Raw genomic sequence first — 54,365 nt, 5'->3', positions numbered from 1 at the left:
AATCGTCATTGCGAGAAGGCTTTTTCAGCCGACGAAGCAATCTTACAACGATCGCTACTAGCGTGCGCATTAAGATTGCTTCGTTCCTCGCAATGACGATTTTTCTTTGTAGATATGTCAATCGTAGCTGAGTTGAAGAGTTAACCTGAGTTTGAAATCAATTAACCAATTTATTATGAACCTAATTTTTAACCATTGAGAAGTTAAGAAAATTAAGGCCACGCAACTGTTGTGAGATTATTTCATCCAATGAAGGATCGGTTTCGCAATGGCGAACTTCTCGTTTCGAACAGTTAACCGATTCCCTCGATATGTCACCCTGAGCGGAGTCGAAGGGCAATTAACCAACCAAGAGTTTAGCACCAATTAACCGATTTGACCAATGAACTAGTGACTAATGAACCAGTGTGAACCATATAAAAAACAAAAAAAGTCCCGATTTGCATCGGGACTTTCCTTTATAACTTTGGTACTAATTATTCTGCAGGTGCAGCTTCTTCAGTAGTTTCGTCTTTTTTAGCAGGTGCTTTTTTAGCAACTGGAGCTGCTTCAACAACCTCTTCAGCTACAACTTCCTTTTTCACAACCGCTTTTTTAGCAACTGGTGCTTTAGCTACTGCTGCTTCAATTTCAGCTTCAGTGATAGGAAGGATAGAAACATAAGATTTGTTATCTTGTTTCTTTCTGAAAATTACAGTACCATCAACTAAAGCAAATAAAGTGTGGTCTCTACCAATACCAACACCTTTATCAGGGTGGTGTTTTGTTCCACGTTGACGTACTAAAATGTTTCCAGCGATAGCTAATTGCCCACCGAAAATTTTAATACCTAAACGCTTACTATGCGATTCACGTCCGTTTTTCGAACTACCGGCTCCTTTTTTGTGTGCCATGATTTTATATTTTGTAACTCGCTAAAAAGCGAATTATTGGGTTAACAATTAATTATAGAGTGATGTCAGAGATCTGAATCTTAGTGAAAAACTGGCGGTGACCATTTTTCTTTTTGTAACCTTTTCTACGTTTTTTGTGGAAAATAATTACTTTATCACCTTTTAAATGAGATACGATCTTAGCTGAAACTTTAGCACCTTTAACTGCAGGAGCACCTACAGTAATTGCACCACCGTTGTCAACCAACAATACATTATCAAATTCAATACTAGCGCCTTCATCTCCTTGTAATCTGTGTACAAAAAGGTGCTGGTCTTTAGCAACTTTAAATTGCTGCCCTGCTATATTTACTATTGCGTACATTGTTTAAATATTAGTTTTTTAATTTTTATTTAACGAGGTGCAAATATAGAACAAATTCAATTAACACACAAATACATATCGAAAATATTTTTTACTAAAATCATATGGTATCAGGATTCGGAGGATTTAAGGATTTCAAGATCGATTTGACCACTATTTTAATTGCATTTTTTTGAAAATCATGGCTTAATAATTCTTAGGCTAAGCCTGCCCTACTGCCTATTCCAGCGAATGCTTATACTGGAACATTAATTTAACCACAGATAGAAAGAATGTACACAGATATAAAATCTGTGTTTATCTGTGCGCATCTGTGATTAAAAGCGCTTAACTTAACAACAATGGATAACGCTTCCAACTGAGGATATTGAGCCAAAACAGTATTCCATTTTCGGGGTTGCTGGTGCTGAAACCTTGTTCCTAAACCCGACAGCAGCGGCAGCCTCCGATTTTCCATCGGAGCTACAGCGAATGGCGGGGCTGAAAACCTCCAAGAACCACAAGCCGCTCATTTCCAAATAATAATTAAACATCTATGAGCATACTATTCCCTAGGTTCGGTCGGTGAGACACCAACCGATAGATCTATAGCCATTCGTTTCCAAATATTTTCCTGGGTAGTATTCCAGTCAGAGTTAACTGTCATTCTGAACGCAGTGAAGAATCTTAACTTAACAGACCTAGAACCTAAGTTGAGCTAGAGAGATTCTTCATTACATTCAGAATGACAAATTCTTCTTTCCGCTTAAGATAATGCCAATAATTCTCCGTGTTAATCTGTGTCTCCGCAGCTAAAGACCTTACTTAATTCTCTTCGTTAAAAAATGTTAAAGCATTTTTCTTGTTACGAATATTTCGTAGAGTTACGAAAACATCCTAAAAGGAAAAGACTTTAACAAAACGCTAACATTTAACGCTTTATTAAAGTCTTTTTGGTTCATTGGCCATTAGTTCATTGGTCAATGGTTTAATCGGTTAACTGTCTCAAACACCAATTTAATTTAATCGACTTGAGACTCTGGACTCGCGACTTCGGACTACCCTATCTACTTCCCGGTTCTCTTTTCAGCCTGATTTAACGTTCCATCAATAATTTTTCTCATTTGCACTGCAGCATCCAATAATTTGGGGTTACCATCGAAATCGCCATAAATGATCACGTGCTTAGATTTCTCTTTATATCTAAACAGAATATCGTAACGCGGTACTGCCATTGCTTTTGCACTTTTCTTTCCAATAGTATCAGGAAAATTCCAAAGTCCAATTTCATTGGCTTTAGCATGCATATACAGAATATCATCGCTTTTTAAGAACATTTTTTTGTGAACCACAGAATCTGCATTATTCACATACTGGTAATCGCCTGTTGCAGAATTATAATGGTTCTCCAAGGTATCTTTTACTCCCCATTTATATTCCATTGATACAAAATCGTTTTTTCTAAAGGGCGCATTCTGTATTATAGGTTTATAATAGATGTAACAATAAATGATCATTGGAACGATAATGGTAATGGCTAAGAATATTTTTTTTCCTCTACTTGACACTTGATATTGAATTATTGAATGAATATTTAATTATGAAATGAGAGATTGATTGAATAATTGAGTTATTGAATGTTTAAATGAATGATTGAATAAGACTCAAGACTACCGACTCTAGACTGATGACTCCTTAAGCTCCCCTTCCCACTTACTTACCACTGCTGTTGCAATGCTATTGCCAACAACATTAGTTGCAGAACGGCCCATATCCAATAATGGATCGATACCGATTAACAAAGCTAATCCCGCTTCCGGAATATTAAAGCTCGCGATGGTGCCGGCAATTACCACTAACGATGCCCTTGGTACACCAGCAATTCCTTTACTGGTTAACATGAGGATTAAAAGCATCGAAATTTGCTGTTCGAAACCCAAATGGATGCCATAAGCCTGTGCAATAAATAAGGAAGCAAAGGTCATGTACATCATTGATCCATCCAAATTGAATGAATAACCCAATGGCAGTACAAAACTTACAATTTTATCTTTACAGCCAAAACGCTCTAAAAGCATCATTGTTTTTGGATAAGCTGCTTCGCTACTTGCCGTACTGAAAGCCAGAAGTGCAGGTTCTTTCATGTCATTAACCAAACGGAAAATACGTTTTTTCAATACCAAAAAGCCTAAGAAAATTAACACTGCCCATAGTATGGCTAATCCCAGATAGAATTCGCCTATAAATATGGCATAGGTATTAAGTACATTCAAACCTTGTTTGGCCACAATGGCGGTCATGGCTCCAAAAACCGCTAGAGGGGCGAAATTCATCACATAACCGGTCATTTTTAAGATTACGTGCGCAATGGCATCGAATGCTTTAATCACAATCTGGCCTAAATCGCCAATAGCTGCTGTGGCAACGCCAAAGAATAAAGAGAATACAACAATCTGCAAAATTTCGTTGGTTGACATCGATTCGGCAATACTTTTTGGAAAAACGTGTGCGATAAAATCTTTCACACTCATCGATGCTTTCTGGATACCCGTATTTACCAATTGATCGGGCAATGATAATTTCATATGTCTTCCGGGTTCGAATAAGTTTACCAAAATCATACCCAGTACCAGCGACATTAACGACATGGCCAAAAACCAGCCCAATGTTTTACCACCAATTCTACCCACAGCTTTAATGTCGCCTACTTTGGCTACACCAACCACTAAGGTTGTAAATACCAATGGCGCAACAATCATTTTAATCAGGCGAAGAAAGATATCGCTCAATAACGTAAAGTATTCTAATTTTTTCTCCCTGATATCTTCGTTATCTTTTTTGATTTTAGCATTTGCTTTTCTTTCAGCTTTAAGCTGTGTATAACCAATACTGGTGGTATCGGTAGTTTTGGCAATGCTTACCTCTATACTTTTAACTTTCGCATCGGCGGTGAGTATTTTCTGGTTATAGACATCGATTGAATTGACATTTAAAATATAGCCCAATGCAATACCCGCAATCAGCGCTAAGAAAATGAAAAGCGTGAGTTTGTTTTTCTTCATGAATATAAAAAGTTTGTAGTACTCTTAATTTGGTAAAACTACGATATTTACGGCGTGTAACAAATTTTGATAACAGGTGAGATTAAAAAATATATCAACGTAATTGAGTTAAGCCATTCGGCAAAGCAGAAATAATTTAACCACAGATACACCCAGATGTAAAAATCCGTGTGTATCTGTGGTTAAGAACTTTTAAGTCAATCACATTAAAAAATATATTATTTTTGATTTCTGGTGTAACAAAAAATGCACATCATCATCTAAAACGCAACTATAAACCTCTAAATGGAACAAAAAGACAAGTTATTTAAAGAGATCTTCGATTCAAATTCCAAAAAGATATTCCATTTATGTTATGGTTATACTGGCGATACCGACGCTGCAAACGATCTTCTACAGGAAACTTTTTTAAAGGTTTGGCAAAATCTGGATAAGTTCAGAAACAAATCTTTAATTTCTACGTGGATTTATAGAATTGCAGTGAATACTTGTTTAACTTATTTAAGATCAGAAAAAAGACAGGCGAAAGACGAATTAACAGATAATATTATAGAAAATAAAATAGAGGAATTTTCAGAGAAAAATGAACAGGTTGCCCTACTTTATAAATGTATATCCAAGCTCGAAGAGAATGACCGTTTAATTATTACAATGGTACTTGATGAATTACCATACCACGAAATTGCCGACATATCTGGAATAAGCGAAGGCAACTTGAGGGTAAAAATTCACCGCATTAAACAAAAATTAACAGAACTATATAGCCAGTATGCAAGCGTTTGATCAAATACAGGAGTTGTGGCAAAAGCACGAGGTAGAAGTTAAGGTTTCTGCTGATGAAATGCTGCAACAAGCGAAGAAAGAAGTAAATGGATTAAAGCTAAAATCTGCTTTGAACATTTTGGGGATGCTGGCATCCTTTATTACCACTGCTGCATTATGGATATTTTTTCACTTCGAATCGTGGACTACACACGTAGGAATCAGCATCACCATTACCGCCATTGGCGTATATACCTTAATTCTGTACCGCGATTACAGGTTAATTTCTAAAACTGATTTCACCGCTCACCCGCACGAATACTTAAACAATCTAAAAACCTATCAATTAAATCGTTATAAACTTTACAACTCTTTATATTGGTTTTATATGATTGCGCTTTCATTGGGCATCATATTTTATTTTGTAGAAATTCTTGCGCACTTTAACACTGTTCAAAAAGTTTTAGCTGTAGGCTTAACAGCGATCTGGATGTTATTTTGCTCAACGATATTAAGAAAGGCTGTGATGAGCAGGGAAAAAGAACGTATAGCTTTATTGATTGAGAAATTTGAGCGCATTAGCGGACAGATTTCTACCCCCGAATAATTTTAGGCACGGTTTTTTCACTGTAAAAACCAACACATGAAACCATCATGATATACCATTTAACAACGGAATAACTAAATCATGATAGCTTCACCAGCGTTGAAACTAAAATTACACAGGTGAAAAGACATATTATATCCCTTTTATTTTTGCTGGCACTGCCATGTACTTTTGCTTTTAAACAAGATTTTTCAGGCCCCATTCAATTGAATTGGGAAACGCATTTTAAAGGAAAAGCCGATATGCGCTCGCCATTTTTTGCGCTGACTGCAATGACATGGAAATATAGTTACGAAAGTACCGTTTACCGTAATCGCGTTGCCATTAAGCTTAAAAATGATGTCAGTATTGATAAAACGAGATCGTGGGTTAAGTGGGATAAAATTAAAGATCCCGAAATTAGGGCAAGTCTTTTACACCACGAGCAAGGGCACGCCGATATTCAGTATGTTTTATTATTGGAGGCTGAAAGGGTATTAAAAAACCGGAACTACGCTGTAAGCAACTATAAAGTCCAAATATCCGAACTCGCCAATCAGATCAGCAATTATTTCGACACCATGCAACGTAACTATGATGAAGAAACCGAGCATGGCAGCAATCATAAAATGCAGGCCCGGTGGGATGACATTATTCAGGATAAGATTGAAGAATCGAGGGCTGCTATGGCCGAATTACAAAAATAGTTTTGGAATAAAGATAATAGCACCAACCACTACCGACAGAAATGCAGCCACCAAAACCGCAGCAGCAGCCAAATCTTTTATCACTTTAATTTTTGGATGATAATCTGGAGAAACCACATCGGCCAGTTTTTCGAGGGCAGAATTTAAAATTTCGGCCACAAAAACAGCAGAAATAACAGATAAAATAGCAATCCACTCCAAATTGGAAATTTTTAGGTAAAAAGATAGGCCAATCGCAATGATTGCTGCAAACAGATGAACCCTACCATTATGATCGTTTACGAAGAACAGTTTCAGTCCGTTAAAAGCATATTTAAAGCTCCTGATCCGATCGATGATAAAAAATTTTTCGTTGTCCATTGTTTTTAAATTACGTGATAGATCCTGAAACAAGTTCAGGATGACGAATTAGTGTGGTGGTCGTCATTCCCGCGCAGGCGGGAATCTTAAAGCCCATTGCATTACGATTCCCAATCAAGTTGGGAATGACGTTACGGTATGTAGATGTCATCCACTCCAATGTTTTTATCAAAAACTAACCTCTCAAGATAACGATCCTTCATGGTCACGCCTTTTTATCCTAAACCATCAACCTTTTGCCCTAAACCTTACTTTACCTCACTTGTAGAAAAACTATTTCCACTTAATTTATATTGGTAGGTCTTGGTAATCGTTTTAGTACTATCTGCATTGTCTTTTGCCGGAAAAGAACGGAACAGGTCGCCGTTTTTAATAAAAAAATTATCGTTACCGTTATAACCTTTCTTTTGACTGGTACTTAAAGAAGGGAAACTGATTTTATTGAAATCGCCACGCGTGTATTCAAAAACATTTAAATCCGAAACTGTTTTTTTGCTTAAGAGCTGAATATACAATTCAGGATTTCCATCATTGTCTAAATCCATATTCCAGGCATCAATCACAATACCTTTACGATCTACGGCGGCCGACCTGTAATTATTACGCACAGAATCAGACATAAGAATCTGATACCCCCCAATAGAGTCAACCCCTTTTCCCCAGCTTACAATTTCGAAATTTAATCCGGGCCTCACTTCTATATCTTTATAAAAACGGAAGGGGTTTTTCTGCACTTTTTCAGTTTCTGTCTTAATTTCTTTAGGTTTTTCTTCTGTGCATGCAAAACAAAACAGCATCCCTGTTATTAACAAGAGATGCTGTAATGTATATTTCTGTAATTTCATTCTATTTAGGACGTTTTGGTTGCCCCAAATTAAGTATTTTAGCCTTTTAAAGCAACATTTTATTTCTTTGCTTCTGTTTTAACTTCGGGTGCTCCGTTATTTAAAACCGTTTCTGTGGTTACACTTCTTCTGCCACTTGGTGCAATAACAATGGTTTTTAATACTCTTTTTTCGCCTTGTGGTACTGTAATTTTAATTGGCGCAGTGTACAAGAATGCATTTTCTGATGGACGAGATAAATCAATCGAATAATAAATTTTAGCTCCGGTTACAGGTGCTTTTAAATCAATTGTAAATTCTCCGCCTGTTAAGGGTTTATCGCTCTGACCAATTGGTGTAGGTACCCAGAAATTAACATTCATTTTATCTAAACGGGCCAAATGAGCTGGTAAACGTTCTTCAGAAAAATTCTTTAAATCTTTACGCTCAACCGGCGACCACGCAATTTCAGATAAAGCCAATAAACGTGGGAAAGCGTGATTTTCTGCTTTTGCTGTGGTTTTAATATACTCAGACCACATATTAGCCTGTACACCTTTAATGTATTTTCTTTCGTCGGCAGTTAACACTTTCGGAATCGGATCGTAAGCATAAATCTTTTGGTAAGGGGCAAATCCGCCAATGGTTACCGGCTCATCAGGAGAGTTAGATTGTTTGTGGTCGATATATAAACCCATCGATCCTGGGGTCATAATTACATCGTGTTTTTGCTGTGCAGCTGCAATTCCGCCATCTTCGCCTCTCCAGCTCATTACTGTCGCATTAGGCGCCAAACCACCTTCTAAAATCTCATCCCAACCAATAATCGAACGTCCTTTTCCGTTTACATGTTTTTCTATAGTCTGAATAAAATAGCTCTGTAATTCATGCTCATCTTTAAGACCTTTCTCTTTCATTAGGTTCTGGCAGAAAGTAGATTCTTTCCAATAGGTTTTAGGTGCTTCATCACCACCAATATGGATGTATTTAGAAGGGAAAATAGCAATCACTTCATCTAACACATTCTCTAAAAAAGTAAAAGTATTGGCTGATGGCACAAAAATATCATCAAAAACGCCCCAGGTTTGTTGTACCTGTTTACCTTTCCTGCTACCCGCCCATGGTGTTTTATCGCTGATAAAAGTATCACGGTCAGGAAAACAGCTTAATTCAGGATAAGCAGCAATTGCAGCAGAAGCATGTCCAGGCAATTCAATTTCGGGTATTATCGTAATGTATTTAGCAGCTGCATATTTAACAATGTCTTTGGCTTCTTCTTGGGTATAATATCCCTTAACTGGTGTAAGATAATTGCCATTGCCTGGATAATTGCCAATAATTGTCCCATTACGTGAAGAACCGATTTCTACCAGTTTTGGGTATTTTTTAATTTCCAATCTCCAGCCCTGATCGTCGGTTAAATGCCAGTGGAAAGTATTGATTTTGTAATAAGCCAACTGATCGATGTACTTTTTGATAAAAGAAATCGGAAAGAAATGACGGCTTACATCCAACATGGTTCCGCGGTAGGCAAAACGTGGATAATCGTTAATATCAACTGCCGGGATGGTAATTTTATCGGCAACTTTATCTGGCATCATCTGCATAGCAGATTGAACCGCATAAAACAGACCTGCACCTTTTCCTGTTAAAACAATTTGTTTAGGGGTAACTTTAATCGTGTAACCTTCAGCAGGCAATTGATCTGCTCCAACAGACGTTAAAACAATTGCTTTTTGGTTAGGTTGGGTAATTTTAGTTTCACGTAAGGCAAAACCTGCCTTGGTAACAATAAAAGCATTTAATAAATCAGCCATCTTTGCGCCGTCGATGCTTTGATTTACTAAAACCGTGGTTTTATCTAAAATGAAATTTCCGTTCGCCCTGGTAATGGCTACAGGTGCAGGTATGATACCCAGGTTAGGATCACTCTGCGCAAATGCACTCGTGCTGATTAATACTCCAATAAAAATCGATAATGCTTTGTTCATGTTGTGTTTAGGTTTTTATAGATTTATTTGATTATTTGAACCAAGATAGAGATAATGGCCAGATTCCGAATCCCACATTTTTGTTACAATCGAGATCAACCGTTTGACTGCACCGCATAACGCAGATAAATCTAAATATAAAAGGTCGTCATTTCGAACGGAGTGCAACGCAGTCGAGAACCCGAAGCTCAGCGAAGCTAAATCTACATTTTATAGCTTCTACACAGCAGATTTCTCCATTTCACTGCGTTTCAGTCGAAATGACGACTACTTTTATGAAAATCAAGTACAGAAGCGTTTAGGTTACGATAGTCCCGCCATCCGTTATAGTCCCGATGAAGAATCGGGAGCTGCCACTACTGTCGGGTTTAAATGGCACAGCCATTTATACTATTTGAGGCTGCAAAGCGTAGAAGAATTATTCTAGGCAGCATGCTATTCAACTTTAAATAGTAGCAGAAGCCCAAGTATTTAAACCTGATTGAAGCGGAAAGCCCACAGCGCAGCGAGGACTTTTAGCGCAAAGCAGGACTAACAATAAAAGAACCACTGCAATTGCTTTCAAAAAAAAAGAGAAATTGTAAGCCTAGTGAAACAAGATCAGCGTTGATAGATCTCTCCATTCCACTACGTTTCAGTCGAGAAGACGACTTAAAAAAAAAGAGAAACCGTTGCTGATTTCTCTTTTTAAAATTGCATTAAAATATTTTACGCTTCTACAGGATGCTCTTTAGCAGCCAAGTACCTTTCGGCATCGAGCGCGGCCATACATCCAGAACCTGCAGCAGTTACCGCCTGTCTGTAATACATATCCTGCACATCGCCACAGGCAAAAACACCTTCAATATTGGTTAAAGTAGAACCTGGTTTGGTAGCTAAATAACCCGTTTCATCCATATCCAACTGACCTTTAAAAATATCGGTATTTGGTTTATGACCAATAGCTACGAAGAAACCTTCTACAGCGATATCAGATTCGACACCGGTTTTATTATTTAAAACTTTAACCGCAGTTACATTTTTACCGTTACCTAAAATCTCCTGGGTTTCGGTATTGTAATGCACCACAATATTCGGTGTAGCTAACACGCGGCTCACCATTGCTTTAGAAGCTCTGAATTCGTCTTTGCGAACCAATAAATGCACGGTTTTACACAATTTGGCTAAATAAGTTGCTTCTTCCGCTGCAGTGTCTCCAGCACCAACTATGGCTACATCTTGTCCTTTAAAAAAGAAACCATCGCACACGGCACAGGCCGAAACTCCAAAACCATTGTATTGTTGCTCACTTGGTAAACCCAGCCATTTTGCTGTAGCGCCTGTAGCAATAATTACGGTATCTGCTGTAATGGTTTTAATTTCATCAACCACTACTTTATGTGGCGTTGAAGAGAAATCTACCGAACTTACATAACCAAAACGGATATCGGTACCAAAACGCTCTGCCTGTTTGCGGAAATCTTCCATCATTTCTGGCCCCATGATTCCTTGCGGGTAACCTGGAAAATTTTCTACATCTGTAGTTTGCGTAAGCTGCCCACCGGCTTGCATACCGGTATACATAATTGGTTTTAAATCAGCTCTGGCAGCATAAATTGCAGCAGTATAACCTGCAGGACCTGAACCTATAATTAAACACTGAACGTGTTCGTTTTCTTGTGACATTATATTGTGTGTTTGAAATTCATTAATCGTAGCGCAAATTTAATGCTTTAAATATTTGTTGGCAAGTGCACATTGTCAACATAGTTTACTTATTAACATCATAAGCCAAGCGGAAAGCGCATGGCTTTTGGTGTTTAAAGCTATTCGTGCTGTCAGATGTTTCCATCTGGCACTGACTCCATATATGCGTGATGATTTTTACCAGTCAGATGGTAACATCTGACTGCACAATAAATTCAGGTATACTTTAAAGTAAGATGGTAACATCTTACAGTACAAAAAATCACTACCCTTTATTCTCTCTGATCAACCGAATTACATTACCTCCCAAAATTTTCTTGATATCGTTTTCCGAATATCCATTTTTAATCAGCTCATCGGTAATTTTAGGATAATCTGCTACACTGTTCATTCCTAAAGGAAAAGATTCGGCGCCATCAAAATCCGCTCCCAATCCAACATGGTCTATACCGATTAATTTCACAACATGACTAATATGTTTAACTAAAAGTGCAATTGGTGGTCGTGTGGCATCGGCATCAGCCTGATGGTTGAAAATCAAGGTATCAATGGCATTGCTTCTACCATATTTAGCGCTCAATGTTTTAAGCTCGTTATCATATTTTGCAAAGAATTCTTTTTGTTTGGTATTGAAGGTAGCATCTAAAAAGCCACTATAGAAATTAATGCAAACTACACCACCATTTTTACCAACAGCTTTAATCTGATCATCTTTTAAATTTCGCGGAACGGGATTTAAAGCATAAGCACAGCTGTGGGAAACAATTACGGGTTTAGCAGATGCAGCAATGGCATCATAAAAGGTTTTTTCACCCACGTGTGATAAATCGACCATTACCCCGAGTTTATTCAATCGTTTTACAACCTGTTTTCCAAAATCACTTAAACCCGCATTTTCGGGTTTCACTTTACCCGAAGTTTCTTCGGCTGCCGAACTCGACCATGAGGTGCTGTTGTTCCAGGTTAAGGTGAGGTAAGCCATTCCGCGCTTTGCAAGGCTATCGATATAATCTAAACGGTTTTCGATCATATGTCCACCTTCTACCCCTATCATCGCAGCCAATTTTTGTTGTTTAACCGCTTGTTCGAGATCTTTAGCGCTTGTTACCAGTTTAATTTTATCGGGATATCGTTTAATTAAACTATAAAGTGAATCTATTTCCTGGTTAGCTACAGCATACCCACCTTTTTCATCACACCAGATAGAAAAAAACTGAACATCTAAGCCACCTTGTTTGGCCCTCACTAAATCGAAATTCCCTTTAGGCTGAAGTTTCCCAATATCGATGCCCGATTTGATCTGATTGAACAGTATATCTCCATGGGTATCGATTACAATCGCATTTTGATGAATTTTATCTGAATTTTGGGCAAAAAGATTGATCTGCAATAGTGTAAGGACAAGAAAAAGATAAAGATTTTTCATGCGCTAAATATAATATTAATTGTTTTTACCAGTGCAGACACTCGAGTTCCCATCTATTTTTTTCACCACTAATAAACAAAGGCAATTTATGTTCAAAACCTAGATATGCTTAGATGTAAAACAAGTCCATCGGTTGTCAGATGGTAACATCTGACAGCACATTATAACTAAGTCTGTATCACACCTACATTAAACTTCTTCGTAATCGGCGATTGGTTGGCGGCCTCAATTCCCATCGAAATAACTTTTCTGGTTTCTAACGGGTCGATAATACCATCTACCCAAAGGCGCGATGCGGCATAATAAGGTGTGGTTTGGCTATCGTATCTATCGGTGATTTCTTTTAACAATTCCGCTTCTTTTTCTGGTGTGATTACTTCGCCTTTCGCTTTTAAAGAGGCTTCCTGAATCTGAAGTAAAGTTTTTGCAGCCTGCGAACCGCCCATTACCGCAATTTTAGCCGTTGGCCAGGCATAAATCAATCTAGGGTCGTAAGCCTTACCGCACATGGCATAGTTGCCTGCGCCATAAGAATTACCCAATACTATTGTAAATTTTGGCACCACAGAATTGGCAACAGCATTAACCATTTTAGCCCCATCTTTAATAATACCACCATGTTCTGATCGGCTGCCGACCATAAAGCCAGTAACATCTTGCAAAAACACCAATGGGATTTTCTTCTGGTTACAGTTCATAATAAAACGGGTAGCTTTATCGGCACTATCAGAATAAATCACACCGCCAAACTGCATCTCTCCTTTTTTCGACTTCACCACTTTACGCTGATTGGCCACAATGCCCACCGCCCAGCCATCAATACGGCCTAAACCACAAACAATGCTTTGTCCGTAGCCTTTTTTGTATTCTTCAAATTCGGATTGATCAACCAAACGGTTAATGATATCCATTATTTCGTAAGGTTTATCTCTGTTTTCGGGTAAAACACCATACAGTTCTTCTTCATTTTCTTTTGGTTTTGCTGGTTTAATCCGATCAAAACCTGCGTTTTGAGGCGCGCCCAACATACTCATGATGTTCCTTATGCTATCTAAGCAGGCCTGATCATTAGGATGTTTATAATCGGTAACACCCGATATTTCGCAATGAGTTGTGGCTCCACCCAAAGTTTCATTGTCAACCTCTTCGCCTATGGCCGATTTTACCAGGTAAGAACCCGCTAAAAAAACCGATCCGGTTTTATCAACAATCATCGCTTCATCGCTCATAATGGGCAAATAGGCACCACCGGCAACACAAGCACCCATGATGGCCGAAATCTGTACTATACCTTCCGACGACATGATGGCATTGTTACGAAACATCCTTCCAAAATGTTCCTTATCAGGAAAAATCTCATCTTGCATCGGGAGATATACACCAGCACTATCAACCAGGTATATCACTGGCAGGCGGTTCTCCATGGCAATTTCCTGTGCACGGAGGTTCTTTTTTGCAGTCATGGGAAACCAGGCACCAGCTTTTACAGTGGCATCGTTGGCCACAATCATACATTGCCTTCCGCTTACATAGCCAATACCGCACACTACTCCTGCCGAAGGACAGCCACCTTGCGCTGCATACATACCATCAGCCGTAAAAGCACCAACTTCTAAGAAGCTGGTATCATTATCAATTAAATAGGCAATACGTTCGCGGGCCAATAACTTTCCCTTTTCTTTTTGTTTGGCCGCATTTTTTTCGCCACCACCTAAATATATTTTTTTGAGTCTGGTTTTCAGTTCGTATACCAACTGTTTATTTACATCCTCATTTTTATTGAATTCGATATTCATGGTGGCAATTTAAATTTAATTTTAGAAAAACAATATTGACCAAAACGGTTTCTGGTACAAGGCGATTTTTAACCACAGAGAAAACAAGAGAAATCACTGAGGGCACAGAGATCTGAACGCTTTATTTAAGGTTAGATTACCTACAATTTGAGTGATAACTAAAGTATTTTCTCAGTTTACCTCTGTGTAAAAACGCTGTTCCCTCTGTGGTTAATTATCCGTTTAAAATGATATTTTTGGATAAATCCGAAAAATGGAACTAACCATCAATATTCCTGCGCTATTGTTTCCTGCCATCAGCTTAATTATGCTGGCTTATACCAACCGTTTTCTGGCTTTGGCAAGTTTAGTGAGAAGTTTAAAATCGAAATATGAGGATGGCGATAAAAATGCAGCGTTGCATAAACAGATCGAAAACCTGCGTTACCGCTTAAAGTTGATCAAAAACATGCAGGCTTTTGGTGTACTTAGCTTTGCCAGCTGCCTTTTTTGTATGTTTTTTATTTATTTGGAGTGGAATACCGTTGCTGAAATTCTTTTTGCCCTGAGCTTGATATTTTTCATGATATCGTTAATCATTTCGTTAATAGAAATCCAGATCAGTACAAAAGCACTGGAGCTGGAATTGAGCAGTTTAGAAGAACTCGATAATCCATCAATTGTAAGTAGGTTTAAAAAGAAATTTGATAAAGATTGATATGCAACTACCTGTTAATACGCCAGAAGAATATTTAAACAGCCTCCCTGAAGAAAGGAAAGCGCCAGTTTCGAAATTGAGAGATACTATTTTAGAGAACCTGCCAGCTGGTTTCGAAGAACAGATTACCTATGGTATGCTGGGATATGTTATTCCACTCAGGCTTTATCCTGCAGGTTACCACTGTACACCAGAACAGGCTTTACCTTTTATCAACATTGGTTCGCAAAAGAATTTTATTGTTATGCACCACTTGGGTTTATACGCATTTACTGATTTACTGGAATGGTTTCAGGCAGAATATCCTAAACACAGCAAATACAAATTGGATATGGGTAAAGGTTGCGTCCGTTTTAAAAAACCTGATGATATTCCATACGCATTAATTGCCGGACTCATCAGAAAGGTTACACCTGCAGAATGGATTGAACAATATGAAAAAGTATATAAACGTAAAGGCTAATTTTGATAAACTACGCCATCAATCTTCAGCTTTTTAAACTTTTCTGCCCAGCCTTTACCTTTTATGTATTTTACCTGCGATGGGTATCCTTTTAGATTTGGATGATAAATCGGATCAAATGAAAAAGTCATTTCGGTATCCGATTTTTGAATAACAGTTACTTCGTTATCATTTTCATCCTTTTCTCCAGTTGTAAAAAATTTATCGCCCATTTTTGCATTGAAATCAGCTCTGGTATAAGTTTTCAAAGGACTATCGGGATAGCCCTCAATCAATTTATTCTGCTCGTCGATCCTTAAGTAAACTGTACTCACTGCATCGCCACCTACCAATGAATAAAACTTGTAAAAAAGCTTTTTATTAATGCGGACAGTATCCTTGATTTCGGTATAAGATTGAGCGTTCATGTACCATAAATTGCCAATCTGCATCGGCAAAAACGAATCGGCAGCCAAATTTTGATCTTTATTCATTTGGCAGGATAGGATAAACAGACTAATTAAAATAAAACTTAAAGATTTCCAGTTTACGATCATGAGGCATTTGTTTTTCTTATTTAACGTTAAAGATAAACAATGCGCTGCATTGTAAGCTATTAATTCACAAAATGATACAAGAAAACAACCTCACCACTAAAGGCAGGTTTCTTTTGATCTTCAATTTCCATTTCGATAGCCATATTTACTTTGGTTACGCCTCGGAGATTAATAATAGAAGCCAGTTTTGCTTTTAGCCGTACTTTGCTGTTAACGGTAACTGCCTGCGCAAATCTTAAACTTTCGATACCATAATTGATCTCCATTTTTAATTTTTGGATATCAACAATTTCTTTCCATAGGTAAGGGATTAATGAAAGCGTTAAATAGCCATGCGCTATGGTTGCCTTAAAAGGGCCTTCATTTTGGGCTCTTTCTTCATCGACATGAATCCATTGATGGTCTAATGTGGCATCGGCAAATTTATTAATCTGTTCTTGCGTAATGGTATGCCATGAAGAAACGCCTAATTCCTTGCCAAGGTATTGTTCAAATTCTGCGTGGGAGGTAATGATTTGCATTTTGGTAATTTTAGTTCCTTTAATCAGGTATTTTATAATATTGTTATATTTTCAGTATGGTTACGAATGTTATGGCTCATGGTTTATGGTTTATAGCCTACCAGTATAAGCGTCGCTACTATTAACTATTAGCCATTGACCATAATCCGAAGTACTTCGCTATAATTAACTCAGATTTCTTTCTCTAAACCAAACCTCGTCTGGAATGGCAGAAAAATTATCCATTTTATCGATTAAAGTTTCGGCATTTGCTTCATTAAAAACTAAATCGCGATTGGCCGGTTTCAAAAATTTACTTTGCACCATCATATCCATTTGAGCAAATAAAGGATCGTAAAAACCATTTACATTTAATACGCCGATTGGTTTTGTGTGCAGGCCGAGCTGCAACCAGGTTAACACTTCAAAAAACTCTTCAAGGGTGCCGAAACCACCTGGCAAAATAACAAAACCATCACTTAAATCGGCCATTTTCTGTTTTCTTTGGTGCATATTTTCCGTTACAATCATTTCGGTTACCCCTTTATGACCAACTTCTTTATCCATTAAAAACTGTGGAATTACCCCTGTAACTAAACCGCCTAACTCGAGTATATCATTGGCTAATACACCCATCACGCCTACACTTCCTCCACCGTAAACCAATCTGATCTGCTGTTTTACAAGTGTTTCTGCCAATTGCTTTATTGCGTTACGCAGCGCTACATCGCCATTAAAGTTTGAGCCACAATACACACAAACTGATTTAAGCTTATTCATTTAGTTAAAATTTACCGAAGTTAATATTTTATCGGCTTTCTGTAAATTTTAATTCTGCACAAAGCTGTTACAGGACTTATTTTAATTAAACCTCGCAGGTTTTAAAAACCTGCGAGGTTTAATCGTATAATTTTCTTTCAAGAACCACCGACTTTGTTAAATAAACCTGATAAAACGGAAAGCCCGGAGCGAAGCATGAGCGAGGACTTGGAGGGATAGCAGGACTGACGCTAAACTGGAATTCTGTCTTGGCTTTTCTAAATAATATTGACCACTTGAGGACACTTAAGTATTTTAGTACAAAAAAGGAGCGGCATTACACCACTCCTTCTAACCAAATATAAGAGAGAAAAGATTAATTTAGAGATTAGAAAGCATAACGGATTGTTGCACCATAAGTTCTTGGATCGCCAAGTACGCCTGCATATAAGCCTGAGTTACCAGCCGCAGCCTGCAATTGTTCATAATAGTTTTTGTTTGCGATATTTCTGCTCCAAACAAACAAAGAGAACTTATCTGATTTAAATCCTAACCTTGCATTAAATAAAGCATAACCTTTAACATTTAAAATGCTTGAAGGTGTAGGGTTTGACGAATATTCTGAACGGTAACTCGCATCGCCGGCGATAAAATATCTACCAGCCCTGGTTGCTAAATTACCGGGGGTACTAAATTCAGAACCTCCAGAAATGTTCCATTTAGAAATACCTGGCAATCTGCCTCCCGAAGCATCTTTGAATGCAACTTGGGTAGCTACACCGTTTACCAATTCGGTATGGCCGGTTTCTTCTAAAGGAAGTGGTGCATTAGTGAATTTCACATATTTACCATCAAGGTAAGCTACCGCAGCATTTAAAGTTAAGAATCTTTCCAGTTGATAAGTTCCATCAATTTCTAAACCTTTTACTTTAACTTTCTCTGCGTTTGCAAGATACCCCCTATTTACCCCCAGCTGTGGAGATTGAACATTGGTTTGGTAATCTTTAATATCGGTATTAAAAGCGGTAATATTTAATATGGCACCTTTAACCGGTTTTGTTTTTAAACCTAATTCGTAATGTTGAACATATTCTGGCTTTACAACAGCTACTGACAAGTCTGCTTGTCCGGTTGAGGTAGTTGGCAAGCCACCTACGTTAACACCAACAGGTTTATAAGCAGTAGAGAAAGTTCCATAAACGTTTAACTTCGTGTTAGGGCGGTATGAAACCGTTAAGTTACCCGATAGGTTATTGTTATCTACTTTGGTAGTGAACTGCTGATTACTATACACAGCGGCTTTTAGTGCAAGTAAAGCAGCGTCTGTAGTCTGCAATCCGCCATAAGTTACCCTGTCGTAATCCACATCTTTTTTATCGTAGGTGTATCTTAAACCAGGTAATACGTGAAAATGCGCTAAAAATTCCCAGTCAACCTGAGCAAAAATAGCTGCACTTAAGGATTTGATGGTCGAATTGGTTTTAATCCCAAAGCCATCTAATAAACCAGGGGTTGAATATAATGCCTGACTACCCGTATTGCTTGTTTGCACAAATCTCCATTGATCTTTACCTACTTCTTCTGTTTGGGCCAAACCTTTTAAGTTCTGAGCAAGGGCAAACACCCCAATTACACCACTTAATTTATCGGTGATATTACCGGCATATCTAATTTCCTGTGAATATTGATCATGACGGGAGTTACCTTGAGATTTGGTCAATGCAGACAGTTCAGAGAAATCCCTGTCGTTTGTAGGATCCCAGTTCCAGAATCTCCATGCTGTGGTAGATGTTAATGTTCCGCCACCAATTTTATAATCTACATTTAAGGATATACCACCGATTGACTGATTATGTCTCCAAGGGGTATTGGTATTTATTTCTCTTGAAAAAGGATCAATTTTAGGTTGCTGATAGCCTAGATCGGAAACAATTTTAGCGTATTGGCGATAAGCGCTTCTTTCTGTTGTGGTAACACCAGCAATTACCAAAGGATAACCTGCAGGGTGCTGAACACTTACATCGCTACTTAATAGTATCTGTAACCTATCTGAAGGGGTAAAATACAACTGGCTTTTAAAACCAAGGTTGTTTTGTCCGCTATATTTACGTTCTTCTCTGGTATTCCATATTGTACCATCGCGTTGGGTACCCGAGATTGATATTTTTGCAGCAAGATTTTTTGCCACTCCTCCCGAAACTGACGTTTTTGCCTGGATAAAGTTATAGTTTCCGACGCTTAGTTCCACTTTGGCACTTGGTGTTTGGGTTGGTTTTGTAGTGGTGATGTTAAATGCACCTGCGGTAGTATTTTTCCCAAATAACGTACCTTGAGGACCACGGATTACTTCTATTTGTTCGATATCCAGGAAATCGGTTGAGGTGGCAGCCGGACGCGCATGGTAAACACCATCTACGTAAAAACCTACACCTGGGTCGATACCATCGTTAGTTAAACCGAATGTTGAACCCAGACCTCTAATATTAAGTGTTGTATTTCTTGCATTCGATGCATATAATTGTACAGATGGCACTAACTCTTTTAAACGGTTAACGTTAAAAGCACCAGCATTTTCTGCTGCCTGGCCACCTATTACAGTAATTGGGATAGGCACGTCCTGTAAAACCTCCGAACGTCTTCTCGACGTTACAACGATCTCATCTAATAATGCATTTTCTACCAGAACCAATTCTATTGGTGTTTCCTGAAGTTTTAAAATCTGAAAATCCTGAGGTTTATAGCCAACTGAGCTCACTTGAAGGTAAAATGGAGTCTCTTGTTTTACATTTATGCTGAAAACACCATTATCATCTGCCACTACGGCTTGGTTTGTTCCTCTTACCTTTACAGTAGCGTGTGATATTGTACTGCCATTTGTTGTTTTAATTACGCCGGTTACTGGGCTTTGGGCAAAGGCAAAACTTGCCGAAAGTAAAAATGAAAAGAGAATTAGTAAACTTTTGTTCATGATTAGTTATATAGTTTGTTTAAATGTTGTTGATTAATGACTCGTTCGAAAGTATGCGATTACTGTTTTAGAATGGCTACAACAACAATACGAGCGTGTTTTTTGATTTGTTTTCATAATTATCATATAAATCCTATAGATTTAGTCGACAAATATATTAAAAAATTTTAGCTGCCAAATTTTATTTTGTGATTTTTCTATTTTTTAGTCCCGCCTGGATTTTAAAAGCCTATAGATCCGGTTCCAAATCGTGAGTTTCGCGTTAAGGATTGTAAGGGTTTAGTACCGATTTAAGCATCCGTTTTTGTTCATTTTTGATATGCTTGCTTGTTTCACAGGTTTAATCGGTACCGGAGCGAAGCGTAGCCCTGAAAAGCCTGACCCTTTCTCGTTTTCCCGGGATTGGGTAACGTCCAAATTAGTTAGCAGCTTTTTAATTTTAATTCCATTTTAAATCTTGTAGATTATAAAAACCTGCTAGGTCCGACTTCAAAATTAAAAACGGGGCTATCGTAAACGATGCCCCGCTCTAATTACCCCTAAATCCCCTAAAGGGGACTTTATGTTAACTTCTTTTCTTAAACTTTGAATACTTGGAAAATTCTCCTAATTTAAGATTACTAAAAGCCTAAACCTTCAACCCTCTACCCTACACCTTATCTGGTATAATTTGGTGCTTCTTTAGTAATCGTAATATCGTGTGGATGGCTTTCGCGCATACCTGCTGCAGTAATCTGCACAAATTGTGCTTCTTGTAACGCCTCGATACTTGCTGCTCCGCAATAACCCATACTTGCACGTAAACCGCCAATATACTGATACATTACTTCTGCTAAGGTACCCTTAAATGGCACACGGCCTACAATACCTTCTGGAACCAACTTTTTAATATCATCTTCTACATCCTGGAAATAACGGTCTTTAGAACCCTGCTCCATTGCTTCAATTGAGCCCATTCCACGGTAAGATTTAAATTTACGTCCTTCGTAGATAATGGTTTCGCCTGGCGATTCTTCAACTCCTGCAAATAACGAACCTGCCATTACTGTACTTGCTCCAGAAGCAATTGCTTTGGCAATATCACCTGTATGTTTAATACCACCATCGGCAATAACAGGAACACCTGTGCCTTTTAAAGCTTTGGCACATTCGTAAACCGCATATAATTGAGGAACACCAACGCCAGCAATAATTCTTGTTGTACAGATAGAACCAGGACCAATACCAACTTTAACGGCATCAGCACCAGCATCGGCTAAGAATTTTGCAGCAGCTCCGGTAGCAATATTTCCAACGATAACCTGCAAATCAGGATATTTAGCTTTAACTTCTTTTAACTTATCAACTACTCCTTTTGAGTGACCATGAGCAGTATCAATGGTAATTACATCAACACCGGCATGAACTAAGGCATCAACACGTTGTATAGTATCAGCGGTTACACCAACAGCAGCGCCTACACGTAAACGACCGCGTTCATCTTTACAGGCGGCAGGGTAATTTTTAACCTTCGAAATATCTTTAAAAGTAATTAAACCGCTTAAGTAACCATCTTTGCTCACTACAGGAAGTTTCTCGATTTTATGGTTCTGAAGAATTTCCTCTGCCTGAACCAAAGTAGTACCTTCTGGTGCAATGATTAAATTTTCTTTAGTCATTACCTCAGAAATCGGTCTTTTCATATCCTTTTGGAAACGTAAATCCCTATTTGTAATAATACCCACCAATTTATTGTCGCTGCTTACAACAGGAATACCACCAATTTTATGCTCTTTCATAATCTTGAAAGCATCGGACACAACAGCTGTTTCCAATAAAGTAACCGGATCCTGGATCATACCGCTTTCAGAACGTTTAACCTTACGTACTTCTTCGGCTTGTCTTTCTATGGTCATGTTTTTATGTAACATACCAATACCACCATTTTGCGCAATGGCAATGGCTAGTTCGGCTTCTGTTACAGTATCCATCGCTGCAGAAATCAATGGAACATTAAGTTTAATTTTTTTTGTTAAAAAAGTGGCTGTATTTACTTCACGGGGCAGAATTTCGGAATATGCAGGTACTAGAAGTACGTCGTCATACGTTAAACCTGTGGCAATAAACTTTGTGGAATCGAGTTGCATAGCAAATAAATTAGGATTTATTATTTGCCAGGCAAAGATACGAAAATTGAGGGAATATAAAAGTATAATGATAAAAATGCTTAAATATTGAGCTTGTCTGACAATCGCAATCATCACAAAGCAAAAACTAAGCTTTAATAAGTATATGGTAACAATGACGTAGCTATTTAGCGAAATTATTTGAATAAAATTTTAGTTTTATATAATTTCAACAACCAAATATAATAAGATGATAGATTTTCTTGAAGGCGTAAAGGAATGGCTTGTTGGATTTTTCGGCTTACCAGCACTGTTAAAACTACTGCAAACCAATGACTATAGCCAGTTTATGAGCTGGAATGGCATTAGTGCGCTTATGGGGCCTTTGATTCCCTTTTTATTGGTTTTTGAAATCATCAGGATGGCATTTTACCGCCGTTTTAAAGTGGTTGATTACCGGATTTCTTTCTTTTCACTGGTGATTAATTCTTTTATTGGCCGCATTATTTCCATTGGAATGGTGTCTATCTGTATCGGTTTATTTGGCAAATACGCCATTTTTAAAACAGAGATTACCTGGTACTGGCTGATATACGGGTACGTGATCTGGGAATTCGGGCATTTTATTTATCATTTTTTAGCGCATAAAGTAAGGCTTTTTTGGTGTTTGCACTCCACCCATCACGCACCCGAAACCATGAACTTATCGGTAAATTTTGCACATTTTTTTCTGGAAGCACCTTACGCCGACCTCATTAGAACAACAACATGTATTCTTTTGGGCGTTAGCCCTGCCCTGCTTTTTTTAATCATGTTTATCGATGGTTTTTGGGGATCTTTTATCCACATTGGGGAAAACATTTCTAAAGATGGCCGGTTTGGATTTTTAAATAAAATCATCCTTACTCCTTCTCATCATCGTGTACACCATGCCAAGAATGCATTGTATATGGATACCAATTTCTGCAACCTGCTACCCATCTGGGACCATGTCTTTAAAACCTATCAGGAAGAAGACAAAACAATAAAAATTGAATATGGTATTACCCGGGAAATGAAAAAACACAGCTTTTTAGATGCTTATTTTGGCGAAATCGTTCTCCTGGCCAAAGATGTTTGGCGTGCACCAGGTATTAAAAACAAGTTTCTATACATCTTTATGCCTCCCGGATGGAGCCATACTAAAGACCATAAAACGGCTAAAATAGTGAGATCGGAATATTTGAAAAACTACAAAACTGAAATGGTCAACTCATAAGATGAGTTAACGGAAATTCTTTATAAATTAGCATATGATTACTGAAAACCAATATTTTGATGGCAAGGTTAAATCGTTAGGCTATGAAACCGCTGAAGGAAAATCGACTGTCGGCGTTATAAACCCGGGAGAATATACTTTTGGAACAGCTCAGAAAGAAATTATGCATGTTATAGAGGGTGAACTAACAGCGCTTTTACCAGGTACTACAGATTGGCAAAGCATTAAAGCTGGTAGTAATTTTGAAGTGCCTGCAAACTCATCTTTTAAAGTAAAAACAAGCGTTCAAACGGCATATTTATGCCAGTATAGGTAGTTAATAAAAGAATAACAAACCGAAAAAGTCGTCATTTCGAGGGGTAATTTATTTTGTAAAAATCAATATAAATGACATAAGTATTTAGCGTATTGTAAGCTGCGAGGAATCGTCATTGCGAGAAGGCTTTTTCAGCCGACGAAGCAATCTTACAACGATCGCTACTAGCGTGCGCATTAAGATTGCTTCGTGCCTCGCAATGACGACCTTTCTTTAGGAACCTGTCAATGGTAGCGGAGTGTAACGAAGCCGAGAACCCGAAGATTCTCTGCGAAGCAAAATCTATATGGATAGATCTATCCATTTCGCTACGCTTCAGTCGAATAGCGGGGGATATTTATAATTATTTCTTCCCTATCACCACCTCGGTAAAATGATCGGTTGTTAGGTATTTGTTCGCCAAGGCAAGTAATTCTTCGGCAGTAATGGTTTTAACCTTCTCGATATATTTAGTATAGTAATCGTAGTCCAATCCTGCGAAATAAATGTTCTTGAATTTATCGGCGTGTGAGAATACATTCTCCAAACTGCCCAACATCGAACCCAACATGTAGTTCCGAACCAGATCCAGCTCTTCTTCCCCTACCAGCTCATTTTTCAATAGCGCTATTTCTTTGTAAATCTCAGTTAATGCAGCCGAACAAACATCCGCACCAACTTCAGTAGCAATAAAAAGATAACCGGCCTGTTGTAGCGAAGAAATCCCAGAACCAATACCGTAAGTGTAACCTTTATCTTCACGGATGTTATTCATTAAACGCGAGCCAAAGTATCCACCTAAAACGGTATTTAAAATCTGAAGACCAGAAAAATCTTCATGTTTACGGTTAATGGCCAACTGACCAATTCTGATCGCAGACTGTAAAGCTTCTGGCTTTTCCGTATAAACAAATTGTTTTTTTGTTGGAGTAAAATTGAAACTGTTCTTTACCGCATTACTTTTTTCCCAATCTTGTCCAAAAGTATCGTTCAGCAGGTTAAAGCTAACATCGTCAAACTTACCTGAAACAATAATAGTACAATTATTTGGTGCGTATGCGGCCTTAAAGTAATCAACCAGATCTTCGCGCTTCAATGCATCGTAATGCGCTGCTTTTATGTTTACCCCGTAAGCTGTATCGCCAAATAAAGCCTGTGCAAATTCTTTTCTCGAAAGAACATCGTTTTTCTTCAGGTTTACCTGTAGCTTTTGCTTTTGGTTTTGAATGTAAATATCAAGTTCATGCTGTGGAAACTGGCTTTCTGATAAAATATCCTTCACAATCGGCAGTACCGAGCGTAAATGTTTATTTAAAGTGTATAGTGTAACCGAAGATTGATCCTGGACATATTCTGTTTGAAAAAATGCACCATAAAAATCAATTTGTTCGGCTATTTCTTTCGCCGATAATTTATTTGTTCCATTATTGATCAATGCGCTTACCGCAATGGCCTGTAACGGTTTTTCGAGCTTCCAGTTTACGTTTTCGAAAATAAATTCGATACGTACCAGATCCTGTTCTCCGGAATAGATTGTAAAAACGGGCACACCGTTATCCAATGCTTTTTTTTCTGGATGGATAAAATTTATTGTCGATACCTGCTTAAAATCAGGCGCCTGTTGTCTGTTAAGCATTTTCTTCAGTTAAATAATATAAAGTTGATGATGAATTTGGTTGGAAAGTTTCGTTAGAGATCCGTTTTATATCTTCTGCTTTAACCTTTAAAAATTCTTCAGTTTCCTGGTTTAGTAAAGTGGCATCACCTAAAAGCTCATAATAAGCCAGGTTCATTGCTTTATCCAATAAACTCATTTCAGAAAAAACAAGCACCGATTCTACTTTGTTCTTTACTTTTGTTAATTCAGCATCTGAAACCAGTTCTGCTTTTAATTTATCCAGTTCAGCCCAGATTGCTTTTTCTGCAGTTTCGGTTGTTACTCCTTCTACCAGTTTACCTTCAACTATAAACAAACCCGGATCTAAACTGCTCGAAATGTAGGCATTGATATCACTAAAAAGTTTCTGTTCTTTCAACAAGCTATTATACAAGCGCGAAGACTGCCCACGTGATAAAATATCAGATAATAAATCAAAGGCATAATAATCCTGATTTAAGCGCCCTGGCATTTTAAAAGCCATATAAATCGCATTTAAAGGCACATTTGCCTTCACGGTTTCTTGTCTCGCTTCTGTTTGCGGCTCTTCCTGAACCAAATCACGGTTGTACTTCTCTCCCGCAGGGATCGGTTCGAACCATTTTTCAGCCAGTTTTTTTACATCTTCAGTTTTCACATTTCCACCCACAACCAAAATTGCATTTTGTGGTGTATAGTGTTTTTTGAAAAACGCCTTTACATCGTCCATAGTGGCGTTTTCGATATGCGAAAGCTCTTTTCCGATAGTTGCCCAGCGGTAAGAGTGCTTTTTATAAGCCAGCGGACGCAACTTTAACCAAACATCGCCATAGGGCTGGTTAAGATAACGTTGCTTAAACTCCTCACTCACGACGTTTCTTTGCGTATCTAAACTCTTTTCAGAAAAAGCCAGGCTCAGCATACGATCGCTTTCCAACCAAAATGCCGTTTCTATGTTTTCTGCAGGCAGCGTGATGTAGTAATTGGTAATATCATTGCTCGTAAAAGCGTTGTTTTCACCACCTACCCGTTGCAAAGGCTCATCATAATTTGGAATATTTACCGATCCGCCGAACATTAAATGTTCAAATAAATGCGCAAAACCGGTTTTTTCAGGATCCTCGTCACGGGCACCAACATCATATAAAATATTTAAAACTGCCATTGGCGTTGTCGCATCTTCATGCACCAAAACTTTTAAACCATTGGCAAGTGTAAAACGATTAAAATCTACCATATTAATTTTTAGAACCGTAAAGATATAATAAATGATTTCACTGATGAGGAAGATTTAATAGATTTTGATGTATTAACTGCGTTTGTTATTTTTTTGACAAACCTTAAACCTTAGCCCCTCAACCTTCCCTCCCTTTTCCTTATCTTTGTGGTATGAATACAGCCGATTTACTGCAACGGGCATTACATTTCGATTTTTTAAGCCTTGAAGAAGGAGTACATTTATACCATCATGCCGATACGGCATCGTTGATGTTTGTAGCGAATGAATTAAGGAAAATTCAGGTACCCAGTGGCAAAGTAACCTGGCAGATCGACCGTAATGTAAATACGACCAACGTTTGTATTGCCAATTGTAAATTCTGTAATTTCTTCCGCAGGCCTGGCCATGATGAAAGTTATATTACTGATATCGAAACCTATAAGGTAAAAATTGAAGAAACTTTCCGTTTAGGTGGAGATCAGTTATTATTACAGGGCGGTCACCACCCGGATTTAGGTTTAGCCTTTTATGCGGATCTTTTCAAAAAACTAAAAGAATTATATCCTGATTTAAAATTACATACTTTGGGCCCGCCGGAAATTGCACATGTTGCAAAGCTGGAAGGAATGACGCATACTGAAGTGTTAAAAGCGTTAAAAGAAGCAGGAATGGATTCGCTTCCTGGTGCAGGTGCAGAAATTTTAAATGACCGCGTAAGGCGTTTAATTTCAAAAGGAAAATGTGGTGGACAGGAATGGCTTGATGTAATGCGTGCATGCCATCAATTAGATATTACCACATCAGCAACCATGATGTTTGGACACGTAGAAACCATTGAAGAGCGTTTTGAACATTTGGTATGGATCCGTCAGGTACAGAGCGAAAAACCTGCTGATGCAAACGGATTCTTGGCTTTTATTCCATGGCCTTTCCAGGATGACGGAACTTTATTAAAAAGACTCCGCGGCATCAGCAACAATGTAACTGCTGATGAATATATCCGCATGATTGCCTTGAGCCGCATTATGTTGCCTAATATTAAGAACATTCAAGCCAGTTGGTTAACCGTTGGTAAAGCAACCGCACAGCTTTGTTTACATGCAGGTGCAAATGATTTTGGATCGATTATGATCGAAGAAAATGTAGTATCGGCTGCCGGTGCACCACACCGTTTCACTGCGAATGGTATCCAGCAATCTATTAAGGCTGCCGGTTTCGAACCTCAGTTACGCGGACAGAAATATAACTACAGGGATTTACCTGAGCATTTGGAAGAACAGGTGATCACTTACTAAATAAATATTCAACATGGGACGCTATTTTAATAAAAAAACACTTAGTTGCAATCTAAGGAAAGGTTATGTCATAAATATAGATTTGTCATCCTGTCCAAAGGACTCCTGTGGAGAGCCTGTCGAAGGACCTGTCTAAATACTCTTAAGGTGTTCGTTTCGACAGGCTCAACATGACAGTATTTGAGCTGAAATTGTCTTTATGATATACCATCTTCTTTTTTGTCATTAATAGAAGGATAAATTAGTTTATTGATTATTACCTGGATAAGTAAACCCGATTGCAGCGATATACTTTTTAGCTGTCACCCTGAGCGTAGTCGAAGGGCAGTTAAAAAGATTTAGCGTAAAGCGGGACTAACGTTAATTGAAAAACAGAACCTTGCTTTCCAAATCACATCGCACTGAAATTTGGATCCTAAAACCCTTACATCCAATTAAATCCTAATCAAAAAAGGGAAGTAAAACCAAGTTCTACCTCCCTACCTTAAACAAAACATTACCTAATTAATAATGTAAAAACTTTTGCTATGATAGCTTTTTACAGTCTTTCAAGAATAAGTTAGCAATTGTGATTACGCTGGCTTTATCCAAAGGCTCATCAAAACTTTCTACCGCTACAGCTTTGGTTATGCCGGCATTGCCACCTATACCTACAATATTTGCACCAGCTTGTACGGTTAAATCTTCACCGGCATATACAGCATCTACCTGAGGAACGCCAGAATCATTTGCCTGACCTGAAGCACCAAGGCTAACCCATGGTTTATATATTGCTGTACCAGCTGCCGTACGCATTTGACGGATATGCGATGCATGACGTGCTTCCACTGAGTGAATCTGTAAAGCAGTTTGCAATACCCCCGGACTAACCAATAGGTTTCCTGCCTGACCTTTGTATGCCCTAACTCCAGTATCTTCGAAACCTTGTGCTACCGCTAAGAAAGTACCATAATCAGAATATACAGTAGAAAACGTTCCACCTGCTCTAAAATCGGTATCTGCATAGGCTATTGGTGCACGGGCTGAGCTTCCCAAAGCACCTACCAATAAATCAACGTGTGCTTTTTCGTGATCGCGAATAGTAGTAATGGCTGCTTGACTGGCTGCATTAGGAAAATTAAAAGTAACATCAGTTACTGCCGATCCAGGAGTTTTGCCTACAATACAGTGATTGTAAAAATGATATTCCAAATACTCTAGCGATAAAGCAAAGTTTAATACATCAACAACCGCAGCAGGTAAAGCTGTTTGTCCATATGCTTTTTGAAACATTGAACCTAGGGCTAGCGGCATAGCAGCCAAAGAGATTTTTTTGCCCATGTTGAAAAAGCTTTTCATTGCAGCTCTTCTCGGATTTAATCTCTCATAGATTTCACCGTCAACTTTTTCAATTTCTTCTAATATATTACGATATTCATGATTTTCTGATTTTAAAAATTAAAGATTGATAACATTAATTTTGGTTTTGATATACTTTCCAGCAATGGCTAGCACCTTATCTGGTGTTAAAGCTGCATCTAAACCGGCTGCGTTATTGGCACCCAATGGAGCAAGGCTATTTAAAATCAGCAAACGACCCGTTTGAGATTAAATCACGAACATAAGCTGCGTGACGAGCCTCAACCGAAACAATCTTACCTGCTAACAATAAATAAGTACCATTTTTAATTCTTGGTCCGGCACCATTGTATGCTGCCACGCCCAAATCTTCGAAAGCCATTGCCGTACCTAAAACACTGGCAGAACTGGTAAAATCAATTGAAGAAAAATCTACCTCCAAACTTCCAATTGCAGCTGTACTTAAAGCAGCTTTAAAAAACTCCCTGTGTGCAATCTCATGGAACTGAATATCTTGGAAATATGCTTTTTGAGCTGCTGTGAAACTTGCAGGAGGTGCTGAAGCAACTTTTATGTGAAATGCAGCTTCTAGTTGCTCTAAAGCATATGCATAATTTAATACACCGAAATCATCTTTAAAATCTAACGTTGCACCTCCCATAATAGGATTCTCGTAACCACGATCTTTTTTACAACCGGCTGCAACCAAGGCGATGCCAGCAGCGCCTGCACCTGCATACTGAAGAAAAGATCTTCTGCCTACAGTTTTGTCAAATAAACTTTTTTCATGAAGTTCATTTTTTGTTTCTAGTTCATTGTGTTTCATAGTAATCTATGTTTAGTGGTTTTGAATTCGTTTGATGATACATACGTGACAATCAGAACACTGGTTTTTTTGATTTGCATTTTTTTTTGTAAGCGCATTTTAATACATTCACCAACCTATAGTTATGACAACATTAAAAGCCATTATTGTTGATGATGAGGAGTTTGCCCGATCATCATTGTTTTTTTTACTGCAACAGAACTGTCCACAGGTAGAAATTACCGGTATTGCAAGATCTGTATCGGAAGCAAAAGATATTCTGGCACACCATCCTATTGATTTAATCTTTCTGGATATAGCAATGCCCGGAGGGAACGGTTTCGAATTAATTCCTGATGCTCAAAAACATAATGCAGCAGTTATATTTACTACCGCGTACGATCAATATGCGCTGAAAGCGATTAAGGCTAACGCACTCGATTATTTATTAAAGCCAATTGATATTGATGAACTTAAAATAGCTGTAGATAAGGTTTTTCAGCACATCAAACTTTTTAAAGGTCAGAACGAGAATGATGAAAGAATCAACAACCTAGCTTCCAGCTTAAGCTCAAGATCCGAAATCAAGAAGCTTACGCTTCCCTATGGCCAAGGTTTTAAAATGATTGATATCGATGATATCATTTATATCGAAGCCGATAGCAATTACTCTATTGTACACTTAAATAACCATGATAAAATAACGGTTTCGAAAGTTTTACGGGAATTTGAAGAGCTTTTACCAGGCGACCAATTTGTACGGATCCATAAGTCGAGCATCATCAACCTTAACCATTTAAAAGAGTATAATTCTAAAAACGGACTTCAGGTTTTCTTAAAAAATGGAGAAAGTATTAATATTTCGCGAAGAAGAGCAAGCGATTTTTTTGAAAAAATAAAATTATTTACAAAAGCGAACAGTGATCATTAAACTAGGCAAAAAAGTGCTTTTATTTACTGAAAAAGCAATCCTGAAGTTAAACTTCAGCCGCTCTTTTATTGCTTTTTTATTCGGGCTTATTATATTTAGTGCTCCCAAAACCCTGCTTGCACAAACCACTTACCTCCCCCATTATAATACTAAAAATGGGCTGGCCAGCAACAACTGTTATTACATTTTACAGGATAAAAAAGGCTTTATCTGGATTGCAACGGATAACGGATTGAGCCGTTTTGATGGTACAAATTTCCAGAATTTTACGATCGAAGATGGACTGCCCGATACCCAGATCCTTCAGATGAAAGAAGACAAAGATGGCCGCTTGTGGTTTTTTGCCTTAAACGGCCAGCTCAGCTACTTAAAAGAAGGGAAGTTTTACAACCAGGATAATGACGAACTGCTTAAAAAGCTAAACTTTAATACGGTAATTGTTTCCTTTTTAGTAGATAAACGGGGGCGGATTTGGCTCGGAACCAATGCCAACCTCATTGTTTGCTGGGATGGAAAAACGATCAAAAAGTACATTTCGCCTAATCCAAATGATCAATTTATCAATGCCTTTATACACGAAGATGAGCAAGGTAACATATTCGCCTATAGCGATTTAAGTGTACAGAAATTTAATGGAAAAACTTTTTCCATGATCAGTTCGAAAGTGCAGCCCCTCTCCTACATGACTGCTGTCAATTCTACACACAGATCTTTATTTTATCTGGATGCTGGCGGCTTAAAACAATATAGACATGGAAGTATCAACGATCTCATATCGATTCCTCAGAATCTGATCAAAAACATGTCGGGTTATTTTTATTACGACATTGCCAGTAAAGAAGTTTGGCTATCGAATGCCAATGGTGCCTTTGCTTTAGATAAAAGCGGAAAAACTGTTCAATATCTACAGGATATCTCTGTCAATCAAGTTATTAAAGATAGTAACCAAAACATGTGGTTTGCCACCAATCAGGGTATTTATATGCTGCCCAACGCTAACAACAGATTATCCATCATTGATGCCGAATCGGGCCTGAGTAGTAACGTAATTAAAAGCATTACCAAAGATGGAAAAAACCGCCTCTGGCTGGGTACCGATGATGCCGTAATCGACGTATTAACCATCAACAATTACCAGGTAGATGAAATTGGTTTAGACGATTTCAAGAAATACAAAACCATTAAACAGGTTACTTTCGATCCAAAAGATCAATCTATATATTTTGCATCCGATTATGGAATGGGTGTTTTTAAAAATATCTATAATGGCAATACCGAAGTAAAATATTTAAAGGAATCGAACAACTCTATGTTCGTGATCAAACATTTTAGCATCGGCAAGAATAACGACCACCTGGCTCTGGCTCTTTCATCGGGTGTTGTTTTTTTATCAGACAGAAGAAACAAATTTGAGTTTAACGCTGCGAAATACCGCGAAAAGGAAGATTTTTTTAAAGACAGGTCTTATCACGTTTTTTACGACAGTGAAGGGAATTTGTGGTTTTCGAATATTAACGGGCTGTCTCAATTTTCAAAAGGGAAATTAATTAAACATTACGAAAATCATCCCCTACTTACCAAAAGGATAAATGATATTCAGCAGCTTGCAGACGGCACTTTGATTTTGGCAACAGATGGTTATGGTTTAATTTTCTACAAGAACAGGCAGATTACCCGTCAGATTACCCAAAAAGATGGCCTAACCAATAATATCTGCACCAAAATATTTGTAAAAAATAACGAAATATGGGTACTAACAAACAAAGGTGTAAACAAAATAGCCGATTATCCCAATCAATTCACCGTGACCAATTTCGACTATGGTAAGGACCTTTTGAGTGATGACATCAACAGCTTGTTTATTGATGATAGCACGGCCTATTTTGCAACAAACAAAGGCCTGATCCTGTTTAAGTACAACAATAAAAACATAGTTAAGAATCTTCCTAAGGTTTACGTTACTTCTATTATTAAAGATAATGAGCGTTTGCCGGTTGATCAAGGTAATTTTACTTTCGAACCTGGTAACAATACCATTCTATTTACCTTTAGTGCAGTCGATTTTACCACGAGCGACATCACTTATCGGTACCGTTTAAATGAAAATTCAGCTTGGGTAGAAACCCGCACAAGACGGTTAGATTTTTCTTCACTACAATCAGGCGATTATATATTTGAAGTAAGTGCCAAAAGCCAAAATGGTAATTGGGGCGAATCGGCAAAAATAGCTTTTACCATTAAAAGGCATTTTTGGCAAAGCTTATGGTTTTTATCTATTTTGATACTGCTGGTAGCCTATATTTTTTATAAAGTGGCTGTTTACATTACCCGTAAGCAAAAAGATAAAGAGCAAGAGCAATTGTTGTTAAAAAACAAAGTGCTGATGCTCGAGCAACAAGCCTTACAGGCGATGATGAATCCACATTTTGTTTTCAACGTGATGAATTCGATCCAGCATTATATCAATACGCAAAATACGGCTTCAGCAAATAAGGTTTTAACGGGCTTTGCCAGATTGATCAGAAAGAACCTGGAGATCTGTACCAAAAGTTACATCTCTTTAGAGGAAGAGCTGGAATACTTAAATCTTTATTTGAAATTAGAGAAAAACCGTTTCGGCGATAAATTAAAATACATTTTTAATATTGATGAAGAAATTGATAAAGAAGAAACCTTTATCCCATCTATGTTGTTACAGCCTTACGTAGAAAATGCAATATGGCATGGTATTATGCCAAAAGAAACAGGTGGTGAAATCCTGATCAATATTAAACTGAAAGATGAATTCTATCTCAACATCGAAATTATTGACGATGGGATTGGAATTGACAACTCTTTAAAGGATAAAAAGGAAACACACATTAGTAAAGGAATGCAGTTAACCAAAGAAAGATTGCACCTTTTAGGCCAGATTGGAGCAAAACCTATACACTTAAACGTTAGGCAGAATACCACAAATGGTACAACAGTATCGATTTCTATACCGTTAAAATAGAAAATTTACCGTTTACTCAATTATTAATACCACTCACTAAATAGAATCTTGATCGAACCCTCTTTAGCCTTAAACTTGTGTTAGAAATAAACGATAGTGTTTATCAAAGACGTTCTTATAGAATTGATATAGATATTTAATAACCTAACCTAAAACTATATCTTAATTCAGGTTTCATTTGTGTGTTGAAAGCGGTCTTGTTTTTAAAAGCGAGACCGCTTTTTTTATGCCCAAAAATTCTATTTTTGTATATGCCCAATCACAACATTACCAGGTACATCGAAGCCCTCGTATTTTCTTCCAGCCAAAGCATAGGTACGCAAGAAATTATACTTGCCTTAAATGCCGTTTTCAATGAAGAATTTACCGAAACACAGGTGTTCGAAAGCATAGAGCAGATTAAAGAAAAATATAGCCATGATGATTTTGCCATCGAATTGGTATTCTTAAACAATGGTTACCAGTTTCTCACCAAAAAAGATTACCATGAAACGGTTAATCAACTTCAGTTACACCGCTCAAAGAAAAAACTAAGTCAGGCCGCGATGGAAACGCTTGCCATTATTGCCTACCGCCAACCAATAACCAAATTGGAAATTGAACAGATCAGGGGTGTAAATTCAGATTATTCGGTGCAACGCCTGCTGGAAAAAGAGCTGATCAGTATCAACGGAAAAGCAGAAACGCCCGGCCGACCTATCCTGTACAGCACGAGCACATTATTTATGGATTATTTTGGTTTAAATAACCTTAACCAGCTTCCTCAATTGAAGGACATCGTAAAAGAGGAAAATACCGTTGGAGAAAATGTGGAATAAATAAATTAATTTCTTTGCTTTCAGATTGTTATTAAAAAAAGTTTTTTTGTATTTTTAAACTATAAAAGCAATTTTTATTTTTGTGTTATGAAAGCGCCAAAGAAACTCCCAACTAAGCCGACTGCCAAGAAACAGGTAGACGAAGATGATGATCTTGAAGATGACGATATTCTAACAACGAAAAAGAAGCCTCAAGATGATGATGATTTTGACCTGCCATTAGATGATCTTGACAACTTCGATAATTTCGACGATGACGACGACGACTATTAATATTTAAAATAACATATATTTGAAAAAGCATCCGCCCGCTTGGTAGGATGCTTTTTAATTTTAAAATCTGCCCATGCAAATCATATCTGTAAGCAATTCATCACTAAAAAAAGACTTTCTAAACACACCCAAAATTCTATATAAAAACGACAAAAACTGGATCTGTCCACTGGATAGTGAGGTTGAGAATGTTTTTAACCCAGAAAAAAACACCTTTTTTGCACATGGAAAATGTACACGCTGGATTTTAAAAGATGATGCAGGAAAACTGATTGGCCGTGTAGCTGCTTTTATTAATGAGAAAAAAGCCTACCACTACGACCAACCAACCGGTGGCATGGGATTTTTTGAATGTATTGATGATGAAAAAGCTGCCTTTCTTTTATTCGATACAGCAAAAACCTGGTTAGCCGAAAACGGAATGAAAGCCATGGACGGTCCGATTAATTTTGGTGAAAACGATAGCTTCTGGGGCCTGTTAGTTGAGGGGTTTACCCCTCCTTCTTTCGGCATGAACTATAACTTTCCATACTATCAGAACTTTTTCGAGAAATATGGCTTTGTTACCGAATACGAACAATTAACCAACCATATTAACCTAACTATCCCCTTCCCAGAACGTTTTACAAAAATTGCCAACTGGGTAAGAAATAAACCAGGTTATACTTTCGAATATTTCAGCAAAGCCAATTCGAGTAAATACATTAATGATTTAATGGAAATCTACAATGATGGCTGGCAGGATTTCGAAAACTTTGTGCCTATTAAAAAAGAAACGCTCGAAGAAAGCTTTAAAAGTATGGAACCCATCATGGATGAACATTTGATCCAGTTTGCCTACTTTAATGGCGAACCAGCCTCTTTTGTAGTATTGATTCCAGATGCAAACCAGATGATTAAAGGTTTTGATGGAAAACTTGGTTTAATTGAAAAATTAAAGTTTGCTTACCGCCGCTGGATGGGCGTTACCCGTATGAGGGCAATTGTAATGGGCACCAAACCTAAGTTCCAAAAACATGGACTGGAATCCGTTCTTTTTATCCGTTTAGGCGAATACGTACTTCCTAAAAACCAGTATAAAGAGCTTGAATTGAGTTGGGTAGGCGATTTTAACGAACAGATGATTGCTATCCATAAAGCCACGGGTGCAACCTTTGGTAAAAAACACCTTACCATGCGGAAAATCTTTTAACCTTAACAGGTTCGTCACCTGCCAAGGTTCGTGTCTCCACGAACCTTTTTCTGTTTGCCACGGATTCACGAAAACACAGAAAAATGTAACTTTAAACTTTTTAACATCAGTTCGGTCATTAATCTGCCCTTTAAGGAATAATCTTTAGACATTTTTGCATTTTATCGTCACCCTGACCTGTAGCGCAGCGGAAAGCTACGCAGTAAATTTATTTCAGGGTCTTAATGAGCAGAAAGATGCTGACCACGTAGTAGCTACAAGACAATTGAAAATACTATTTCTACTTGTAAAATAAATTCAGCATGACGATCTCCTTATTCCAAGGTGCTAAAAACAATTATTTTGACTAAAGTATTAATCGGACTCAGCTTTTTAAGTTTTACATCGCAGATTTCTCCATTTCGTTGCACTACAGTCGAAATGACGATTCCACTATAATAATCTATGCACTTTTATATTTCGGCAAATTTATCAGGAGTACACTTCCCAAAATAATTACCAATCCAATAATCTGGGTAAGGCCGATCACTTCGTTGGTAAAAGTTAAACTCAGTAAAACAGCCACTACCGGGTTTACATAAGCATAGGTGCTCACTTGGGTAGCTGGACGCACCTTTAACAACCACACATAAGCACTAAACGCGGCAATTGAACCAAACAGAATAAGGTAAATAATAGATAACCAGGCATCAAGTGGTATTTTCTCCCAATCCAACAACTTAAATTCTGATTTCAAAAAACCTCCAGGTAAAAAAGCCAAACTGGCCGTCAACATCTGCCAGCCTGTATTAACAGAAACCGAACTGCCGGTAGTGGGATGATATTTCGAATAAAGCGATCCTCCAGCCCAAGCTATTGGCCCGAAAACGAGTAATACCATACCTATAATCTGCAGATTACTTTGAGGTTTATCAAGTGCTTGTACAATCTGGCCTCCAAACAAGAGCACCACTCCTAAAAAGCCAATTACTAAACCCGATACAATGTACTTATTGCTCAGATTTTCTTTCCAATGCGATTTATCCAGAATCACGAACCAGATCGCCGCCGAGGCTACCATAATGGCTACTAAACCGCTCGGAATAAACTGCTCTACCCAAATTACGATTCCATTACCCAAACCCAACATTAAAATACCGCTTACGGCAGCAATTTTGATGGTTTTTAGGTTAAAAATATCTTCTCCTTTAATCTTGCACCAGGTTAGCATCAGCAATCCCGCAATAGAAAAACGGAAAGCGCCTAAAATGAAAGGTGGGAAACCAGCCAATGCTTTCTGGATAAAAAAGTAGGTAGAGCCCCAAACGATGTATACGATAGCAAATGCCAGGTAAACCATTACCGGCGATGCTGTTTTATTTAAATTTGCCATATGCTTATTTTTCAGGGATTACTAATTTTTGTTGTTCTTTCACAGTCTCCAGCACAATCGTGGTTTTAACCGATAAAATATTCGGAATCTTACTAAATTCATCTCGCAGTAAAGCCATTAATGAGGCCGAATCTGCTGTCCTCACCTTAATCAGAAAGCAGTCATCTCCTGCAATAACGTGTACTTCTTGTACATCGGGTATTTTTGCCAGTTCGTTTGCGGTATCACTACAGCCCAAACTTTGAGATGATTTCATTGAAATAAAGGCTAGTAATTTTAAATCGAGTGCCACAGGGTTTATCCGGGCATTATATTGGGTAATTACATTTTTCTTTTCCAACTTCTTTACCCGTTCCAACACAGCTGAAGGAACTAGATCCAATGCCTTTGCTAAATCTACATTCGAGATCCGGGCATTATCCTGCATAAGTCTGAGTATAGCCAGATCGATATGATCTAAACTAAAATTGCTTTCGATTACCATTCTATAAAAATATAAATATTTAGAATAAAATTCATAATAATTTAATTAAAAATGAATTTTATTCTTATTTATTATCTTATTATGATAATTAGTCGGCAAAAGAACAGATTAACCGATTTTTATATTCCGAGTTTATCATACAGATCGATAACCTTTTTACGGAGCCTATTAATTTCTTCTTCCTTTTCGATCAGTTCTTTTTTAAGTGCAACGAGTTCTTCTGATGAATCTGGTATTACAGACTGCCCAGATATCAACTGCGCTACAGGAACCTTAAACGTTTTGGAAATCTGGAGTAAACGGGAAATATTGAGATCGGTTTGGCCTGTCTCTATTTTACAAAAAGCAGGAGTAGAAATATTAAGTTTTTTAGCAGCATCCGCCTGACTTAAACCTAAGGCCAACCTACTTTGCTTAATGTTATCTCCGATGCTTTTCATTCTTTTTTAGATATTAGATTTGAGATATGAGACACACATATCAAGAGACGTATCAAAGACACGAGATTTGAGCAAATGAATTCGTCTCAAATCTCATATCTCAAATCTCACTTCTTTAAAGAAGCTGCCAACTCAGGCAGATCGAAACCTGCGTAATTGCCAGAACTCATCATGAGTAGATTAGTGTTTTTATAATTCAAGCTCAATAAATAAGCTTTTAACTTAGTTGCATCATTAAAAAATTTCAGTTTTGGATTAGCAAAGGCCTGCTGAACATCGTCTTCAGAAAAAGGCTCCATCCGTTTTTGTTCAAAAGATTTAATATCTATAAAAACAATTGCCTCATCGGCTTTATCCATTGCTCCTGTATATTCTTTTAAAAAATCTTTATTCAGGCTACTGAAAGTATGCAATTCGATACAGGCTACTAATTTTCGATTGGTAAACTGCGCTTTAACAGCATCGATAGTAGCTTTTAACTTTGACGGCGAATGCGCAAAATCTTTGTAAACATTAGTCGATTCATCAGCTGAGATCACTTCTAAACGTTTAGCTGCACCAGTAAATGAAGAAATGGCAGCATCAAATTCTTTTGCATTGATTTCCAATTGTTTGCATACCAATTTAGCTGCATTCAGGTTCATCAGGTTGTGATCGCCAAATATCTTTAAAGCAGTTTCTTCTGGAAGCAGGTAAGTAATCCCGTTTCTAATTTCATGTTCAGGAATAGCATAAGCAATTTTTGTAACGTTGGCTTTTGATTGCGTTACAATTTCATTTAAATCAGCATCTGCTTCACAATAAATTAAAGTTCCGTTATCTTTAATCGTATCGATAAATTTATCAAACTGCGAAGTATAATCGGCATAGGTAGGAAAAACATTGATGTGATCCCATGCAATACCACTAATTACAGCCACGTTTGCCTTGTAAAGATGAAATTTAGGTCTTCTATCAATCGGCGAAGCTAAATACTCATCACCTTCAATAATCATTACAGGTGCTTCTTCGGTAACCTTAACCATTGTTTCGAAGCCGGCCAGCTGTGCACCAACCAAATAATCGAAATCGCGTTTATAGTAATTAAGCACATGTAAAATCATACTGGTGATAGTTGTTTTACCATGACTACCACCAATTACTACGCGTAATTTATTTTTACTTTGCTCGTAAATATATTCAGGATAAGAATAGATTTTAACGCCTAATTCTTGCGCTTTCAATAACTCTGGATTATCGATACGGGCATGCATACCTAAAATTACAGCATCCAGGTCGCTTGAGATGCGATTTTCATCCCAACCCATTTCAGCAGGCAATAGTCCGTATTTATCTAAACGGGATTTTGCAGGCTCAAAAATCACATCATCAGATCCCGAAATTTGATACCCTTTTTTATGTAAGGCGATGGCCAGATTGTGCATTGCGCTTCCACCAATCGCAATAAAATGTATGTGCATATTTTTTATTTTAGACGTGAAACAGGAGATTTGAGAACTAACCCTTTGCCTTAAACCTTAAACCCTAAACCTTCCGTCCTTCCACCTTCTTTTCAAACTGAGCCGCAACCCAATCGCCATTTTGTTTATGATCGACGTATTTGATGCCGTATTTAGCACATTCAGCAGTAATCATTCCTAAATCAGGATCTAAATAAAATCCACTGAAGAAAATTTTGCCTCCGGCTTTCAATACCTCGGCGTAACGGTGAATCTGATCCAGAAGTATATTTCTATTGATATTGGCAAAAATAACATCATACTCCTCGTTAGGAATCACCTCTTTACTACCACAAAGCGCCTTTAGATTATCTACCTGGTTAAGTGCAGCATTTTCTATGGTGCTTTCGTAACAGATATCATCATAATCGATGGCCATTAAGCTTTTAGCACCCAGTTTTGCAGCCAGAATGGCCAAAATTCCGGTACCGCAGCCCATATCCAGGATATTTTTATCCTTTAAATCGGCAGCTAAAATATACTGCATTACCATCGTGGTCGTTTGATGATGACCAGTACCAAAAGCCATTTTAGGATCGATTACGATCTCGTACGGATACGATGGCTGCGGCTCATGAAAGGTTGCCCTTACATAACACACATCATCAATAATCAGCGGACTAAAGTTTTTCTCCCATTCGGCATTCCAGTTTTCATCGGCAACATCCTCTAAAGTATATGTTGTTGTAAATTCTTCGCTATAATTTGCCAGGAGGTCTTTTAATTCCTGCTCGTTAAAATTGTCTTTGATTACGAAAGCCGTAAAACCACCCTCACTATCTTCGAAAGTATCAAAGCCTAGATCGGCAAGATCGCTAATGAGCAGATCCTGTTGATAGTCTTCGATACCTTTGAATGTAAATATTGCTTTTGTATATTGCATTTAGCTATTTAATGCTTTAATAATATCTGTAAAATCGCGTGATTTTAACGATGCACCACCAATTAGGCCGCCATCAATATCGTTCTGAGAGAATAAACTTGCAGCGTTGCCTGGGTTACAGCTACCTCCATATAAAATGGTTGTATCATCAGCCACATTAAAACCATAGTTAGCTTGAATTTCACTGCGGATAAAAGCATGAATATCTTGCGCTTGCTCAGGAGACGCAGTTAAACCTGTGCCGATAGCCCAAACTGGCTCGTAAGCAATAACCAATTTTTTGAAGTCTTCTTCAGTTAAACTAAAAATACCTTCTACCAACTGTTTTTTTAATACTTCATAATAACTACCGTTGTTACGCTCGTCTAAAGTTTCGCCAATACAGAAAATTGGTATTAGGCCATTCGCCAAGGCAACTTTAGTTTTTTCAGCTAATAAAGCATCGCTTTCAGCGAAATATTGTCTGCGTTCTGAGTGACCTAAAATAACGTATTCTGCACCAACAGATTTCACCATTTTAGCTGAAGTTTCGCCTGTATATGCTCCGCTTTCTTTATCGCTAATATTTTGAGCGCCAATTTTAACATCGTTACCACCCAATTTTGCCAAGCTGTTTAAGTGAATAAACGGTGAGCAAATAATAGCCAGCTGATCGCCTTTGCGCTCATCTTTAACCATATTTACGATTTCGCTGAATAACGAAACACCTTCGTTATAATCTAAGTTCATTTTCCAGTTACCGGCAACAATCTTTTTTCTCATTTTGTATTATTTAATGCTTGGTTGATCTTTCCAGATCGGGTTTTATATTAAAATCGTCTATACGATTCAGTTAATTCAAATACTTTAGTAATGATATCTTTTTCTACCTCATCGAAAGCTATATTTTTTCGGGCAAATACCTTTTCGGTTGTTTCGAACATTTTATTCAGTTTATAGGTATCGAAACCGCTGGCGCCTCCCCAACTAAAATCAGGAATATGGTTTGGCGGGAAGCCTGCACCAAAAACATTGGCTCCAATACCAACCACAGTACCCGTGTTAAACATGGTATTTATGCCAGATTTAGCATGATCGGCCATAATTAAACCGCAAAACTGCAAGTTAGTATTCCGCATTTTTTTGCTTTCGTAATCGTAAAGTTTTACTTCGGCATAATTATTTTTTAAATTCGAATTATTGGTATCAGCACCTATATTGCACCATTCGCCCATTACCGAATTGCCTAAATAACCCTCATGGCCTTTAGCAGAGTTGCCCCAGATTACCGAATTGTTAATTTCACCTCCTGCACGGCTATTCGGACCTATGGTAGTACCTGAATATATTTTGGCCCCCATTTTTATAGAAGAGTGATCACAAAGCGCAAAGGAGCCCCTTATTAAAGAGCCTTCCCAAACCTCGGCATTCTTACCGATATAAATCGGTCCGTAAGTACTATTAAATACGCTACATTCGGCTTTTGCCCCTTCCTCTAAAAAAATATCATCTCCGAGTAGCTGATTGGTACTGCTTAACTTTGCCGAACTGCGTCCTTCGGTTAATAATTTAAAATCTTTTCTGATCTCGCCGGGATTATTACCAAAAATATGTTCAGGATAAACAATCTGTATAAAATCAGCTGTGTATTCTATCGGCTTTAGCGATTTAACCGATTCTAAGTCGTGCTGATCTGCGATATATGCGATTATGACATCTCTTTTGTAAAGCACTTCACCTGCTTTAAGTTTGTCTATGGCGTTTAGCAAAGCTTCATCCGGGCAAACAGAACCGTTTATAAACAAATCGGCATTGGGTTTTGGCGCAAACTTTACAGAGAGGTAATCTTGGGCATGAAAGCCAAAATCGGCTTTTAAATATTTAGCCCATTTCTCGGCAATGGTTAAAATCCCTATGCGTAAATCGGCCACAGGCCTGGTAAACGTAAGCGGACGTAGAGACATCCAAGAAGCATCATCAAAAAGATTGATTGTCATAAGCAACAAAAATAAAAAAAGTCCCGATGCTTTTGGCAAAGGGACTTCAAAAAATGTTTTTTGTTGCTAAAATTATTTCTTAGCGTAACGGTTTTTGAATTTATCAATACGTCCTGCTGTATCAACCAATTTCATTTTACCAGTATAAAAAGGGTGTGAAGTGTGAGAAATCTCTAATTTATAAAGAGGATACTCATTACCATCTTCCCATTTAATTGTTTCTTTAGTATCTACGCAAGATTTTGTTAAGAAAGCATATTCGTTAGACATGTCTTTAAAAACAACTGGTCTGTAGCTTGTTGGGTGCAAATCTTTTTTCATCGTGTTTTTTATTTTCTTTTAATTGTGATGAAGCTATCTCGCTAATGCTTCGATGGTTTCATTTGAATATTATTTTAAGTTATTTGTGTGAAAGCATCAAGAACATTTTTGCAATTTGCTGGCAACAACGCTTATGACATTTCCTATTAGTCTTTCTACCTCTATTTTAGAGGATGCAAATATCTTAATTTTATTTTTGATTTACAAGCCTAAATTAAAATTTTAATTATAAGATTTCCAGGCATCTGTTTTAGTAAAGCTGATTTAAACAATGTTTATTGTAAAACGATTGCTCCATCCACATATAATATAACAAACCTAAATTTTTTGGACTGAATATTGTTTTTCAGATATTTAAAAAAATATGTAAATTTGATATATGAGAAAAGATAGCGAGTTTGATGGAATTATCCATTCTAGCAGTAGCGGAAAGCTCTACATTAAAAGCCCCGATTTCTTTGCACAGCCAAGGATCAGACAAATGGTGGGTGCTTTAATGGAATCGAGTATTTTCAAAAAGATAGAAAAAGATAAAAACAAGAAATAGCCAATATAGATGCCTTTTAACCTGCTCTTATTCCCTCTTGTAGGCGGCTATTATATTCTTATTAGGTTCAGATACCTTAGATACGTACAATATCGGCTAGAAAACCAACGTGTACTGTTAAATTCTGCTTTTGCAGGCATCCTGCTTTTAGGTGTATGCTTCTTATTAAGAGGATTATTCATTGCCATCTTTCCTGAAACCGTTGAACAGTTAAGTAAACTACTCCCTATCCATACCCCTTATTTCGGAACCACGAGCATGTCGTTATTTGTTGCTGTAGGCGCAACAGAAATCGCAAATCTTTTCATTAACAGGCTTAAGGCCATTAAAAGAGCGATATCTACTTCAGGAAATGAATTTGAGCTTTTACTGAGTTCTTCTTTTTTTGATGCCCATCTCTTACAGTTTACCATGGATAGCGGCAAATTTTACATTGGCTGGGTTAAAGAGCTGCCCAAACCCTTTACCACCAGTTATATCCGAATTACCCCTGCCTTTAGCGGCTATCGCAAGGCTGACGATAAAGAACTGGTTTTTACCACCCAGTATTTAACGGTTTATGCCAGCTATATTGAAGATGGCTCGGTTGCAAATACAGATGAGTTAAAAACTGATCTCGTACTAAAAGCGGATAAGATCAATTCCATTTCGTTTTTTGATATGGATATGTACAACCGTTTTAATCCTTCGCAAGGATAAGCTTTCACTCCTAATCCTTCTTTTGACTGTATTTTTTCCAGGTTTCTATTTTAGCCTTCTGACGGGCAATGTAGGCATCGGCAATTACTTCAGCCGAACTCGAGCCTTCAACCGTTTCCAGCAGTTCCTTTAATTTATACTGATCTACATCTGCCTTATATAAAATCTGGATCAGTTTCGGAAAGTCGTTATCGATTAAATAAGCAAAGGCATCAACCAATGCATCGCGCAACTGATTCTCAGAAAGATCATCTGGTATATCGAAATCTTTGTTGATGATACTAATTAATGACATGGAACAGGATTTTTAGGATTACTGGATTTTAAGATCGATTTTATTAACATTAGAGTAGGCAATTTGCACTAACCGAAGAAACACAGGCCAATTTAAATAAACCTGATAATAGCGGCAGCTCCCGATTCTTCATCGGGACTATAGCGGTTAGCAGGACTGAAGAGGCTATGGAATACGGAGCTTTCGTTTTCAAAATTATAACGCGGTTATTTAACCGCTTTAAGATCCCCGCATGCGCGAGGATGACGGTATCGAAAAACTAAACTCATTTTCCGTTTAATCTCTTATATCCATTTAATTTCCTGGCAAATCTCGATCAACACACCATTGGTATCCTTTGGATGTACAAAACACACCATTTTATTGTCTGCACCTTTTTTTGGCGACTCGCTGAGCAGCACAAAACCTTCTTTGTGCAGGCGTTCCATTTCTGCCAGGATATCATCAACCAGAAAAGCGACATGATGAACCCCCTCTCCTTTTTTTTCGATAAATTTAGCAATTGCACTATCTGGAGCAGTAGCCTGCAGCAGTTCTATCTTGTTTTCGCCAGTTTTAAAGAAAGCCGTATTTACAAATTCGGATGCAACTTGCTCAGTTTTATAGCAATCGGTATTCAATAGTTTCTGATAAATATCTATAGAACTGTTAAGGTCTTTTACCGCGATGCCGATGTGTTCTATCTTATTCATAGATTATAAGGTTATGTGAATGTAAAAATGCGGCTTTTCTCTATAAGGTCATAGCTATTATTTATAATTGTTAAATAAGTTTTTTCGTATCTTTGTGTTATAATTAACAGAATAGAGATGAAACAGCCGATATATTTAGATAATAATGCAACCACCCCGTTAGATCCTAGGGTGTTGGAAGCAATGCTACCTTACTTTACAGAGAAATTTGGAAATGCCGCAAGTCGTAATCACGCGTTTGGCTGGGTGGCTGAAGAGGGTGTAGATTATGCCCGTGAGCAGGTAGCCAAACTAATCGGCTGTACTGAAAAAGAAATTATTTTTACATCAGGTGCAACTGAGGCCGATAACCTGGCTATTAAAGGTGTATTTGAAATGTACAAAGAAAAAGGTAACCACATTATAACTGCGGTTACTGAACATAAAGCAGTTTTAGATACCTGCAAACACTTAGAGAAAAACGGAGCACGTGTAACTTATTTAGGCGTTAAAGAAGACGGTTTAATTGATTTAGCTGAATTAGAAGCTGCCATGACTCCTGAAACGATTTTAGTTTCAATTATGTATGGCAACAACGAAATTGGCGTAATCCAACCGGTTAAAGAAATTGCAGCAATTGCACACAAACACGGTGCTTTATTTATGACTGATGCTACGCAGGCAGTTGGTAAAATTCCGGTTGATGTAAATGCTGATGGTATCGATTTAATGGCTTTCTCGGCACACAAAATGTATGGTCCGAAAGGTGTTGGTGTACTTTACGTTCGTCGTAAAAACCCAAGGGTTAAAGTTACTGCACAAATGGATGGTGGTGGCCACGAGCGCGGAATGCGTTCTGGTACATTAAACGTTCCTGGTATTGTAGGTTTAGGTAAAGCTTGCGAACTTTGCCGTTTAGAAATGGAAAGCGAATCAGTTCGTTTAGCTGCTTTACGCGATAAATTAGAAACTACTTTGAACAAAATGGAAGAGAGTTATGTTAATGGTAATACACAACACCGTTTACCACACGTAGCCAATATCTCTTTCAAATATGTTGAGGGTGAAGGTTTAATGATGGCGATGAGTGATTTAGCAGTATCTTCAGGATCGGCTTGTACTTCAGCATCTTTAGAACCATCATATGTATTAAAAAGCTTGGGTTTATCTGATGATTTAGCACACTCTTCTATCCGTTATGGTTTGGGAAGATTTACAACTGAAGCAGAAATCGATCAGGCTATTGAAGTGACTCAAAAAGCGGTTAATCACTTAAGAGAACTTTCTCCACTTTGGGAAATGTTTAAAGAAGGAATTGACTTGAGTAAAATTGAGTGGGCGGAACACTAAGAAAGGTAGAGGGCTGAAAGGCTTAAGGTAGAAGGTTAATCGCCAAACGCCTTACGCAGATCGCCAAACTGAAAATTAATTAAAAAATTTGCTCCGTAAGGAGATTAAAAAATAAAATCATGGCATATTCAGAAAAAGTAATTGACCATTACAATAACCCACGTAACGTAGGTACTTTAAATAAAGACAGCAAATTTGTAGGAACGGGATTAGTTGGTGCACCTGAGTGTGGCGACGTAATGCGTTTACAAATTGAAGTTGGAGAAGATAACGTAATCACAGATGCTAAATTTAAAACATTTGGCTGTGGTTCGGCTATTGCTTCTTCTTCTTTAGCTACCGAATGGTTAAAAGGAAAAACAATTGATGAGGCTTTATCTATCGATAACATGGATATTGTTGAAGAATTGGCTTTACCTCCAGTAAAAATTCACTGCTCGGTTTTGGCAGAAGATGCAATTAAATCGGCCATTAACGATTATCGCGTTAAAAATGGTTTAGAAGCAATTGTATTGGAAAAATCGCACCATTAATAAGTAACAAGACATAAGTATCTAGTATCAAGACTATAATAATTCAATCTTGATACTAGATACTAAATACTCGATACTATGATCACAATAACAGATAAAGCAAAAGAAAAAATCACCCACTTAATGCAGGATTCGGAAATGGGTTCTGATTACTTTTTACGCGTTTCGGTAAAAGGTGGTGGCTGTTCGGGCTTATCATACAATTTAGATTTTGATAACGAAGAACAAAAAGGCGATCAGTTTTTTGAGGACAGGGGAATCAAAATTGCTTTGGATATGAAATCATTCCTTTATTTGGCTGGAACTGAACTCGACTTTACTGACGGTTTAAATGGAAAAGGTTTTAACTTTATAAACCCAAATGCCAGTCGTAGCTGTGGCTGTGGCGAAAGCTTCTCTGTTTAAAATCTTATAAAACATATTATTTAAAGGGCCCCGAAAATTTCGGGGCCCTTTTGTATTTTTAAACCAAAAAGCCTTATAATTGTTAATTATAATTAGCGAACCAATACGAGCATGCCACTAATAAACGAATTTTCAACTGTTCCTACCTTGTTGCGGAATGTTGTAAAAAACATCCATAAACCTCAAGAAACCTTTTTGATTCATAAACAAGGTGCAGAATGGGCTGAAATTTCTTATGAAGATACTTTAAAAAGAGCCGACGCTGTTTCTGCCTTCTTTTTAGAGAAAGGAATAAAAAAAGGTGACAGACTAGGCTTAATGATCGAGAATTCTCCTGAGTACGTATATTATGATCAGGGAATACAGCAGATTGGTGTAATTAACGTATCCATTTACCCTACACTTTCTGAACAGGAAGTAGCTTATATCATTAACGATTCTGGCATAAAAGCTATTCTTATTGGGAATAACTTTCTATACCGTAAAGTATTAAAGGTAGCAGCCAATTGCAAACAGTTAAAATATATTATTCCTGCCTTTAAAGATTTTGAAAAAGTTACCATTCCTACCGACGTAAATGTAGAAGTTATCGCCTTTTCTGATATCCTGGCGCTTAAACATCAGGTTACGGCTGCCGAAAGGGCTGACATTGACCAATGTAGAAGTTTAGTTTTACCTGACGATGTTTCCTCTTTAATTTACACCTCGGGAACAACAGGAACCCCAAAAGGTGTAATGCTTACCCATTATAACTTTGTTAAGAATGTGGAGGTTTGCTTGCAACAGATCCCTGTGATCGATCAAACGGAAACTTTCCTTTCCTTTCTACCGCTATCTCACGTATTCGAGCGTACAGCAACTTACCATGTTTGCTGCGCACAAGGTTGTAAAATTGCATTTGCCCAAAGTTTAGAACTATTGGCAAAAAATATGGGAGAAGTTCGTCCTACGGTAATGAGCTGCGTTCCGCGTTTATTGGAGCGGATACACGATAAAGCCATAAAAGGAGGAACAGCTGGTGGGGGCACAAAAGCAAAAATATTTACCTGGGCTTTAGAAACGGGCAACAAATACCGTTTAGCAAAAGAGGCCGGCAAAAACCCAGGCTTCATTTTATCAGCCAAAAAAGGAATAGCAGAGAAACTGGTTTTCAGTAAAATTAAAGAGAAAACCGGCGGACGTTTAAAGTTTATGATTTCGGGCGGTGCCGCCCTGCCTAAAAATGTGGGTGAATTTTTTGGCGATCTGGGCATTAAAATATTAGAAGGATTTGGCTTAACAGAAACTTCGCCCGTAATGTCGGTTACCGAATACCACAGACAGGTTTATGGCACGGTTGGTCGTGTGATCCCTGGTATTGAAGTAGGCATACAAGATGTAGAAAGCAAAGAGATGCTCAGTATCCAAACGCACAATACTTTTAACGAAGAATTTGAATGCGCCGAAGGTGAAGTAATTGTGCGCGGTCATTGCGTAATGAAAGGTTACTTTAATAAACCAGCAGAAACAGCCGAAGCGATAGATAAAGACATGTGGTTCCATACCGGAGATATTGGTCGCTTTTATAAAGGCAACCTGCAGATTACAGACCGTTTAAAAAACATGATCGTAAATGCTTACGGCAAAAATGTTTACCCTACCCCGGTAGAAAACATTTACCTGAAAAGCCCAAAAATTGATCAGCTTTTTTTAATCGGAGATAAACGCGAGTTTATTACAGCAATTATTATCCCGAACAAAGAAACTTTAGAAGAAACCTTTAAACTCAAACCATCGTTTTTTGAAGAGGCTGATCCTTTTATCCGCGATCAGGAAATTGTAGATTGGATGGAGCAGGACATTAAGAAAATCTCGAACGAGCTGGCCAAATTTGAGCGCATTAAAAACTTTAAGATCAAGCGTAATCCCTTCAATATAGACGAAGGAGAAATTACCCCAACCATGAAAGTTAAGCGCCGTATTGTAGAAAAGAAATATGCCGAAGCCATTAACGAAATGTATGAGGAAGGTATAGAAGCGGAATCATAATTAAATAAAGGGTCATCATTACAAAATTAGCATGGTGACCCTTTAATTTTTTGCAGCAATATTAAAAATCAGTTATAGATCCAATCCATTTGCATCGGTTGTTAATATTTCGCTCATATAATCAAAGAAAGGTCGCATGTTTTTAAATTCCTGATTACAATATCCTAAGTAATCTTTACTTAAAACTTCCTGATCGGTAAATCGATGAACTAACAAAAATTGCTTATAACGTAGCAGATCGATATCCTGATGATCTCCATCAAAACCCTTTGGAGCAGTTTTTAATTGTTCGCCTTTCAAAGCCTCGAAGGAAGCAATAAAAGTTTTATCACTTAATATTGCTCTCAAGGGCTCGGCATCAAAAGCTATATTTTCTCTTATCAATTTCAAATCTTGAGGAGAAGGACCGAAAAAACCACCAGCCACAAAACTATTGCCTGGTTCGATATGAAAATAGTAGCCACCCCTTCTTTGTTTACCTGCCCGTTTAAAACTTCCGCTCCAATGTGTTTTATAAGGTGTTTTATCATTGGAAAAACGGGTATCCCGATAAATTCGGTATAAACTTTTCTTTCCCGATGGTGTTTCAATTACATCATGGGTATTCATAAGATCTAATAAATCCTGTGCAAAAGATTCTATATATGCATGTTCTTTCTGGTAAGCTATTTTATGGTCATTAAACCACTCACGTTCGTTGTTATTTTTTAACAACCTTAAAAACTCAAAACTAGAAGGTGGTATTTGTTTTATATCGGGCATCGTTTTTTAAATGGCTATTCACATCCAAACAAATATAACATCTGTAAAACACTAAATTCATATCGCTAAAAAATTTAATCGAAAAAATACTTAAAAATTTCCGAAGGGGTCTGACCATGGAGTTGCTAATTAGACCAATGAAACTATAGAAAAGTCCTTAATAAAATAAATTCTCAATCACGAATTATGAAACAGATATATTTAATAGCTTTATGTATCATTTGCCAGAACGATGAAACACGATTTATTTTTTGAACAGGTTTGGGATTTAACCAGAGAAATACCCAAAGGAAGGGTAACATCATACGGAGCAATTGCAAAAGCCATTGGCACGCCTAATCTATCGAGAATGGTTGCCAGAGCCATTGGCGCTTGTGGGGCAGCACAATCTCCTGTGCCTTATTATAGGGTAATCAGCAGCAACGGCTTGCTCAGCGGCGATCCATCATCTACAGCTAAAAGACAGGAACTCCTCGAAAACGAAGGCGTTGAAATTAAAAACCTGAAAGTTCAAAACCTTAAAAAGGTATTTTGGGATCCGTTAATTGATATGGAATAATACTACCGGTAAAGTTTCTGATCATCCATTTTTTATCTCATTGGCTTTAACATGCTAAATGCGGTTTTATATCAAATAAAGCATTTAGTAATTACAATAGCTTTCTTATCTTTGCAACCATCTGTTTTAAGTGGATAGCTAATTGGTACTGAAAATTGAATTTTTCCAATATTAATTCAAAATTTAATCAGCTAATTATTTCTTTTTCATTAAAGCACCAAAATTTAACAATAACAAAAAATGCAAGAGCATTACTTTTGCAAAAAATACCTGAAATGAGTATAGGATTATCAGAACAAGAAGTACTACGACGTGAGTCGCTAAAGCAATTACGCGCATTAGGCATTGAGCCTTATCCTGCAGAAGCGTATGAAGTAAATGCATATGCAGCAGATATATTAGCTAATTATGAAGTAGATAAGACAGCATACAAGACCGTAGTATTAGCAGGTAGGATTATGAGCCGCAATATTATGGGTGCTGCTTCTTTTACGGAGTTACAGGATTCTACCGGCAGAATTCAAATCTACTTAAAGCGCGACGAACTTTGTCCTGGTGATGATAAAACCTTATATAACACAGTATTTAAAAAACTTTTAGATATTGGCGATTTCATTGGGGTTAAAGGATATGTATTCACTACGCAAACAGGAGAAATTTCTGTACATGTTACTGAATTTAAGGTGCTTTCTAAGTCACTACGTCCCCTACCAATCGTTAAGCGCGATGATGAAGGTAATGTTTATGATGGATTTACCAATCCGGAATTGCGTTACCGCATGCGTTATGTAGATTTAACGGTAAATCCTGATTTTAAACAGATCTTCATTAAACGTAGCAAGGTGATTAACACCATGCGCAATTATTTTGATAACCAGGGTTGGATGGAAGTAGAAACGCCTATCCTCCAGCCTATCCATGGTGGTGCTGCTGCGCGTCCTTTTGCCACACACCATAATACTTTAGATATGCCGCTTTATTTGCGTATTGCAAATGAGTTATATTTAAAAAGATTAATCGTTGCAGGTTTTGATGGTGTATATGAATTCGGTAAAATGTTCCGTAATGAAGGGATGGACCGTACGCATAACCCTGAATTTACTTCAATGGAAATATACGTTGCCTATAAAGATTATATCTGGATGATGGCAATGGTTGAAGAATGTTTAGAAAAAGTAGCTATTGCCACAACTGGTGCTAGTGTAGTTAAAGTTGGTGCCAACGAAATTAATTTTGAAGGACCGTACGAAAAATTAACCATGTACGAGTCGATCCAAAAATATACCGGAATTGATGTTTCGGCGATGACAGAGGAAGAAATTGCACAGACTTGTAAAGACTTAGGCATCGAAATCGATGATACAATGGGCCGCGGTAAATTAATTGATGAAATTTTCGGCGCTAAAGTTGAAGCGAATTTAATTCAGCCAACCTACATTACCGACTACCCTATCGAAATGACACCGCTTGCTAAAAAGCACCGTACGGCAGAAGGTTTGGTAGAGCGTTTTGAGCTATTTGTTAATGGTAAAGAGATTGCAAATGCTTATTCAGAATTAAACGATCCTATTGACCAAAAAGAGCGTTTAGAAGATCAGCTAAAGTTAGCTGCCCGCGGTGATGACGAGGCCATGGCCATGGATGATGATTTCGTACGTGCATTAGAATATGGTATGCCGCCTACTTCAGGTTTGGGCATTGGTATTGATCGTTTGGTGATGTTAATGACCAACCAAAGTACCATTCAGGAAGTTTTATTCTTCCCGCAGATGCGTCCTGAGAAAAAGAAAATAGAAATGACGCCTGAAGAAACAGAATTATATTCATTGGTTTCAGAAGGCGAACAATATCTGTTAACTGAAGTAAAAGGAAAACTGGCCGATTGGAGTAACAAAAAATGGGATACAACCTTAAAAGCTTTAACAGGAAAAGGAATTTTAAAAGTTGCCAAAACAGACGATGGCTTATTCCTATCGCATAAATAATCGAATCTGATACCTGAAAAAAGGCGATTGCGAATTTGATTTTAACAAAAACATAACATAAACTTAAAAGGCTTGCTAACAATTGTTTAGCAAGCCTTTTCTATATTTACAGCAATCGATAATTAAAATCATTGCGATATGAATACGTCAAGTTTAGAAATCAACGAAAGAGAATACTGCATTAAATTAAGCAAAGATGCTTTTGATTTAACGCTGGTACGCCAGTTAATAAAAAGAATCCAGGCCGAAGCCTTATTTTTCTCAAGAGTACAAGCCGAAGAAGAAGATATCTTAAGCAAAAGAGCTCAAAGAGAAGAATTTGAAGGATTTGATTATTTAGGAGATAAATAGTCGGTTTTCAATTGGTAATTCTCAGTTAACAGTTAATTTAACAATTAACCAATTAAAACAGTTAACCTCACTAATCAACCTCCAAAGTTCCCTCTACCGAATCATCCATTGTTTTTCCTGTAATTACCGACGCTGCCATCTTTAAAAATGCAACGGCAGTACCGTGTTTGGTATCCCAATAGTATCCCTCCGAAGGGATAACCTTGATTAAGGTGATATCAGGATCGCCTTTCCCTCCTTGAAACCATGTTTTGATAAACGGGCTCCAAAGCTCGTCGATTTTAGCCTGATCCCTGCTGATTTCTGAAATTCCATAAATATTTACAAAACCCGAATGCGCTCCGGCCTGAAACAACAAATGCGTAAAAGGATCAGTTGAAATCTCATCATTTTTATGACTGTCTTTCATGCTCATAAACCAAATATTTCCTTCATCATCGACTTGCTGAATGGCCATTGGCCTTACCGATAAGGGTACACCAGTTTTAATATTAACCTGAGTTCGATAATTATTAGCTGAAAATCATATCTTATACACGCCTAATCCAGCTTTATCGTCCTGCTGAATTTATTTCAGCATCTTTTTAGCGTGAAAGACCCTGAAATAAATTCAGGGTGACGACCGTCTTAACAGAAAACTTGATTAAAACGCCACAAAATGAGATTTAATAATCGAACTCAGGTTA

Annotated in this window: 54 protein-coding genes; 22 read left to right on the top strand and 32 right to left on the bottom strand. The window is 37.6% G+C overall.

Annotation, left to right across the window (positions count from 1 at the left end; genetic code table 11):
• Window positions 1–476 precede the first annotated feature (476 nt).
• From rpmA to AW17_RS08760, 4 genes are all read right to left on the bottom strand, one after another.
• Window positions 477–893, bottom strand: a complete 417-nt coding sequence (gene rpmA, locus AW17_RS23575) for a 50S ribosomal protein L27 (RefSeq protein ID WP_083488662.1) — start codon at window positions 891–893, stop codon at window positions 477–479.
• A 52-nt stretch (window positions 894–945) separates the two neighbouring features.
• Complete coding sequence (rplU, locus tag AW17_RS08770; RefSeq protein ID WP_025146774.1) at window positions 946–1,257, bottom strand: 50S ribosomal protein L21; 312 nt, start codon at window positions 1,255–1,257, stop codon at window positions 946–948.
• Window positions 1,258–2,303: 1,046 nt separating this feature from the next.
• A complete protein-coding gene (locus AW17_RS08765) occupies window positions 2,304–2,804 on the bottom strand; it encodes a hypothetical protein (protein WP_029275758.1) in 501 nt (166 codons plus the stop codon).
• Window positions 2,805–2,915: 111 nt separating this feature from the next.
• Window positions 2,916–4,298 carry a dicarboxylate/amino acid:cation symporter gene (locus AW17_RS08760; RefSeq protein ID WP_029275757.1) on the bottom strand — a complete coding sequence of 461 codons (1,383 nt, stop codon included), beginning with the start codon at window positions 4,296–4,298 and terminating at the stop codon, window positions 2,916–2,918.
• 285 nt (window positions 4,299–4,583) lie between these two features.
• Between AW17_RS08760 and AW17_RS08755 the strand changes: the two genes are divergently transcribed.
• The 3 genes from AW17_RS08755 to AW17_RS08745 all read left to right on the top strand — a co-directional run bounded on the left by AW17_RS08755 (window position 4,584) and on the right by AW17_RS08745 (window position 6,353).
• The gene (locus tag AW17_RS08755; RefSeq protein WP_029275756.1) at window positions 4,584–5,081 is read left to right on the top strand and encodes an RNA polymerase sigma factor; all 498 of its coding nucleotides are present in this window, start codon (window positions 4,584–4,586) and stop codon (window positions 5,079–5,081) included.
• On the top strand, window positions 5,068–5,667 hold the full coding sequence (locus tag AW17_RS08750) for a hypothetical protein (RefSeq protein ID WP_029275755.1): 600 nt from the start codon (window positions 5,068–5,070) through the stop codon (window positions 5,665–5,667). Before AW17_RS08755 ends, AW17_RS08750 begins: the two co-directional genes overlap by 14 nt.
• A 119-nt stretch (window positions 5,668–5,786) precedes the next feature.
• Window positions 5,787–6,353, top strand: a complete 567-nt coding sequence (locus AW17_RS08745; RefSeq protein WP_157280250.1) for a DUF922 domain-containing protein — start codon at window positions 5,787–5,789, stop codon at window positions 6,351–6,353.
• Here AW17_RS08745 and AW17_RS08740 read toward each other — a convergent pair.
• From AW17_RS08740 to AW17_RS08715, 6 genes are all read right to left on the bottom strand, one after another.
• The gene (locus AW17_RS08740) at window positions 6,342–6,713 is read right to left on the bottom strand and encodes a diacylglycerol kinase family protein (RefSeq protein ID WP_029275753.1); all 372 of its coding nucleotides are present in this window, start codon (window positions 6,711–6,713) and stop codon (window positions 6,342–6,344) included. The genes AW17_RS08745 and AW17_RS08740 overlap by 12 nt on opposite strands.
• A 248-nt stretch (window positions 6,714–6,961) precedes the next feature.
• On the bottom strand, window positions 6,962–7,558 hold the full coding sequence (locus AW17_RS08735) for a hypothetical protein (RefSeq protein WP_029275752.1): 597 nt from the start codon (window positions 7,556–7,558) through the stop codon (window positions 6,962–6,964).
• A gap of 59 nt (window positions 7,559–7,617) precedes the next feature.
• Window positions 7,618–9,528, bottom strand: a complete 1,911-nt coding sequence (locus tag AW17_RS08730; protein WP_029275751.1) for a beta-N-acetylhexosaminidase — start codon at window positions 9,526–9,528, stop codon at window positions 7,618–7,620.
• A gap of 708 nt (window positions 9,529–10,236) precedes the next feature.
• Window positions 10,237–11,193: a thioredoxin-disulfide reductase gene (trxB, locus tag AW17_RS08725; RefSeq protein ID WP_029275750.1), complete on the bottom strand. Its 957-nt coding sequence runs from the start codon at window positions 11,191–11,193 to the stop codon at window positions 10,237–10,239.
• A 286-nt stretch (window positions 11,194–11,479) separates the two neighbouring features.
• Entirely contained in the window at window positions 11,480–12,640 is a 1,161-nt protein-coding gene (locus AW17_RS08720) for a dipeptidase (RefSeq protein WP_029275749.1), read from the bottom strand.
• Window positions 12,641–12,807: 167 nt separating this feature from the next.
• Window positions 12,808–14,436, bottom strand: a complete 1,629-nt coding sequence (locus AW17_RS08715) for an acyl-CoA carboxylase subunit beta (protein WP_029275748.1) — start codon at window positions 14,434–14,436, stop codon at window positions 12,808–12,810.
• 253 nt (window positions 14,437–14,689) lie between these two features.
• On the opposite strand from AW17_RS08715, the gene AW17_RS08710 reads away from it, so the two are divergent.
• Together AW17_RS08710 and AW17_RS08705 are read left to right on the top strand one after the other, a co-directional pair.
• On the top strand, window positions 14,690–15,133 hold the full coding sequence (locus tag AW17_RS08710; protein ID WP_029275747.1) for a DUF2721 domain-containing protein: 444 nt from the start codon (window positions 14,690–14,692) through the stop codon (window positions 15,131–15,133).
• 1 nt (window position 15,134) lies between these two features.
• On the top strand, window positions 15,135–15,596 hold the full coding sequence (locus AW17_RS08705; protein WP_029275746.1) for an iron chaperone: 462 nt from the start codon (window positions 15,135–15,137) through the stop codon (window positions 15,594–15,596).
• On the opposite strand, the gene AW17_RS08700 is transcribed toward AW17_RS08705, so the two are convergent.
• The 5 genes from AW17_RS08700 to guaB form a co-directional block, all read right to left on the bottom strand.
• Complete coding sequence (locus AW17_RS08700; protein WP_157280249.1) at window positions 15,593–16,069, bottom strand: hypothetical protein; 477 nt, start codon at window positions 16,067–16,069, stop codon at window positions 15,593–15,595. The two genes, AW17_RS08705 and AW17_RS08700, sit on opposite strands and share 4 nt — an antisense overlap.
• Window positions 16,070–16,191: 122 nt before the next feature.
• Complete coding sequence (locus tag AW17_RS08695) at window positions 16,192–16,653, bottom strand: MaoC family dehydratase (RefSeq protein ID WP_029275744.1); 462 nt, start codon at window positions 16,651–16,653, stop codon at window positions 16,192–16,194.
• 165 nt (window positions 16,654–16,818) lie between these two features.
• A complete protein-coding gene (locus tag AW17_RS08690; protein ID WP_029275743.1) occupies window positions 16,819–17,412 on the bottom strand; it encodes an LOG family protein in 594 nt (197 codons plus the stop codon).
• Window positions 17,413–17,779: 367 nt separating this feature from the next.
• The gene (locus AW17_RS08685; protein WP_029275742.1) at window positions 17,780–20,359 is read right to left on the bottom strand and encodes a TonB-dependent receptor; all 2,580 of its coding nucleotides are present in this window, start codon (window positions 20,357–20,359) and stop codon (window positions 17,780–17,782) included.
• Window positions 20,360–21,015: 656 nt separating this feature from the next.
• Complete coding sequence (gene guaB, locus AW17_RS08680) at window positions 21,016–22,485, bottom strand: IMP dehydrogenase (protein ID WP_029275741.1); 1,470 nt, start codon at window positions 22,483–22,485, stop codon at window positions 21,016–21,018.
• Between the two features lie 229 nt (window positions 22,486–22,714).
• Between guaB and AW17_RS08675 the strand changes: the two genes are divergently transcribed.
• Entirely contained in the window at window positions 22,715–23,722 is a 1,008-nt protein-coding gene (locus AW17_RS08675) for a sterol desaturase family protein (protein ID WP_029275740.1), read from the top strand.
• A 34-nt stretch (window positions 23,723–23,756) separates the two neighbouring features.
• A complete protein-coding gene (ppnP, locus tag AW17_RS08670) occupies window positions 23,757–24,038 on the top strand; it encodes a pyrimidine/purine nucleoside phosphorylase (RefSeq protein ID WP_029275739.1) in 282 nt (93 codons plus the stop codon).
• A 343-nt stretch (window positions 24,039–24,381) separates the two neighbouring features.
• Here the strand turns inward: ppnP and AW17_RS08665 are convergent, their stop codons facing one another.
• Both AW17_RS08665 and AW17_RS08660 read right to left on the bottom strand, forming a co-directional pair.
• Window positions 24,382–25,653 (bottom strand): M16 family metallopeptidase, encoded by a 1,272-nt coding sequence (locus AW17_RS08665; protein WP_029275738.1) that lies wholly within the window; start codon window positions 25,651–25,653, stop codon window positions 24,382–24,384.
• Entirely contained in the window at window positions 25,646–26,890 is a 1,245-nt protein-coding gene (locus AW17_RS08660) for a M16 family metallopeptidase (protein WP_029275737.1), read from the bottom strand. Before AW17_RS08660 ends, AW17_RS08665 begins: the two co-directional genes overlap by 8 nt.
• A gap of 152 nt (window positions 26,891–27,042) precedes the next feature.
• Here AW17_RS08660 and AW17_RS08655 point away from each other — a divergent pair, with 152 nt between their 5' ends.
• On the top strand, window positions 27,043–28,167 hold the full coding sequence (locus tag AW17_RS08655; protein WP_029275736.1) for a CofH family radical SAM protein: 1,125 nt from the start codon (window positions 27,043–27,045) through the stop codon (window positions 28,165–28,167).
• Between the two features lie 525 nt (window positions 28,168–28,692).
• On the opposite strand, the gene AW17_RS08650 is transcribed toward AW17_RS08655, so the two are convergent.
• The 3 genes from AW17_RS08650 to AW17_RS08645 all read right to left on the bottom strand — a co-directional run bounded on the left by AW17_RS08650 (window position 28,693) and on the right by AW17_RS08645 (window position 30,331).
• Window positions 28,693–29,505, bottom strand: a complete 813-nt coding sequence (locus AW17_RS08650; protein WP_083488661.1) for a ferritin-like domain-containing protein — start codon at window positions 29,503–29,505, stop codon at window positions 28,693–28,695.
• A 99-nt stretch (window positions 29,506–29,604) separates the two neighbouring features.
• Window positions 29,605–29,739 carry a hypothetical protein gene (locus tag AW17_RS25110; protein WP_280739943.1) on the bottom strand — a complete coding sequence of 45 codons (135 nt, stop codon included), beginning with the start codon at window positions 29,737–29,739 and terminating at the stop codon, window positions 29,605–29,607.
• On the bottom strand, window positions 29,723–30,331 hold the full coding sequence (locus AW17_RS08645) for a ferritin-like domain-containing protein (RefSeq protein ID WP_245235033.1): 609 nt from the start codon (window positions 30,329–30,331) through the stop codon (window positions 29,723–29,725). The genes AW17_RS25110 and AW17_RS08645 overlap by 17 nt, the downstream gene beginning before the upstream one ends.
• A 124-nt stretch (window positions 30,332–30,455) precedes the next feature.
• Between AW17_RS08645 and AW17_RS08640 the strand changes: the two genes are divergently transcribed.
• The 5 genes from AW17_RS08640 to AW17_RS08620 all read left to right on the top strand — a co-directional run bounded on the left by AW17_RS08640 (window position 30,456) and on the right by AW17_RS08620 (window position 36,519).
• Complete coding sequence (locus AW17_RS08640) at window positions 30,456–31,241, top strand: LytR/AlgR family response regulator transcription factor (RefSeq protein ID WP_029275734.1); 786 nt, start codon at window positions 30,456–30,458, stop codon at window positions 31,239–31,241.
• A complete protein-coding gene (locus tag AW17_RS08635) occupies window positions 31,231–34,236 on the top strand; it encodes a ligand-binding sensor domain-containing protein (protein WP_083488660.1) in 3,006 nt (1,001 codons plus the stop codon). Before AW17_RS08640 ends, AW17_RS08635 begins: the two co-directional genes overlap by 11 nt.
• 251 nt (window positions 34,237–34,487) lie before the next feature.
• Window positions 34,488–35,054 (top strand): SMC-Scp complex subunit ScpB, encoded by a 567-nt coding sequence (gene scpB / locus AW17_RS08630; protein WP_029275732.1) that lies wholly within the window; start codon window positions 34,488–34,490, stop codon window positions 35,052–35,054.
• An 87-nt stretch (window positions 35,055–35,141) separates the two neighbouring features.
• Window positions 35,142–35,327, top strand: a complete 186-nt coding sequence (locus AW17_RS08625; RefSeq protein WP_029275731.1) for a hypothetical protein — start codon at window positions 35,142–35,144, stop codon at window positions 35,325–35,327.
• A gap of 73 nt (window positions 35,328–35,400) precedes the next feature.
• On the top strand, window positions 35,401–36,519 hold the full coding sequence (locus AW17_RS08620) for a hypothetical protein (RefSeq protein WP_029275730.1): 1,119 nt from the start codon (window positions 35,401–35,403) through the stop codon (window positions 36,517–36,519).
• A gap of 442 nt (window positions 36,520–36,961) precedes the next feature.
• Here AW17_RS08620 and AW17_RS08615 read toward each other — a convergent pair whose 3' ends face one another.
• From AW17_RS08615 to AW17_RS08580, 8 genes are all read right to left on the bottom strand, one after another.
• Complete coding sequence (locus AW17_RS08615) at window positions 36,962–37,891, bottom strand: EamA family transporter (RefSeq protein WP_051691713.1); 930 nt, start codon at window positions 37,889–37,891, stop codon at window positions 36,962–36,964.
• Between the two features lie 4 nt (window positions 37,892–37,895).
• Window positions 37,896–38,375: an Lrp/AsnC family transcriptional regulator gene (locus tag AW17_RS08610; RefSeq protein WP_029275728.1), complete on the bottom strand. Its 480-nt coding sequence runs from the start codon at window positions 38,373–38,375 to the stop codon at window positions 37,896–37,898.
• Window positions 38,376–38,494: 119 nt separating this feature from the next.
• Window positions 38,495–38,815 carry a helix-turn-helix domain-containing protein gene (locus tag AW17_RS08605; RefSeq protein WP_029275727.1) on the bottom strand — a complete coding sequence of 107 codons (321 nt, stop codon included), beginning with the start codon at window positions 38,813–38,815 and terminating at the stop codon, window positions 38,495–38,497.
• A 107-nt stretch (window positions 38,816–38,922) separates the two neighbouring features.
• Window positions 38,923–40,275 carry a UDP-N-acetylmuramate--L-alanine ligase gene (locus AW17_RS08600; RefSeq protein ID WP_029275726.1) on the bottom strand — a complete coding sequence of 451 codons (1,353 nt, stop codon included), beginning with the start codon at window positions 40,273–40,275 and terminating at the stop codon, window positions 38,923–38,925.
• A 64-nt stretch (window positions 40,276–40,339) separates the two neighbouring features.
• Entirely contained in the window at window positions 40,340–41,197 is an 858-nt protein-coding gene (gene prmA, locus AW17_RS08595) for a 50S ribosomal protein L11 methyltransferase (RefSeq protein ID WP_029275725.1), read from the bottom strand.
• Complete coding sequence (gene tpiA, locus AW17_RS08590; protein WP_029275724.1) at window positions 41,198–41,959, bottom strand: triose-phosphate isomerase; 762 nt, start codon at window positions 41,957–41,959, stop codon at window positions 41,198–41,200. It lies immediately after the preceding gene.
• A 47-nt stretch (window positions 41,960–42,006) separates the two neighbouring features.
• Entirely contained in the window at window positions 42,007–43,173 is a 1,167-nt protein-coding gene (locus AW17_RS08585) for a putative sugar nucleotidyl transferase (protein WP_029275723.1), read from the bottom strand.
• Between the two features lie 72 nt (window positions 43,174–43,245).
• A complete protein-coding gene (locus AW17_RS08580; RefSeq protein WP_025142617.1) occupies window positions 43,246–43,494 on the bottom strand; it encodes a type B 50S ribosomal protein L31 in 249 nt (82 codons plus the stop codon).
• 379 nt (window positions 43,495–43,873) lie between these two features.
• On the opposite strand from AW17_RS08580, the gene AW17_RS24120 reads away from it, so the two are divergent.
• Together AW17_RS24120 and AW17_RS08575 are read left to right on the top strand one after the other, a co-directional pair.
• Window positions 43,874–44,041 carry a hypothetical protein gene (locus AW17_RS24120; RefSeq protein WP_157258143.1) on the top strand — a complete coding sequence of 56 codons (168 nt, stop codon included), beginning with the start codon at window positions 43,874–43,876 and terminating at the stop codon, window positions 44,039–44,041.
• 9 nt (window positions 44,042–44,050) lie between these two features.
• On the top strand, window positions 44,051–44,740 hold the full coding sequence (locus tag AW17_RS08575) for a hypothetical protein (protein WP_029275722.1): 690 nt from the start codon (window positions 44,051–44,053) through the stop codon (window positions 44,738–44,740).
• Window positions 44,741–44,750: 10 nt separating this feature from the next.
• On the opposite strand, the gene AW17_RS08570 is transcribed toward AW17_RS08575, so the two are convergent.
• A complete protein-coding gene (locus AW17_RS08570) occupies window positions 44,751–45,035 on the bottom strand; it encodes a hypothetical protein (RefSeq protein WP_029275721.1) in 285 nt (94 codons plus the stop codon).
• Between the two features lie 284 nt (window positions 45,036–45,319).
• The gene (gene mce, locus AW17_RS08565) at window positions 45,320–45,727 is read right to left on the bottom strand and encodes a methylmalonyl-CoA epimerase (protein WP_029275720.1); all 408 of its coding nucleotides are present in this window, start codon (window positions 45,725–45,727) and stop codon (window positions 45,320–45,322) included.
• A 117-nt stretch (window positions 45,728–45,844) separates the two neighbouring features.
• Here mce and AW17_RS08560 point away from each other — a divergent pair, with 117 nt between their 5' ends.
• From AW17_RS08560 to AW17_RS08545, 4 genes are all read left to right on the top strand, one after another.
• Window positions 45,845–47,056 carry an IscS subfamily cysteine desulfurase gene (locus AW17_RS08560; RefSeq protein ID WP_029275719.1) on the top strand — a complete coding sequence of 404 codons (1,212 nt, stop codon included), beginning with the start codon at window positions 45,845–45,847 and terminating at the stop codon, window positions 47,054–47,056.
• 119 nt (window positions 47,057–47,175) lie between these two features.
• Window positions 47,176–47,589: a Fe-S cluster assembly scaffold IscU gene (gene iscU, locus AW17_RS08555; protein ID WP_025142622.1), complete on the top strand. Its 414-nt coding sequence runs from the start codon at window positions 47,176–47,178 to the stop codon at window positions 47,587–47,589.
• A gap of 78 nt (window positions 47,590–47,667) precedes the next feature.
• Window positions 47,668–47,994, top strand: coding sequence for a HesB/IscA family protein (locus AW17_RS08550; RefSeq protein WP_025142623.1), 327 nt, complete (start codon window positions 47,668–47,670; stop codon window positions 47,992–47,994).
• A gap of 111 nt (window positions 47,995–48,105) precedes the next feature.
• Window positions 48,106–50,022, top strand: coding sequence for an AMP-dependent synthetase/ligase (locus tag AW17_RS08545; RefSeq protein ID WP_029275718.1), 1,917 nt, complete (start codon window positions 48,106–48,108; stop codon window positions 50,020–50,022).
• A gap of 72 nt (window positions 50,023–50,094) precedes the next feature.
• On the opposite strand, the gene AW17_RS08540 is transcribed toward AW17_RS08545, so the two are convergent.
• Window positions 50,095–50,784, bottom strand: a complete 690-nt coding sequence (locus tag AW17_RS08540; RefSeq protein ID WP_029275717.1) for a DUF2461 domain-containing protein — start codon at window positions 50,782–50,784, stop codon at window positions 50,095–50,097.
• Window positions 50,785–51,016: 232 nt separating this feature from the next.
• Here AW17_RS08540 and AW17_RS08535 point away from each other — a divergent pair, with 232 nt between their 5' ends.
• The 3 genes from AW17_RS08535 (at window position 51,017) to AW17_RS08525 (ending at window position 53,679) form a co-directional block, all read left to right on the top strand.
• Entirely contained in the window at window positions 51,017–51,343 is a 327-nt protein-coding gene (locus AW17_RS08535; RefSeq protein WP_029275716.1) for an MGMT family protein, read from the top strand.
• A 275-nt stretch (window positions 51,344–51,618) separates the two neighbouring features.
• The gene (gene lysS, locus AW17_RS08530) at window positions 51,619–53,328 is read left to right on the top strand and encodes a lysine--tRNA ligase (RefSeq protein WP_029275715.1); all 1,710 of its coding nucleotides are present in this window, start codon (window positions 51,619–51,621) and stop codon (window positions 53,326–53,328) included.
• Between the two features lie 138 nt (window positions 53,329–53,466).
• A complete protein-coding gene (locus tag AW17_RS08525; RefSeq protein WP_029275714.1) occupies window positions 53,467–53,679 on the top strand; it encodes a hypothetical protein in 213 nt (70 codons plus the stop codon).
• 70 nt (window positions 53,680–53,749) lie between these two features.
• Here AW17_RS08525 and AW17_RS08520 read toward each other — a convergent pair whose 3' ends face one another.
• A complete protein-coding gene (locus AW17_RS08520; protein WP_280739944.1) occupies window positions 53,750–54,169 on the bottom strand; it encodes a pyridoxamine 5'-phosphate oxidase family protein in 420 nt (139 codons plus the stop codon).
• Between the last annotated feature and the right edge of the window lie 196 nt (window positions 54,170–54,365).

This window comes from Pedobacter borealis DSM 19626 (genome assembly GCF_000708285.2).
In the GTDB taxonomy this organism is placed as follows: Bacteria; Bacteroidota; Bacteroidia; order Sphingobacteriales; family Sphingobacteriaceae; genus Pedobacter; species Pedobacter borealis.
Note: the sequence above shows the minus strand (reverse complement) of the source record. Positions and strands in the feature narration are given on the sequence as shown.

Coding starts and splice junctions, on each gene's coding strand:
- rpmA (WP_083488662.1), bottom strand. CDS start 893: ATGGCACACAAAAAAGGAGCCGGTAGTTCGAAAAACGGACGTGAATCG.
- rplU (WP_025146774.1), bottom strand. CDS start 1,257: ATGTACGCAATAGTAAATATAGCAGGGCAGCAATTTAAAGTTGCTAAA.
- AW17_RS08760 (WP_029275757.1), bottom strand. CDS start 4,298: ATGAAGAAAAACAAACTCACGCTTTTCATTTTCTTAGCGCTGATTGCG.
- AW17_RS08755 (WP_029275756.1), top strand. CDS start 4,584: ATGGAACAAAAAGACAAGTTATTTAAAGAGATCTTCGATTCAAATTCC.
- AW17_RS08750 (WP_029275755.1), top strand. CDS start 5,068: ATGCAAGCGTTTGATCAAATACAGGAGTTGTGGCAAAAGCACGAGGTA.
- AW17_RS08740 (WP_029275753.1), bottom strand. CDS start 6,713: ATGGACAACGAAAAATTTTTTATCATCGATCGGATCAGGAGCTTTAAA.
- AW17_RS08735 (WP_029275752.1), bottom strand. CDS start 7,558: ATGAAATTACAGAAATATACATTACAGCATCTCTTGTTAATAACAGGG.
- AW17_RS08730 (WP_029275751.1), bottom strand. CDS start 9,528: ATGAACAAAGCATTATCGATTTTTATTGGAGTATTAATCAGCACGAGT.
- trxB (WP_029275750.1), bottom strand. CDS start 11,193: ATGTCACAAGAAAACGAACACGTTCAGTGTTTAATTATAGGTTCAGGT.
- AW17_RS08720 (WP_029275749.1), bottom strand. CDS start 12,640: ATGAAAAATCTTTATCTTTTTCTTGTCCTTACACTATTGCAGATCAAT.
- AW17_RS08715 (WP_029275748.1), bottom strand. CDS start 14,436: ATGAATATCGAATTCAATAAAAATGAGGATGTAAATAAACAGTTGGTA.
- AW17_RS08710 (WP_029275747.1), top strand. CDS start 14,690: ATGGAACTAACCATCAATATTCCTGCGCTATTGTTTCCTGCCATCAGC.
- AW17_RS08705 (WP_029275746.1), top strand. CDS start 15,135: ATGCAACTACCTGTTAATACGCCAGAAGAATATTTAAACAGCCTCCCT.
- AW17_RS08700 (WP_157280249.1), bottom strand. CDS start 16,069: ATGAATAAAGATCAAAATTTGGCTGCCGATTCGTTTTTGCCGATGCAG.
- AW17_RS08695 (WP_029275744.1), bottom strand. CDS start 16,653: ATGCAAATCATTACCTCCCACGCAGAATTTGAACAATACCTTGGCAAG.
- AW17_RS08690 (WP_029275743.1), bottom strand. CDS start 17,412: ATGAATAAGCTTAAATCAGTTTGTGTGTATTGTGGCTCAAACTTTAAT.
- AW17_RS08685 (WP_029275742.1), bottom strand. CDS start 20,359: ATGAACAAAAGTTTACTAATTCTCTTTTCATTTTTACTTTCGGCAAGT.
- guaB (WP_029275741.1), bottom strand. CDS start 22,485: ATGCAACTCGATTCCACAAAGTTTATTGCCACAGGTTTAACGTATGAC.
- AW17_RS08675 (WP_029275740.1), top strand. CDS start 22,715: ATGATAGATTTTCTTGAAGGCGTAAAGGAATGGCTTGTTGGATTTTTC.
- ppnP (WP_029275739.1), top strand. CDS start 23,757: ATGATTACTGAAAACCAATATTTTGATGGCAAGGTTAAATCGTTAGGC.
- AW17_RS08665 (WP_029275738.1), bottom strand. CDS start 25,653: ATGCTTAACAGACAACAGGCGCCTGATTTTAAGCAGGTATCGACAATA.
- AW17_RS08660 (WP_029275737.1), bottom strand. CDS start 26,890: ATGGTAGATTTTAATCGTTTTACACTTGCCAATGGTTTAAAAGTTTTG.
- AW17_RS08655 (WP_029275736.1), top strand. CDS start 27,043: ATGAATACAGCCGATTTACTGCAACGGGCATTACATTTCGATTTTTTA.
- AW17_RS08650 (WP_083488661.1), bottom strand. CDS start 29,505: ATGAAAAGCTTTTTCAACATGGGCAAAAAAATCTCTTTGGCTGCTATG.
- AW17_RS08645 (WP_245235033.1), bottom strand. CDS start 30,331: ATGAAACACAATGAACTAGAAACAAAAAATGAACTTCATGAAAAAAGT.
- AW17_RS08640 (WP_029275734.1), top strand. CDS start 30,456: ATGACAACATTAAAAGCCATTATTGTTGATGATGAGGAGTTTGCCCGA.
- scpB (WP_029275732.1), top strand. CDS start 34,488: ATGCCCAATCACAACATTACCAGGTACATCGAAGCCCTCGTATTTTCT.
- AW17_RS08625 (WP_029275731.1), top strand. CDS start 35,142: ATGAAAGCGCCAAAGAAACTCCCAACTAAGCCGACTGCCAAGAAACAG.
- AW17_RS08620 (WP_029275730.1), top strand. CDS start 35,401: ATGCAAATCATATCTGTAAGCAATTCATCACTAAAAAAAGACTTTCTA.
- AW17_RS08615 (WP_051691713.1), bottom strand. CDS start 37,891: ATGGCAAATTTAAATAAAACAGCATCGCCGGTAATGGTTTACCTGGCA.
- AW17_RS08610 (WP_029275728.1), bottom strand. CDS start 38,375: ATGGTAATCGAAAGCAATTTTAGTTTAGATCATATCGATCTGGCTATA.
- AW17_RS08605 (WP_029275727.1), bottom strand. CDS start 38,815: ATGAAAAGCATCGGAGATAACATTAAGCAAAGTAGGTTGGCCTTAGGT.
- AW17_RS08600 (WP_029275726.1), bottom strand. CDS start 40,275: ATGCACATACATTTTATTGCGATTGGTGGAAGCGCAATGCACAATCTG.
- prmA (WP_029275725.1), bottom strand. CDS start 41,197: ATGCAATATACAAAAGCAATATTTACATTCAAAGGTATCGAAGACTAT.
- tpiA (WP_029275724.1), bottom strand. CDS start 41,959: ATGAGAAAAAAGATTGTTGCCGGTAACTGGAAAATGAACTTAGATTAT.
- AW17_RS08585 (WP_029275723.1), bottom strand. CDS start 43,173: ATGACAATCAATCTTTTTGATGATGCTTCTTGGATGTCTCTACGTCCG.
- AW17_RS08580 (WP_025142617.1), bottom strand. CDS start 43,494: ATGAAAAAAGATTTGCACCCAACAAGCTACAGACCAGTTGTTTTTAAA.
- AW17_RS24120 (WP_157258143.1), top strand. CDS start 43,874: ATGAGAAAAGATAGCGAGTTTGATGGAATTATCCATTCTAGCAGTAGC.
- AW17_RS08575 (WP_029275722.1), top strand. CDS start 44,051: ATGCCTTTTAACCTGCTCTTATTCCCTCTTGTAGGCGGCTATTATATT.
- AW17_RS08570 (WP_029275721.1), bottom strand. CDS start 45,035: ATGTCATTAATTAGTATCATCAACAAAGATTTCGATATACCAGATGAT.
- mce (WP_029275720.1), bottom strand. CDS start 45,727: ATGAATAAGATAGAACACATCGGCATCGCGGTAAAAGACCTTAACAGT.
- AW17_RS08560 (WP_029275719.1), top strand. CDS start 45,845: ATGAAACAGCCGATATATTTAGATAATAATGCAACCACCCCGTTAGAT.
- iscU (WP_025142622.1), top strand. CDS start 47,176: ATGGCATATTCAGAAAAAGTAATTGACCATTACAATAACCCACGTAAC.
- AW17_RS08550 (WP_025142623.1), top strand. CDS start 47,668: ATGATCACAATAACAGATAAAGCAAAAGAAAAAATCACCCACTTAATG.
- AW17_RS08545 (WP_029275718.1), top strand. CDS start 48,106: ATGCCACTAATAAACGAATTTTCAACTGTTCCTACCTTGTTGCGGAAT.
- AW17_RS08540 (WP_029275717.1), bottom strand. CDS start 50,784: ATGCCCGATATAAAACAAATACCACCTTCTAGTTTTGAGTTTTTAAGG.
- AW17_RS08535 (WP_029275716.1), top strand. CDS start 51,017: ATGAAACACGATTTATTTTTTGAACAGGTTTGGGATTTAACCAGAGAA.
- lysS (WP_029275715.1), top strand. CDS start 51,619: ATGAGTATAGGATTATCAGAACAAGAAGTACTACGACGTGAGTCGCTA.
- AW17_RS08525 (WP_029275714.1), top strand. CDS start 53,467: ATGAATACGTCAAGTTTAGAAATCAACGAAAGAGAATACTGCATTAAA.